The 55,672-nt window shown below is 64.5% G+C and carries 55 protein-coding genes, 1 tRNA gene and 1 pseudogene; 21 read left to right on the top strand and 36 right to left on the bottom strand.

Going from position 1 to position 55,672, the window contains the following annotated elements:
• The 6 genes and pseudogenes from WAO18_RS18445 to WAO18_RS18470 all read right to left on the bottom strand — a co-directional run.
• A pseudogene (locus WAO18_RS18445) lies at positions 1-491 on the bottom strand (SDR family NAD(P)-dependent oxidoreductase); the annotation flags it as partial.
• A 17-nt stretch (positions 492-508) separates the two neighbouring features.
• Complete coding sequence (locus tag WAO18_RS18450) at positions 509-943, bottom strand: nuclear transport factor 2 family protein (RefSeq protein ID WP_422207676.1); 435 nt, start codon at positions 941-943, stop codon at positions 509-511.
• Positions 940-2,016 (bottom strand): hypothetical protein, encoded by a 1,077-nt coding sequence (locus tag WAO18_RS18455; RefSeq protein WP_422207677.1) that lies wholly within the window; start codon positions 2,014-2,016, stop codon positions 940-942. Before WAO18_RS18455 ends, WAO18_RS18450 begins: the two co-directional genes overlap by 4 nt.
• Entirely contained in the window at positions 2,006-3,046 is a 1,041-nt protein-coding gene (locus WAO18_RS18460) for an alpha/beta hydrolase (protein WP_422207678.1), read from the bottom strand. The genes WAO18_RS18455 and WAO18_RS18460 overlap by 11 nt, the downstream gene beginning before the upstream one ends.
• Positions 3,043-3,873, bottom strand: a complete 831-nt coding sequence (locus tag WAO18_RS18465; RefSeq protein ID WP_422207679.1) for an SDR family NAD(P)-dependent oxidoreductase — start codon at positions 3,871-3,873, stop codon at positions 3,043-3,045. The genes WAO18_RS18460 and WAO18_RS18465 overlap by 4 nt, the downstream gene beginning before the upstream one ends.
• Positions 3,870-4,349, bottom strand: a complete 480-nt coding sequence (locus tag WAO18_RS18470) for a nuclear transport factor 2 family protein (RefSeq protein WP_422207680.1) — start codon at positions 4,347-4,349, stop codon at positions 3,870-3,872. The genes WAO18_RS18465 and WAO18_RS18470 overlap by 4 nt, the downstream gene beginning before the upstream one ends.
• Positions 4,350-4,450: 101 nt before the next feature.
• On the opposite strand from WAO18_RS18470, the gene WAO18_RS18475 reads away from it, so the two are divergent.
• Together WAO18_RS18475 and WAO18_RS18480 are read left to right on the top strand one after the other, a co-directional pair.
• Positions 4,451-6,373 carry an NAD(P)-binding domain-containing protein gene (locus tag WAO18_RS18475; RefSeq protein WP_422207681.1) on the top strand — a complete coding sequence of 641 codons (1,923 nt, stop codon included), beginning with the start codon at positions 4,451-4,453 and terminating at the stop codon, positions 6,371-6,373.
• Complete coding sequence (locus WAO18_RS18480; RefSeq protein WP_422207682.1) at positions 6,370-7,257, top strand: SDR family NAD(P)-dependent oxidoreductase; 888 nt, start codon at positions 6,370-6,372, stop codon at positions 7,255-7,257. The genes WAO18_RS18475 and WAO18_RS18480 overlap by 4 nt, the downstream gene beginning before the upstream one ends.
• A 1-nt stretch (position 7,258) precedes the next feature.
• On the opposite strand, the gene WAO18_RS18485 is transcribed toward WAO18_RS18480, so the two are convergent.
• The 7 genes from WAO18_RS18485 to WAO18_RS18515 all read right to left on the bottom strand — a co-directional run bounded on the left by WAO18_RS18485 (position 7,259) and on the right by WAO18_RS18515 (position 13,699).
• Positions 7,259-7,882, bottom strand: coding sequence for a Dabb family protein (locus WAO18_RS18485; protein ID WP_422207683.1), 624 nt, complete (start codon positions 7,880-7,882; stop codon positions 7,259-7,261).
• Entirely contained in the window at positions 7,875-8,222 is a 348-nt protein-coding gene (locus WAO18_RS18490; RefSeq protein WP_422207684.1) for a hypothetical protein, read from the bottom strand. Before WAO18_RS18490 ends, WAO18_RS18485 begins: the two co-directional genes overlap by 8 nt.
• A 3-nt stretch (positions 8,223-8,225) precedes the next feature.
• Positions 8,226-9,146: an alpha/beta hydrolase gene (locus WAO18_RS18495; RefSeq protein ID WP_422207685.1), complete on the bottom strand. Its 921-nt coding sequence runs from the start codon at positions 9,144-9,146 to the stop codon at positions 8,226-8,228.
• Positions 9,143-9,994 (bottom strand): IclR family transcriptional regulator, encoded by an 852-nt coding sequence (locus WAO18_RS18500; RefSeq protein ID WP_422207686.1) that lies wholly within the window; start codon positions 9,992-9,994, stop codon positions 9,143-9,145. The genes WAO18_RS18495 and WAO18_RS18500 overlap by 4 nt, the downstream gene beginning before the upstream one ends.
• A 137-nt stretch (positions 9,995-10,131) precedes the next feature.
• The gene (locus WAO18_RS18505; protein ID WP_422207687.1) at positions 10,132-11,598 is read right to left on the bottom strand and encodes an FAD-dependent oxidoreductase; all 1,467 of its coding nucleotides are present in this window, start codon (positions 11,596-11,598) and stop codon (positions 10,132-10,134) included.
• The gene (gene bphC / locus WAO18_RS18510) at positions 11,595-12,503 is read right to left on the bottom strand and encodes a biphenyl-2,3-diol 1,2-dioxygenase (protein ID WP_422207688.1); all 909 of its coding nucleotides are present in this window, start codon (positions 12,501-12,503) and stop codon (positions 11,595-11,597) included. Before bphC ends, WAO18_RS18505 begins: the two co-directional genes overlap by 4 nt.
• Before the next feature lie 11 nt (positions 12,504-12,514).
• Positions 12,515-13,699 (bottom strand): acyl-CoA dehydrogenase family protein, encoded by a 1,185-nt coding sequence (locus WAO18_RS18515; RefSeq protein ID WP_422207689.1) that lies wholly within the window; start codon positions 13,697-13,699, stop codon positions 12,515-12,517.
• 165 nt (positions 13,700-13,864) lie between these two features.
• On the opposite strand from WAO18_RS18515, the gene WAO18_RS18520 reads away from it, so the two are divergent.
• From WAO18_RS18520 to WAO18_RS18535, 4 genes are read left to right on the top strand one after another with little or no spacing between them, the layout of a single operon-like run.
• Positions 13,865-15,472 (top strand): flavin-containing monooxygenase, encoded by a 1,608-nt coding sequence (locus WAO18_RS18520; RefSeq protein ID WP_422207690.1) that lies wholly within the window; start codon positions 13,865-13,867, stop codon positions 15,470-15,472.
• Between the two features lie 23 nt (positions 15,473-15,495).
• Positions 15,496-16,272 carry an SDR family oxidoreductase gene (locus WAO18_RS18525; protein WP_422207691.1) on the top strand — a complete coding sequence of 259 codons (777 nt, stop codon included), beginning with the start codon at positions 15,496-15,498 and terminating at the stop codon, positions 16,270-16,272.
• A gap of 17 nt (positions 16,273-16,289) precedes the next feature.
• A complete protein-coding gene (locus tag WAO18_RS18530; RefSeq protein ID WP_422207692.1) occupies positions 16,290-17,081 on the top strand; it encodes an SDR family NAD(P)-dependent oxidoreductase in 792 nt (263 codons plus the stop codon).
• Positions 17,078-17,938 carry an alpha/beta fold hydrolase gene (locus WAO18_RS18535; RefSeq protein WP_422207693.1) on the top strand — a complete coding sequence of 287 codons (861 nt, stop codon included), beginning with the start codon at positions 17,078-17,080 and terminating at the stop codon, positions 17,936-17,938. Before WAO18_RS18530 ends, WAO18_RS18535 begins: the two co-directional genes overlap by 4 nt.
• A gap of 1 nt (position 17,939) precedes the next feature.
• Here the strand turns inward: WAO18_RS18535 and WAO18_RS18540 are convergent, their stop codons facing one another.
• From WAO18_RS18540 to WAO18_RS18565, 6 genes are all read right to left on the bottom strand, one after another.
• Positions 17,940-19,496: an LCP family protein gene (locus WAO18_RS18540; RefSeq protein ID WP_422207727.1), complete on the bottom strand. Its 1,557-nt coding sequence runs from the start codon at positions 19,494-19,496 to the stop codon at positions 17,940-17,942.
• A gap of 223 nt (positions 19,497-19,719) precedes the next feature.
• Positions 19,720-20,466 (bottom strand): MBL fold metallo-hydrolase, encoded by a 747-nt coding sequence (locus WAO18_RS18545; protein ID WP_422207694.1) that lies wholly within the window; start codon positions 20,464-20,466, stop codon positions 19,720-19,722.
• Positions 20,467-20,476: 10 nt separating this feature from the next.
• Complete coding sequence (locus tag WAO18_RS18550) at positions 20,477-21,574, bottom strand: phosphotransferase (protein WP_422207728.1); 1,098 nt, start codon at positions 21,572-21,574, stop codon at positions 20,477-20,479.
• Between the two features lie 54 nt (positions 21,575-21,628).
• Entirely contained in the window at positions 21,629-22,027 is a 399-nt protein-coding gene (locus tag WAO18_RS18555; RefSeq protein ID WP_422207695.1) for a hypothetical protein, read from the bottom strand.
• A gap of 20 nt (positions 22,028-22,047) precedes the next feature.
• Positions 22,048-22,119: transfer RNA gene (locus WAO18_RS18560), tRNA-Thr, on the bottom strand.
• Positions 22,120-22,148: 29 nt separating this feature from the next.
• On the bottom strand, positions 22,149-22,892 hold the full coding sequence (locus tag WAO18_RS18565) for a hypothetical protein (RefSeq protein ID WP_422207696.1): 744 nt from the start codon (positions 22,890-22,892) through the stop codon (positions 22,149-22,151).
• A gap of 128 nt (positions 22,893-23,020) precedes the next feature.
• On the opposite strand from WAO18_RS18565, the gene WAO18_RS18570 reads away from it, so the two are divergent.
• Together WAO18_RS18570 and WAO18_RS18575 are read left to right on the top strand one after the other, a co-directional pair.
• Positions 23,021-23,737 carry a response regulator transcription factor gene (locus WAO18_RS18570; protein ID WP_422207697.1) on the top strand — a complete coding sequence of 239 codons (717 nt, stop codon included), beginning with the start codon at positions 23,021-23,023 and terminating at the stop codon, positions 23,735-23,737.
• Positions 23,738-23,743: 6 nt separating this feature from the next.
• Positions 23,744-25,183, top strand: a complete 1,440-nt coding sequence (locus WAO18_RS18575) for a HAMP domain-containing sensor histidine kinase (RefSeq protein ID WP_422207698.1) — start codon at positions 23,744-23,746, stop codon at positions 25,181-25,183.
• Here the strand turns inward: WAO18_RS18575 and WAO18_RS18580 are convergent.
• The 10 genes from WAO18_RS18580 to WAO18_RS18625 all read right to left on the bottom strand — a co-directional run bounded on the left by WAO18_RS18580 (position 25,169) and on the right by WAO18_RS18625 (position 32,956).
• The gene (locus WAO18_RS18580) at positions 25,169-25,591 is read right to left on the bottom strand and encodes an HIT family protein (RefSeq protein ID WP_422207699.1); all 423 of its coding nucleotides are present in this window, start codon (positions 25,589-25,591) and stop codon (positions 25,169-25,171) included. The genes WAO18_RS18575 and WAO18_RS18580 overlap by 15 nt on opposite strands.
• Positions 25,592-25,609: 18 nt before the next feature.
• Positions 25,610-26,488 (bottom strand): SDR family NAD(P)-dependent oxidoreductase, encoded by an 879-nt coding sequence (locus WAO18_RS18585; protein WP_422207700.1) that lies wholly within the window; start codon positions 26,486-26,488, stop codon positions 25,610-25,612.
• Positions 26,485-26,910 carry a nuclear transport factor 2 family protein gene (locus WAO18_RS18590; protein ID WP_422207701.1) on the bottom strand — a complete coding sequence of 142 codons (426 nt, stop codon included), beginning with the start codon at positions 26,908-26,910 and terminating at the stop codon, positions 26,485-26,487. The genes WAO18_RS18585 and WAO18_RS18590 overlap by 4 nt, the downstream gene beginning before the upstream one ends.
• A 5-nt stretch (positions 26,911-26,915) precedes the next feature.
• Positions 26,916-28,043, bottom strand: a complete 1,128-nt coding sequence (locus WAO18_RS18595) for an NDMA-dependent alcohol dehydrogenase (protein WP_422207702.1) — start codon at positions 28,041-28,043, stop codon at positions 26,916-26,918.
• Positions 28,044-28,161: 118 nt separating this feature from the next.
• The gene (locus WAO18_RS18600; RefSeq protein WP_422207703.1) at positions 28,162-28,713 is read right to left on the bottom strand and encodes a nuclear transport factor 2 family protein; all 552 of its coding nucleotides are present in this window, start codon (positions 28,711-28,713) and stop codon (positions 28,162-28,164) included.
• Between the two features lie 6 nt (positions 28,714-28,719).
• A complete protein-coding gene (locus tag WAO18_RS18605) occupies positions 28,720-28,938 on the bottom strand; it encodes a ferredoxin (protein ID WP_422207704.1) in 219 nt (72 codons plus the stop codon).
• 12 nt (positions 28,939-28,950) lie between these two features.
• Positions 28,951-30,303: a cytochrome P450 gene (locus WAO18_RS18610; protein WP_422207705.1), complete on the bottom strand. Its 1,353-nt coding sequence runs from the start codon at positions 30,301-30,303 to the stop codon at positions 28,951-28,953.
• A complete protein-coding gene (locus WAO18_RS18615; RefSeq protein WP_422207706.1) occupies positions 30,300-31,127 on the bottom strand; it encodes an SDR family oxidoreductase in 828 nt (275 codons plus the stop codon). Before WAO18_RS18615 ends, WAO18_RS18610 begins: the two co-directional genes overlap by 4 nt.
• The gene (locus WAO18_RS18620) at positions 31,128-32,348 is read right to left on the bottom strand and encodes a cytochrome P450 (RefSeq protein WP_422207707.1); all 1,221 of its coding nucleotides are present in this window, start codon (positions 32,346-32,348) and stop codon (positions 31,128-31,130) included.
• On the bottom strand, positions 32,345-32,956 hold the full coding sequence (locus tag WAO18_RS18625; RefSeq protein WP_422207708.1) for a TetR/AcrR family transcriptional regulator: 612 nt from the start codon (positions 32,954-32,956) through the stop codon (positions 32,345-32,347). The genes WAO18_RS18620 and WAO18_RS18625 overlap by 4 nt, the downstream gene beginning before the upstream one ends.
• A 188-nt stretch (positions 32,957-33,144) precedes the next feature.
• Between WAO18_RS18625 and WAO18_RS18630 the strand changes: the two genes are divergently transcribed.
• The 4 genes from WAO18_RS18630 to WAO18_RS18645 are packed head-to-tail and all read left to right on the top strand — an operon-like array spanning position 33,145 to position 36,718.
• The gene (locus WAO18_RS18630) at positions 33,145-34,611 is read left to right on the top strand and encodes an aldehyde dehydrogenase (protein ID WP_422207729.1); all 1,467 of its coding nucleotides are present in this window, start codon (positions 33,145-33,147) and stop codon (positions 34,609-34,611) included.
• A gap of 22 nt (positions 34,612-34,633) precedes the next feature.
• Positions 34,634-35,383, top strand: a complete 750-nt coding sequence (locus tag WAO18_RS18635) for an SDR family oxidoreductase (RefSeq protein ID WP_422207709.1) — start codon at positions 34,634-34,636, stop codon at positions 35,381-35,383.
• 49 nt (positions 35,384-35,432) lie between these two features.
• The gene (locus tag WAO18_RS18640; protein WP_422207710.1) at positions 35,433-36,290 is read left to right on the top strand and encodes an NAD(P)-dependent oxidoreductase; all 858 of its coding nucleotides are present in this window, start codon (positions 35,433-35,435) and stop codon (positions 36,288-36,290) included.
• On the top strand, positions 36,290-36,718 hold the full coding sequence (locus WAO18_RS18645; protein ID WP_422207711.1) for a carboxymuconolactone decarboxylase family protein: 429 nt from the start codon (positions 36,290-36,292) through the stop codon (positions 36,716-36,718). The genes WAO18_RS18640 and WAO18_RS18645 overlap by 1 nt, the downstream gene beginning before the upstream one ends.
• A 9-nt stretch (positions 36,719-36,727) precedes the next feature.
• Here the strand turns inward: WAO18_RS18645 and WAO18_RS18650 are convergent, their stop codons facing one another.
• Positions 36,728-37,813 (bottom strand): aldo/keto reductase, encoded by a 1,086-nt coding sequence (locus WAO18_RS18650; protein ID WP_422207712.1) that lies wholly within the window; start codon positions 37,811-37,813, stop codon positions 36,728-36,730.
• Between the two features lie 82 nt (positions 37,814-37,895).
• Between WAO18_RS18650 and WAO18_RS18655 the strand changes: the two genes are divergently transcribed.
• The 3 genes from WAO18_RS18655 to WAO18_RS18665 all read left to right on the top strand — a co-directional run bounded on the left by WAO18_RS18655 (position 37,896) and on the right by WAO18_RS18665 (position 41,107).
• On the top strand, positions 37,896-38,303 hold the full coding sequence (locus WAO18_RS18655) for a MarR family winged helix-turn-helix transcriptional regulator (protein WP_422207713.1): 408 nt from the start codon (positions 37,896-37,898) through the stop codon (positions 38,301-38,303).
• Positions 38,304-38,347: 44 nt separating this feature from the next.
• Positions 38,348-39,616, top strand: a complete 1,269-nt coding sequence (gene purD / locus WAO18_RS18660; protein WP_422207714.1) for a phosphoribosylamine--glycine ligase — start codon at positions 38,348-38,350, stop codon at positions 39,614-39,616.
• A 111-nt stretch (positions 39,617-39,727) separates the two neighbouring features.
• Positions 39,728-41,107, top strand: a complete 1,380-nt coding sequence (locus WAO18_RS18665) for an HNH endonuclease signature motif containing protein (protein ID WP_422207715.1) — start codon at positions 39,728-39,730, stop codon at positions 41,105-41,107.
• Positions 41,108-41,121: 14 nt separating this feature from the next.
• On the opposite strand, the gene ggt is transcribed toward WAO18_RS18665, so the two are convergent.
• Positions 41,122-42,702 (bottom strand): gamma-glutamyltransferase, encoded by a 1,581-nt coding sequence (gene ggt / locus WAO18_RS18670; protein WP_422207716.1) that lies wholly within the window; start codon positions 42,700-42,702, stop codon positions 41,122-41,124.
• A gap of 127 nt (positions 42,703-42,829) precedes the next feature.
• Between ggt and WAO18_RS18675 the strand changes: the two genes are divergently transcribed.
• The gene (locus tag WAO18_RS18675; protein WP_422207717.1) at positions 42,830-44,005 is read left to right on the top strand and encodes a thiolase family protein; all 1,176 of its coding nucleotides are present in this window, start codon (positions 42,830-42,832) and stop codon (positions 44,003-44,005) included.
• On the opposite strand, the gene WAO18_RS18680 is transcribed toward WAO18_RS18675, so the two are convergent.
• Both WAO18_RS18680 and WAO18_RS18685 read right to left on the bottom strand, forming a co-directional pair.
• Positions 44,002-44,706, bottom strand: coding sequence for a TetR/AcrR family transcriptional regulator (locus WAO18_RS18680; protein WP_422207718.1), 705 nt, complete (start codon positions 44,704-44,706; stop codon positions 44,002-44,004). The two genes, WAO18_RS18675 and WAO18_RS18680, sit on opposite strands and share 4 nt — an antisense overlap.
• A gap of 98 nt (positions 44,707-44,804) precedes the next feature.
• Positions 44,805-45,704, bottom strand: a complete 900-nt coding sequence (locus tag WAO18_RS18685) for an alpha/beta hydrolase-fold protein (RefSeq protein WP_422207719.1) — start codon at positions 45,702-45,704, stop codon at positions 44,805-44,807.
• Positions 45,705-45,799: 95 nt separating this feature from the next.
• Here WAO18_RS18685 and WAO18_RS18690 point away from each other — a divergent pair, with 95 nt between their 5' ends.
• Positions 45,800-46,546: a TetR/AcrR family transcriptional regulator gene (locus WAO18_RS18690; RefSeq protein WP_422207720.1), complete on the top strand. Its 747-nt coding sequence runs from the start codon at positions 45,800-45,802 to the stop codon at positions 46,544-46,546.
• Between the two features lie 51 nt (positions 46,547-46,597).
• Here WAO18_RS18690 and WAO18_RS18695 read toward each other — a convergent pair whose 3' ends face one another.
• On the bottom strand, positions 46,598-47,455 hold the full coding sequence (locus tag WAO18_RS18695; protein WP_422207721.1) for a DUF429 domain-containing protein: 858 nt from the start codon (positions 47,453-47,455) through the stop codon (positions 46,598-46,600).
• 54 nt (positions 47,456-47,509) lie between these two features.
• Between WAO18_RS18695 and purB the strand changes: the two genes are divergently transcribed.
• Both purB and WAO18_RS18705 read left to right on the top strand, forming a co-directional pair.
• Positions 47,510-48,928 (top strand): adenylosuccinate lyase, encoded by a 1,419-nt coding sequence (gene purB / locus WAO18_RS18700; protein ID WP_422207722.1) that lies wholly within the window; start codon positions 47,510-47,512, stop codon positions 48,926-48,928.
• Entirely contained in the window at positions 48,925-50,172 is a 1,248-nt protein-coding gene (locus tag WAO18_RS18705; RefSeq protein ID WP_422207723.1) for a cytochrome P450, read from the top strand. Before purB ends, WAO18_RS18705 begins: the two co-directional genes overlap by 4 nt.
• Here WAO18_RS18705 and WAO18_RS18710 read toward each other — a convergent pair.
• Positions 50,169-50,789 (bottom strand): hypothetical protein, encoded by a 621-nt coding sequence (locus WAO18_RS18710; RefSeq protein WP_422207724.1) that lies wholly within the window; start codon positions 50,787-50,789, stop codon positions 50,169-50,171. The genes WAO18_RS18705 and WAO18_RS18710 overlap by 4 nt on opposite strands.
• Before the next feature lie 177 nt (positions 50,790-50,966).
• On the opposite strand from WAO18_RS18710, the gene WAO18_RS18715 reads away from it, so the two are divergent.
• Positions 50,967-51,860 carry a phosphoribosylaminoimidazolesuccinocarboxamide synthase gene (locus WAO18_RS18715; RefSeq protein ID WP_422207725.1) on the top strand — a complete coding sequence of 298 codons (894 nt, stop codon included), beginning with the start codon at positions 50,967-50,969 and terminating at the stop codon, positions 51,858-51,860.
• Complete coding sequence (locus tag WAO18_RS18720; RefSeq protein WP_422207726.1) at positions 51,857-54,004, top strand: S9 family peptidase; 2,148 nt, start codon at positions 51,857-51,859, stop codon at positions 54,002-54,004. The genes WAO18_RS18715 and WAO18_RS18720 overlap by 4 nt, the downstream gene beginning before the upstream one ends.
• 55 nt (positions 54,005-54,059) lie before the next feature.
• On the opposite strand, the gene WAO18_RS18725 is transcribed toward WAO18_RS18720, so the two are convergent.
• Positions 54,060-55,646: a DHA2 family efflux MFS transporter permease subunit gene (locus tag WAO18_RS18725; RefSeq protein WP_422207730.1), complete on the bottom strand. Its 1,587-nt coding sequence runs from the start codon at positions 55,644-55,646 to the stop codon at positions 54,060-54,062.
• Positions 55,647-55,672 lie beyond the last annotated feature (26 nt).

Genomic DNA, 55,672 nt, shown 5'->3' on the forward strand with positions numbered 1-55,672 from the left:
GATCCCACCTTTGCTGGCGGCATAGGCGGCCATGTACGGATGGGCGAACGATGCCGCGGTGGAGGTGAAATTCACCACGACACCTCGTCCTGATTCGCACAGTGCCGGCAGTGCTGCCCGAGTCATCAAAATGTGCCGGTCAGGTTCACCGCCAGGGTCCGATTCCAATCAGCCAGGCTGTGTTGGTGAGTGTGGGAGCATCGTTGGATTGCAGCAGCGTTGACCAAAACATCAAGGCCCCCAAACCTATCAATGGCCTCAGCGACCGCACGTGTGACTGCGTCCTCGCTGGAGACATCAACGACGGCGGTGTGTAGCCGCTTCGCGTCTTCAGCTTCGTCCGTGGCCGCAGCAGTGGCTATCAACCCCTGTTCGTTGACGTCGAAGCCCGTCACCGTGCCACCCTCGGCGAGCAATCGGGCGACGGTGGCCGCGCCGATACCCGATCCGGCCCCAGTGACGATGATCCCCCGGTTGTCGAACCTCTTCATGTTGCGCCTTCCTTCAATCAACCCGGGCGCAGCACACCGATATCGCCGGTTGAAATGCGGACGTCGAAGTGCCGGTTGATAATCCGCCATCCTTCAAGCGTTCTCACGTGCTCGTCGTGATAGGTTCCGATTGCTTCGTACGGCGTCAGCCGGGCGCGATCAGCCGAGCCGAGGTGAATGACACGCGCTTGCGTCGACGACCTGGCGTGGTCGCCGTCGACGTCGACGTTGTAGTTGCCGAGCAGGTGCTGCGATGGCCCGCATCCACCCAAAAAGCTGCGAATGGAGGCGATGATTGCACCGCGGCCTTCGACCGGGGAGCCGTAGTGTCCCTTCGCATCCGGGTGAAACACGTCATCGAGCCCTGACCAGTCGCGGTTATCGAGGCATGTGGCGTACTTATTGACGAGCTCGATAATCGCGGTTCGGTCGACGCAACCACACGTCGTCATGCAAGCTGGAAGGAGCTGATCGGTGCTCCCTCGGGATAGGTCGTCGGCCCACCGAGGTCGTAGGCCGCGTTGAGGGTGCGGATGAACTCTGGGTCGTGCAGTGGGTCGTCCGGCATCGCAAGTTTGATGCCTTGTGCATTGACGTCCTTGACCATCGTGTCGATCGCCTGCTCGATGGTCAGGTCGTCGGAACCTTCCATGTTCTTTCTCAGTTCGGCATGGTCCGTAAAGACCTCGGCCGACCAGTGCACCAGCAACCGCAACTCTTTGGTGTGATGGCGGGCGACAACCTCGTCGCCGGTTTTGAGCAGCCAATAGTTTCGGTCGTCAGGATCGCCGGTGAACACGGTCTCGAATGCCAGGCCGGCCGGAATCTGTTGGCCTAGTGGCCCGTTCGCTTCGCCGCGGTGCAGCATCATCTCGTTCTGCACGACGACGCCGCGGTTGTTGATCGGCGGCAGGACCCGCCTGGGCGCCCGTAACGGTCCGTCGGGCCAGTAAGTGAATCCGCTGCCGCCATCCAGCGAGAACCAGGTGATGACCTGCGCCATCTTGATCAGGTAATCCTGGAAAAGGCCGGACTTGCCCATGACGCTGGTGAGCCACGTCGGGGCGTTCTCGTGGCGAACACCGCGGAAGCTCGGCGAATCCAGGTGTCCCGGATCGCGATTGGCGCACGGCCCGTTGATGTTGAATAGCATCAGTTGCGGCTTGGCGTATTTGGCATTCCAATAGCCTTTGGCCAGTTCCAAGAACTGGGCATTGTAGAAACAATCGTGCAGCTGCGGGTACAGCACCGCGCCGTAGTTGGCGAGGTAGCCCCGGAAGGTTGGCGTGAGGAACAGGTCCAGCGACGGGGTGAAGCCTTCGGGGAAGGCTCCGCTCATGGTCGCGATCAGCTCGTCGGCCGAGGCGAAATGCTGCGCGATGATCAACTTCCACGGACCGCTGGTGCGCACCACATCGAGGAGACGTTTGCGTTGGTCGCCGGAATAGACATTGTCGATTTCGAGTGGCGGGGCAACCGGACGCAGCACGTCGGAAAGCTCCATCCGTCGCTCGTCAGTGAGCATCAGCTGTCTCCTTATGCGGGTTTGGATTGGTGTGATTGTGCGACTGTCGCAGGGCCGCGGCTGTGTCGTGTCCGGTGATTGGGACATCCGTTCGTGACGGCCTGGCGAACCGTGCGCGCAACAGTGCCCCGACCTCGGCGATGGCCAGCCGACCGCGTGCGGTCGCATCAGGCCGCATCAGAAAGCCGTGGTACATACCGGGATAGCGAGTGAGGGTGGTCTGCACACCGGCGTCGCGGAGTCGAACTGCGTATCGCTCCGCCCAGTCTCGGATGGGATCACATTCCGCGGTCACCACGATCGCCGGTGGTAGATCGGATAGATCGTCGGCATAGGCGGGAACCAGATACGGGTCGTGCATCGGCCCATCGTCGCCGTCGACCAGCGCGTGCATGTAGTTGATGTCGTCGAGGCTGAGCATGGGTGCGTTCGGCATTGCTGCGATCGACGACGCGGTCATGTCGCGATCGAGACCCGGGTAGAGAAGCACCTGCGTGCAGAGAGCGGGTCCGCCACGATCGCGGGCGGCCAGCGCGACCCCGGCGGCCAAAGCACCGCCCGCGCTGTCGCCGGCCACGGCGAGACGTGCCGCGTCTACGTTCAGGTCGGCAGCATTGTCCGCCACCCATCGGATGGCTGCGAAGGCGTCGTCGAACTGCGCAGGTGGCCGAAATTCCGGGGCCAGGCGGTAATTTACGGCGACCACGGCGGCGTTGGACGTCGATGCCAACGCGCGGGCTAATGGTTCGAACGAGTGGTTAGAGCCCATGACGAGCCCGCCGCCGTGGAAGTACACCAGCACCGGCTGCGCGGATTCGTTTGTCGGACGGTAGATCCGGATGTCGAGGGAGCCATCGGACCCGGGTATCGCGACGTCTGTGATGTCGGCCATCGCGGGCATGTCCTCCGGGAGTGGCACTGACTCGATCGCGGTACGAATGGCCGCCAAGCCCCGTTGTCGCATCGGCGGAACGTCGCCGAATGACGCTAGGCGTGCGGCAGCATCTGGATCCAGGACGGGCTGTGTCATCGGAGTGTCGGTGGACGTTGTGCAACAAGGATGTTCGCTCGTTCGGTCATTGCCGTGCTGACCGAATCCTGCGTCAGCAGATAGAACTTTCCGGCCGCGGACTGTTCGAAGATGGTCTCGGCTGCCGCCAGTGGATCCATCGCCGCGGCCTTGATGCGCAGCATCGCCGATCGTTGTGCGTCGGCGGCAGCGATATCACCGGCGTCGACGCCACCGGCCGACTCAAAGATGTTGGACACCACCGCACCGGGCAAAACCGCCTGAACATGAATATGGCCGGCGTGGCCTGCGGTCTGGACATCCAGATGCAGGCATTCGGTCAACGCCAGTACTGCGTGTTTGCTCAGGATGTAGGGCGCCTGCAATGGAATTGCTACCACCCCCCCGACGGACGACAGGTTCCACACCCAGGTTTCTTCGTCGCAGGCCATCATCCTCGGCAGGAACGCACGCACGCCGTGAAAGACTCCGCTGACGTTGATATCCAGCACTCGTTGCCAATTGGCGATCGGTGTGTCCCACAGATAACCGAACTGTTCGATTCCGGCGTTGTTGACCAGCAGACGCACCGGACCGAACTCCCGAAAAGTGTTGTCGGCCAGGCTTTCCATGGCGTCAACGTCCCGCACGTCACAGACGACGTCACGGGCGTCGCCGCCAGCCGCGGACAGCTCGTCGCGGATCGTGGCAATAGCATCGCCGTCGATATCGGCCAGGACTACTGTCATACCTAACCGGCTCGCATACCGAGCGATGCCCGCGCCGATACCGGCACCGGCCCCGGTGATCACCGCGGTGCCGCCGGAGAAGGTGTCTCGAGCGCTCATGAACCCGCGGGGCTGTCGGCGGTCAGCTCCGACAGCAACACGGAATTCTGAGTGTCCAGAACGACGCCCATCTCGGTGAAGACAAGACCGGAGGATTCGCGACGTACGCCGACGTCGACCACTCCGCTAGACACCGGGAATGGCACGAAGTTGGCGATCTGGTTAACGAGAATGTAGAAGCGGGCCGTGGTGACCACGCCATCGGCGCCGGTACGGTGGATGTTGGTGGCGTGGTGCCGCAGCGGGTAGGGACTCTCCTTGCGGTGCTGGATCAGCCAGTGCATCACCGCCTCGCGGCCGTGCATTTCTGGCGACATTAGTTCTTCGAATGGACTGGCGCCGCTGTCGCTTCGTGTCACGTAGTGGACGTCCTCGGCGTAGCTTGCCGCTAGATCGTCGTAGTGTGCCTCGTCGTAGGCATACCAGAAGCCGCCGATGAATTCCTGAAGCTCCGACAGCGTGATGTCGTTGGTCATACCGGCAAGTCAACTCTCGTACGGCACGACGAGCTGTGGAGTTGCCCGATGAGTGGAACACAGGCTGGCAGAACCTGCACTCGGCTTCGATACTCGAGATCATGACCGCAGCCACGGAATCGACGCCGACCCCGGGCCACGCTGACATGGACGAACTGCGAGACAACCTGCGACTGGCCGACCCTGGCGTCTTGACGGCGGTGTTGGCCCAGCTGACCGGCGACCCCGGCGTGATCGACACCTACGCCTCCAGGATTTCGCACCTGCCTGATCCGCCGGAGCGGGCCGGTGTCACCGACACCGACACGGCGGCGACGTTGGTCGAGCACATCGTGGATGCGTTGGGCCAGTCGCCGAAACCCGACGCGGTTTCTCCCTGCGACCGCGAGTTCTTTGCGCGACTACTGCCGATCGCACTCGGTTCGCAGGTCGACGACGAGCACGTCGATCTAATGCTTGAGCAAGGTGGATTTCGGCGGTCGCAGCCGACACTGCCACGCACTGTCCCGATCCCAAACAGCTTCGAAATCGCCATCGTTGGAGCAGGCATCGCCGGGATCAGCGTTGCACTCGCAGCAGCCGAAGAAGGCGTGCGCTACACGATCTTCGACCGCAATGCGGAGATAGGCGGAACCTGGTACACCACCGTCTACCCCGGCATCGGGGTCGATACTCCCTCGGCGTATTACTCGTTGTCGCGGGAGGTCAATCCAGACTGGACAAGTTACTACCCGCAGGGGGCGGAGTATCAAGCGTATCTGGTCAAGCTGGCGGACAAACACAAGCTGCGCGATCACATCCGGTTTCGCACCGAGGTAGAGGCGCTCTGGTGGGACGAGGACCGCAAGCAGTGGCAGATCCATTGGGTTGACGTCGCCGGCCGGCGTGATGTCAGCTACGCCACAGCGGTGGTGACCGCGGCCGGCTATCTGAATCGACCACGGTGGCCCGAGATCCGGGGCCGGGAAACGTTCGCGGGCATCAGTATTCACTCCGCCCGATGGGATTCCTCGCTAGATCTCACCGACAAAAAAGTGGCGATTATCGGCGCCGGTTGCACCGCCGTGCAGATCGTCGACGCCTGCGCCGACCAGGTGGACCATCTGACGGTGTTTCAGCGCCAGCCGCATTGGGTGGCGCCACGAAAGCGGCTCACCGATGATGTGCCGGCCTACAAGCGATACCTGGGCAGGCACCTGCCGTACTACGCGCACTGGAACCGCTTGAAGTCCTACTGGGGTACGGCGGACAATAATTACCCAGTCATTCTTCAAGACCCGGAGTGGGCCAAGGATCACCTGTCCATTTCACCGGCCAACGACATTCTGTTGCAGATATGTCTGGATTACATCGACCGCACCTTCGGCAAGGGCACCGAGCTGGCGAAGAAGGTCACCCCTGACTTTGCGCCGTACGGAAAGCGGATTATCCGCGATCCGGGCGGCTACTATGCGGCGTTGACTCGGGATCACGTCGACGTCGAGGCCAGCGAACCCGCCGAGGTGAACGCGAATGGCATTGTCACTCAAGAAGGTCGGCAGGTCGACGTGGATGTCATCATCTACGCCACCGGTTATCACCTGGACTTTCTGTCGACCGTCGACATCAGAGGCCGGCACGGCAAGAAGCTGACCGATGAATGGGGCGACAGCCCGCGTTCCTACCGTGGGGGCACCGTGCCCGGCTTTCCTAATCTGTTCACGATGTCGGCGCCCAACTACAGTCCTGGCCACGGCGCGGGCGCGAACTTCTCGATGGAGGTGCTCGCGCACTACATCGTCGAATGCCTGCAGATGATGGCACTCCGCGGAGCAGCCACGATGGAGGTCACGCAGCGCGCATATAAGAACTACGTCGCGGCGATCGACGAGGCGATGAGCCGCACCGTCTGGTGTCATACGCCGAGCGCACATACGTACTATCGGTCAGGCTCCGGTCGGGTCGTGGTAGCCACCCCGTATCGGCTGGTGGATGTCTGGCAACAGCATCGCGCGCCGATCGAAGAGGACTTCGTTCTACGGTGAGCCAAATACTCTCCGGCAAAACAGCTTTGGTCACCGGCAGCAGCCGTGGTATCGGCCGGGCGATTGCTCAGCGACTGGCGGCGGAGGGCGCGATGGTCGCGGTGACGGCACGGGCGTGCGGGCCGTCGCTGTCCAGCCGGGGCGGCGCGGCGTTGGCGCTGCCGGGCACGATTGCCGAGACCGTGTCGCTGATCGAAGCAACAGGTGGATCTGCGTTCGGGCTCGCCGCCGACCTCGAGGATGCCACCGCGCGAGGTGGCCTGATCGACGCGGTGCTGGACCGCACCGGCCGCGTCGACATCCTGGTCAACAACGCCGGTTTCGCCGATTACGCGGTGGTCGACGAGATGTCGATGGAGACCTTTGACCGGACTGTCGAGCATTATCTACGGACCCCGTTCGTCCTCACTAAGGCGGCGGTGCCGCATATGCGCAAACAGGGCGGCGGGTGGATCGTCAATATCGGATCGGTTACCGGCGTGGCCCCGATACGGCCGTACCGCGATTACAACAGGATAGCCGGTGACGTCATCTACGCCTCGTGCAAAGCTGCGTTGCATCGCTTCACTCAGGGCGTCGCCGCCGAGTTGGTGGACGACAACATCGCTGTGAACTGTGTCGGACCGTCGACCGCGATTAACACACCGGGGGCAGCGCAACTGATTCCAGAAGACTTTCCCACCGAGCCGGTCGAGTATCTGGCCGAAACAGTACTGGCGATGTGCCATCTGCCGGCCGCAGATCGCACGGGCCTGGTGGCGTTCAGCCTGCACTACCCGTGGTCCCAGCGGCTGCCGGTGCACAGCCTCGACGGCGCGGCAGTGCTGCAGCCGTTGCCGCCGCCAGCGGGCTCGAACCCCAATGTGGTCGCCGCCGGGATGTGACTTACGACCGGAGAACGCCGCGATCGGATTGACAGTAGCTGTGGCACAACCGATCTCGGACAATCACGTCGGGGCATTCGGGATCGAACCAGCGGTCAACCACCGCCCAGTGGATCGGATGCATGAGATAGGGACCTATCAGACCGTCGACATCATTGAACTCTTGCTCGAACACGTGCGTCCACTGGGAATCGCCGATCGCATCGTCGACGCGGCTGAGCTGCCATGCTCTGATCGACGGTATGAAGCGCGTCATCGACCGCAGCTCGCCTTCAAAACGTGCCACCGTATCCGTGGAAACTTCCGGTGAAACCCGCAGCAGCAGAGTGCGATAGACAGTACCGTCGTCGTCGCGTGTCGGCGAGCCCGCGTAGCCGGCACCGTTGATGCGGGTGATGGCTGGGTCCTGCAATGCGTCGGTGAAACAGTCTGCAGCCGACCACCAATTCCGAATGGAACCGAATCTCAGATGAACCAGAACGTCGCCGCCGTTGCGCGAACCAGGAAGTGTGGGTTCGACGAGATGTATATCAGCGCCGGTGGCTGTGGCAGCAGCCCGTGCCGTGGCCACGACGCGATCGCGCTCACCGGCGACGACGTCGAGGAGTCGGGTGACGCTATACATCACATAGCCCTTCGACATCGTCGGGCGCGGCGGCGAACGACCGAGTTCGCTCGACAACCAATGCGTCTATCCGTGACCACCATTCACCCAATCTTGCGTCCGGGCGACCCTTCCACGTCATCTGCCACCATGCCTGCGTGCTGGGCAGGGTCCAGGTGATCGTGATGGTGTTGGACAGGTCGTCAGACCAGATTGGTGGGCTGACCAGGACGTCATTCAACGTCATGCCGCGGTCGCCGGCGCCCGGCACGTATTCGGAGAGATACATATCGACAAGCGTTCTGGCGCAACCGGGTCTGGCCACCATTCTGTCGATGACATAAACCCGACCGCCGGACATGACTTAACCAAGCAGCCGGGACAGCTCCCGACAGGCCTGTTGGCGTGCCCGCTGCGCGATGCCGAGCGTGGGCATCGTCATGAACCCGTGGATGCCGCCCTCGAAGACGCATCGCGAAGTGGTGACGCCCGCGGCGTCGAGTGCGTCGGCGAAGGCGATGCCTTCGTCCCGCAACGGGTCGTGGCCGGCGATGACGACGACCGCGGGTGGCAAGCCTTCCAGGTTCGCTCGCAACGGTGAGGCGTACGGGTGGTCTCGATCGCGAGCCACCGGCACGTACTGGTCCCAGTACCATCGCATCGCCGGCTGCGGGTTGTAGAAACCCTTGCCGTACAACCGATATGACTCGGTGTCGAAGTCGGCGGCGATCACCGGATAGATCAGCAACTGCGCCGCGATCGGGTGACCGGTACGGTCACGCGTCATCAATGCGGCGACGGCGGAAAGGTTGCCCCCCGCGCTGTCGCCACCCACCACGATGCGCGCGGCGTCAGCACCGGTGTCGTCGGCGTGCTCCGCTGCCCACTGGGCCACCGCGTAGACATCTTCGGCCGCAGCGGGCCACTGATGTTCCGGCGCTAGGCGATAGTCCACGGAAATGACAACGGCCGGAATACGATTGGCGATATCACGGCATAGACCGTCGTGGCTGTCCAGGTCGCAGAATACGAACCCGCCCCCGTGCGCGTAGACGACAGCGGGAAGGCGCCCATCACTGGCAGGTCGATATAACCGTACCGGGATGTCACCGCCGGGCCCTGATACGACGGCGTCGCGGACCTCGGCCACTGGTTCGGGCTCGAGTGGCGGCGCGAACCGCGACCGGATGAGCTCGCGGGCCTGTGCTCCGGTCATTGTGTGCACCGGCGGGAAGCCGGCGTCCAGTGCCTCGATCAACGGGGCGAGTTGCGGATCGAGGCTCACGCGTACTGCAACGCCGGTCGTGCTGTGGAAACGGGACGACACGGCAGCAACGGTCGCAACGGCTGTAGGGTCGGTGCGACCCGCTGCGGGCCGTCTTCGACGTTGCGCCAGATGCTCATCGCCGTCATCCGGATCGGGGCGGCGAGGCGCTGATCTAACATCATCCGATTCATCGGACCGCAGACCGATACGGCCGCGACCGCCTCGCCGGGGCCGCCGATAGGGGCTGCAACGCAACCGAACCCGAGTTGCGACTCTTCGCGCTCGAACGCGATGCCGCGTGCGCGAACCTTGGCCAGTTCGTGGGCCAGTTGCGTGCTGGCGGAAATCGAATACTTCGTCTTGCGGAATTGCAGGTCGACTTCGGCATCCTCATCGCGGAAGGCCAGGATGGCCTTGCCGACGGCAGTGCAGTGCGCGGGCTGGCGACCGCCGACCCGGGTGAGGACTGCGGACGCCAACCGGCCGCCGACCTTTTCTAGGTACACCACATCGGGTCCATCCAGCAGTGCGAGATGCACGACAAGTCCAGTGGCGCGGTGCAATTCACTCAGCAGTGGGCGGGCCGCCCGCACGAGGCGGTCCTGGTGTACCGCGAGGGAGCCCAGCTCTACCAACCGCATACCGAGCTCGTAATCGCGGCCACTGCGGCGCAACCAGCGCAGCTGTACCAGTCGCTCGAGCATCCGATGGGCCGACGAGCGGGGCAGCCCGGTGCGGCGCACGAGCTGGGCGAGGGTGAGCCGGCCCGGCCCGTCGAAGGCGTCGAGGACCAGCGAGATCCGATCGATGACGGCGCTGGGAGTGGCGGACCCGGCGGCTGCACTGCTTCTGACACTCTCGGGCATCGATTCTCCAACCCTTGTATACCTGGATGGCATATGACTAATAGTCATATAGATTCTTAGCACATGGATGTGTCCGCTGTCACTAGACGCACCAAATTTGCCGAGACGACTGGCTGGCGTTGGACTATCGGCGCAGCTCAGCCCTTGGCCGCTGACCGACCCGCCCGGCGACCATAGAAGCTGCCGTCGCCCAGCGATACTCCACTGGCGTAGCCCCACGCGGCCAGCCCGGCGGTGGAACGGCCCGCGGCGAACAGCCCCGGGATGGGCTCCCCGTTGACGTGCAGTACCTCGGCGTCCAACGTGGTTGCCAGCCCGCCCAGGGTGAATCCGCCGGTGTTTTCGCGCAGATCGATGGCGCCGACCGGCGAGCCTATCGGCTTGATCCACTGAGGCTTCTTGTGCAGCAACGGATCTTCGCTGCGAGCCGCACCTTCGTTGTAGGCGGCCACGGTCGCCTGCAGCGAACCCGGCGGCAGCCCCATGTCGCGTTCCAGGCCGGCGACGGTGTCGGCGACCCAGGTCGCCTCCCGCAGGAGGAACTTCGGGGACCACGAGGCCATCGCGTCGTCCTGTGCGTCGCTGTCGATGATCAGGTAGGCCGTGTTGTCCTGGTGGTAAAGGGTGAGCTGACCGACCCGGCCGGGGTAGGTGTCCTCGGCGACATAGCGCTGACCGCGGCCGTTGACCAGGATGCCGCGCACAAGCTGTTGGGGATCGATGAAGATTGCGACCTCGGTGGCGTCCATGTGGGCCAGATCGGCACCCAACGCCTGCGCCATCCGAATCGCCTGACCGTCGTGCTGCTCGATCGACGCGGCCGGTCGTCCGGCGATCCGCGGGGCGAAGCGTTCCACCATCTCGTCGTTGTAGGCGAAGCTGCCGGTCGCGAGCACGACACCGGTGCGGGCTCTGATCGTCATGTCGGTGCCGTATTGGCGGGCGCGCAGGCCGACCACTCTGCCGTCGGATCCGACGATCAGACACTGCACCCGAACGTCGTAGAGCGCCCGAGCACCGGCTGCAGTCGCCGTCTCGACCAACGGCTTCATCAGCATGTAGCCGGCGCTGGCCTCGCCCTGCTTCTTGTTCTGCATCTGCGGCACGTGTCCGCGCGGGGCGGGAGTGGCAATCGTGTTGAACGGGTAGGAGTTTTCGCCGCCGCTGTACATCAGCCCTTGGTCGCCCATCGGCTCCCAGCCCGGCTCGGCGAAGAACTCCGCTTTGAACGGCACGCCGCAGCCGACCAGCCAATCGAAATGCGCGACGCTGCCCGCACAGTAATCGGAGATCCGGTTCTCGTCGGCGCCGGGACCCATCGCGACGTTGAGAAAGGCCGCCATGTTGTCGACGGAATCGTTAAAACCGCAAGCGGTTTGGAGTGAGGTACCGCCGCCGAGGTAGATGAAGCCACCGGCCATCGCGGCCGCACCGCCCCAGGAGCCGGTGCGCTCCAGGACCAGGACGTCGGCGCCGGATCGGGCTGCCTCAACCGCCGCCGCCGCACCGGCCACTCCGTAACCGGCGATCACGACGTCGGCCTCGTGGTCCCACGAGCTGATCGACGACGCCGCGATCGGCGTTACGTCGGTCTCGGGCTTCATAGCCGCATGGCCGCTGGCATCTCGCCGACCCACTGATGGCCCCAGTAGCTGTCGGCGGTGATTTCCTCTGCGGTGTAAAAGGTTTCGTCGACTCGCATGCCCTCGGTGCCGAACTCGATGTCCCAGTCGCCGGGTGCGCGAACGTAGAACGACACCATCTTGTCGTTGGTGTGACGGCCGAGGGTGGAGGACAACTGGAAACTTTCGGCATTGACTCGATCCAGTGCCCGACCGACCGCGTCGAGGGTGTCCACCTCGACCATGATGTGCACCAGTCGCGGGTCACGCTGATGCGCTGCCGGCACGATGGCCAAGCTGTGGTGGCGTTCGTTGATACCCAGGAAGCGAACCCGGACCGGGCCGAACTCTTTGGGCAGTGGAACGCGGAAGGCGCCGCGAGAGCGGAAGCCGAGCACCTCGGTGTAGAAGTCGAACAGCCCGTTGGGATCGGTTGCGGGCAAGACGACGTGACCCATGCCTTGATCCCCGGTCACGAACGTCGCCCCGAACGGAGTGACAACCGGACTATGGTCGAGTACCGCGCCGTGGAACACCTCGAGTGTGGTGCCGGCCGGATCGTCGAAGGCGATCACCTCTTCTACGCGACGGTCCTCGGCCTCGTCGTTCGACAGTTGCTTGAAGGGCACGCCCGCGCCGTCCAGGGCCGCTTTGACCCGCTGGAGTGCCGGGTGATCGCGCACCTCCCAGCCGACAGTGAGCACCCGGTCGGTGTCTCCGGGCACGACGATCATTCGCGCCGCGCGTTCGTCCATCCGCAGGTACAGCGCGGACGGGTCGGGCCCTTTGCCCTCGGCGAAACCGAGAACGCCGAATGCGAACTGCCGCCAGCGCGCGATGTCGTTGGTCGAAATAGTGATGTAGCCAAGGCTTTTGAGATCGCTCACGGTCTGTCTTCCTAAATCAGTGCCCGCAACGGGCCGTCCGGGGGTTCGACGCCCAGCGAACTGAGCGCCGCCGCGTGATACGTAGTGCCGGGCACATGGATCGCGTGCATCTGGCCGACATGCACGTCGCGCCAGTATCGCTGCAGCGGCTTGTCCATCCGCGCGGCGTTGCCACCGGATCGCGCGAAGATCTCGTCGACGGCCGATACCGCGCGCCAGACGGCGCGAACCTGGGTACGCCGGCCGGCTGCCCGGTCTGCGAATGACACCTCTTTGCCGGCGGCAACCATTTCGTAGATGCGGTCGGCGTTGGCCAGCAATTCCTGACGGGCGGCATTGATGTCGGCGGCCGCCTCGCCCACCGCATGCATCACGTACGGATCGTCCTTGATCGCGGTTCCCGTGGCACCGACCCGCGCCCGCTGATAGTCCAAGTGCGCCGCGAGCGCGCCCTCGGCGATCCCAATGGTCGCGGCCGAAATCCCCAGCGGGAACATCGTCGACCAGGGCATCAGATACAGCGGCTCGGTCATGCCGGCCTCGCGCTGTGCAGTGCCGTCCATCACCTTGGTTGCGTCCATAGTCCGGTACGTCGGCACGAAGGCGTCCTTGACGATCACGTCCTTCGAACCGGTTCCGCGCAGCCCCACCACATTCCACGAGTCCTCGACGATCTCGTAGTCCTTGCGGGGCAGGATCATGTGCAGCATCTGCGGCGGCATCAGCGGTATGCCCTTGTCGTCGCCGAGCATCGCGCCCAGGATGATCCAGTCGCAGTGGTCGGTGCCCGAGCTGAACTGCCAGCGTCCGTTGAAGATGTAGCCGCCGTCGACGGGCCGGGCCACACCCTGCGGTGCATAGGGCGAGGCCATCCAGGTGTCGACGTCGTCTGCCCAGATCTCGGCGGAAACCTTCGGGTCGGCGTAGGCCAACTGGTAAGGGTGAACGCCCACCACACCGACGATCCAGCCGGCGGCCGGATCCAGCGCCGCGGTCGCCATCGTCGTCTCGGCGAATTCCCGTGGGTGGACCTCGAACCCCTGGTACTGCTTGGTCTGGAGCAACCGGATCAACCCGGCCGACTTCATCATCTTGACGGTGTCGTCGGTGAGTCGTCCGATCTGTTCGGCATCGGCGGCCTGTTCGCGCAACTGGTCGGCCATGTGCATCACTCGGTCGAGTGCACGTTCGCTCATGATGTCGTCCTCCGGTCTCTAGGCCTAGTGATGGTCTACCGCAGTGCACCGCTTGTCCGCTGCCGATCCCGTTGAGCGGACGGAAAACCTCTGCGATCGACCGCGATGTCCAATGACCGGGAAACCGCCTTGGCCGCCACGCCGCCTTCCCTACAGTGGGTCCTTGTGACGCGCGATGAGCCTCTGGACGCACTGATTGTGGGCGCCGGGTTCGCCGGGCTGTACGCACTACACAAACTGCGCAGCCAAGGACTGTCGGTCCGGGTGCTCGAGGCCGCGCCGGACCTCGGCGGCACGTGGTACTACAACCGGTATCCAGGCGCGCGCTGCGACGTGGAGAGCGTCGACTACTCGTACTCGTTCTCCGAGGAACTCCAGCAAGAGTGGAACTGGACCGAGAAATACGCCACCCAGGCCGAGATCTTGCGCTATCTGAACTGGGTTGCCGACAAACTCGACCTCCGTCGTGACATCGTCTTGAATGCCCGCGTGGTGTCCGCGGAGCTTGATGAGTCCGGGGCGAAGTGGAACCTTGCCACCGCCGATGGCGACGTGCTGACGGCGAGGTACTGCCTAATGGCGACCGGGTCGCTGTCGGCCGCGATGACCCCGGACTTCCCGGGGCTGCAGGATTTCGCCGGCGAGATCTACCACACCGCGCACTGGCCGCACGATCCTGTCGACTTCGCCGGCAAGCGGGTTGCGGTTATCGGCACCGGATCATCTGGCATCCAATCGATTCCGATCATCGCCGGGCAAGCCGCGCACCTCTACGTCTTTCAGCGCACTGCCAATTACAGTGTCCCGGCCGGCAACAAACCCTTGTCGGCCCAAGATCTTGACGAGATCAAGGCGAACTACGCCGAACGGCGTCGGGTGTCGTGGCGCAGCGGTGGCGGGTCGCCGCATGTCACCGCGGCCCGCCCGACGCTCGAGTTCGACCCCGAGGAGCGTCGCGCGGCGTTCGAGAAGCGCTGGCAGCTCGGCGGTGTGCTCTACTCCAAGACCTTCCCAGACCAGCTGACCGATCTGGCGGCCAATGACGAGGCCCGCAAGTTCTACGAGGAGAAGGTCCGCGCCGTCATCGACGATCCAGCTCTCGCCGATCTGCTGATTCCTACCGACCATCCGATCGGAACCAAACGAATCTGTACCGACAGCAACTACTTTCAAACGTTCAACCGATCCAATGTCAGCTTGATCAGCGTGCGCGCCACCCCGATCACGTCGATCGATGTGTCGGGAATTACTACCACCGAAGCCCATGTCGACCTCGATTCCATCGTCTTTGCAACGGGTTTCGACGCGATGACCGGGGCGTTGGCGAAGATCGACATCGTCGGCCGTGACGGCACGACACTTCGGGATGACTGGGCGAAAGGCCCGCGCACCTACCTCGGGTTGGGCGTCAATGGATTTCCCAACCTATTCATGATCTCCGGACCCGGGGCACCCGCGGTGCTGGCCAACATGGTGCTGCACGCCGAGGCGCAAGTGAACTGGATCGCCGACGCGCTCAGCTATCTCGACCACCACGGTTACGCCGCGATGGAGCCAACTTTGGACGCGGTGGACAGTTGGGCTGCCGAGTTGGCCCGGCGTGCCGACGAGTCGCTGTTCTCCAAAGCCAACTCGTGGTACATGGGGGCGAACATCCCAGGCAAACCAAGGGTTTTCATGCTGTTCATTGGCGGCTTCGCAGCGTACAACGACATCTGCGCCGAGGTCGCTGACGCCGGATACAAGGGATTCGTTTTAGTCAAGGCCCGATAAGGCTGCGGCAGAAGGCGGTTGCGATGCAGAGTGGTTCAGGTCAACTTGCCGGAAAGGCTGTGCTGATCAGCGGAGGCGCCGGAGGCCTCGGCGCAGCCTTCGGGCGGCACATCATCGCCCGCGGCGGCAGTGTGGTGCTCGCGGATCTGCTCGACGACGAGGGCAACAAGCTGGTCGGCGAGCTCGGCCCGCAGGCGCGGTACACGCATCTCGACGTCACCGACCCGGAGCAGTGGGCGTCGGTAGTGCAGTTCACCCTCAACGAGTTCGGCTCGCTGGATGGTCTGGTGAACAACGCCGGCGTATCGACGGGGCAGTTCCTCGAGCACGAACCGCTAGCACACTTTCGGATGGTCTTGGAAATCAACCTGGTTGGGGTGTTCAACGGTCTGCAGGCGGTGATCAAGCCGATGCGCTCGGCAGGCGGCGGGTCGATCGTCAACATCTCGTCTGCTGCGGGGCTGTTCGGCCTGGCGTTCACTGCGGGCTACGGGGCGTCGAAGTGGGGAGTGCGCGGACTGTCGAAGATCGCCGCCGTCGAGTTGGGCCCCGAACGGATTCGGGTCAACTCGGTGCACCCGGGCATGGCCGCCACCCCGATGACTGCCAATATCGGCGTCCAGGTTGGCGAGGGCAACTACCCCAACCTCCCGATGGGACGTATCGCCGTGCCGGAGGAGATCGCCGGGGCCGTCGGCTATTTGCTGTCGGACGACGCCGCGTACGTGAACGGCGCGGAGATTGCCGTTGACGGAGGGTGGACCGCGGGGCCGACCTTGAAATACGTTATGGGCCAGTGACACCAGACAGGAGCAAGATGAAGCGACTAGCAGGCAATCGGATCCTGGTGACCGGCGCAGCATCCGGCATCGGGCAGGCGACCACGCTACGGCTGCTGGACGAGGGTGCCACCGTCGTCGGGGCAGACGTCGCCGCCGACGGACTGGACAAGACCCGCGCCATGGCCCAAGAGGCCGGCGGCGGCGAGCGCCTGACCACGCTCGAGATGAACATCGGCGAGGAGCGTTCGGTAGTCGATGGTGTGGGCTCGGCGGTGAGCACGCTGGGCGGCCTGGATTCGGTAGTGAACGCCGCCGGAATTCTGCGCGCCGTGCACACCGAGCAGATGGGTCTGGATCTGTGGAACCAGATCATCGGGATCAACCTGACCGGCACCTTCCTGGTCGTCCGCGAGACGCTGCCGGCACTGTTGCAGAATCCCCGCAGCGCAATCGTCAATTTCAGCTCCACTTCGGCGTCGTTCGCCCATCCCTACATGGCGGCGTATGCGGCGAGCAAAGGTGGCGTTCAGTCCTTCACGCACGCACTGGCCCTGGAGTATGCGAGTAAGGGACTGCGGGCGGTGTGCGTATGCCCCGGAAGCATCAAGTCCGGAATCACCGATGCCACAGGTGGATACATTCCGCAAGACGCGGATTGGAGCCTGTTTACCAGGCTGATGCCGATCATGCCGACCACGGAGGAATCCAGCGGTGCCGGCATGGCTGCCCCGTCAGCAGTGGCCGGGGTGATCGCGATGCTGGTCTCCGATGACGGCGCCTTCATTACCGGCACCGAAATCCGCATCGACGGCGGCACTCACGCGTGACCTTCACCTACGAAGACACCCTTCGTGAAATCACCACTGACGCAGGTGTTCTGCGCTATCACGAAGCGGGCCTGACTGACGGGCCAGCGTTGCTGCTCCTGCACGGTTCCGGACCGGGCGTGACGGGGTGGCGAAACTTCCGCGGCGTGCTGGGCACGTTCGCCGAGTTCTTCCGCTGTCTGGTCCTGGAATTCCCGGGATTCGGCGTCAGCGACGATTTCGGCGGCCACCCGATGATCACCGCTTTGGATGCGGTGGTGCGCTTCGTGGAAGCGCTGAGCCTGGATACCGTTGACATCATGGGTAATTCGATGGGCGGCGGTGTCGCGATCAACTTCGCGATCGCTCACCCCGAACGGGTGCGCCGGCTGGTTACCATCGGCGGCATCGGCCGCAACATCCTGACTCCCGCGCCGGCGGAGGGCATTCGGCTGCTGCAGGAGTTCACCGAGGACCCCAGCCGCGAACGACTGGTCCGATGGCTGCTTTCGATGGTGTACGACCCGGCGACGGTGACCGAGGAACTCATCGAGGAGCGGTGGAACCACGCCACCGATCCGCAGACGTTGGCCGGGGCGCGGCGGATGTACAGCAAGGAAGCATTCGCTCAGATGATGAAGGCCATGGAGTCATCCAAAGGCCCGCAACCGTGGGCGGTGATGCACCGCGTACAGGCGCCGACCCTGATCACCTGGGGCCGCGACGACCGGGTCAGCCCACTGGACATGGCGCTGCTTCCAATGCGCACCATCCCCAACGCCGAATTGCACGTGTTCCCCAACTGCGGCCATTGGGCGATGATCGAGGCGAAGAAGGCCTTCGAGAGTGCCGTGCTGGCGTTCTTGCTGCGCAAGTAGATCAGTTGACACAGGGCACGCCGCCGCCACCGATCGGTGCACCCCGATCAGGGGTCGGGTCGGTGGTGTCGGTGGTCATGCTGGTCTTCCACCCGTAGCTGCCGTAAATACTTGATGGCGAAGCGGATTCAGTAGTGGAAGACTCATCCTGACTGGGTGCCGAGAAGTTGTCGTCGACGACGACCTCGACATGCCCGAACTGCAGTTTGTGATTCGGCTTGTCGGGTGCGTCGATGCCCAGCAGGCTCGCCACTTCGTGTGCGTCGGCATCGGCACCGGGCGCGAATTCGATTGTGGTGGAGGTGGGTTCACCACTTACCCGGTCGCGTACCGCGCCGGTGGTGTAGCCGTCGTGCTTTAGCGTGCGCGCAACCTTGGTGGCCAAACCGCCCACGCTGCTGGCGTTGACCACATCGACGACGGTCGTCGGACTGGGGATGCCCTCGGTGGTCGTGCTCGTGCTCGCAGAGGAGGTCCCGAACGCGGCCGCGACTTCGGCCTGGATAGCCGCGGGATCGACGATGTTGACATCTTGACCGTTGATGTTGTCGTAGCGCACGACGGGCAGGGTCCGGTATTCGATCGAGCCACCGGCCAGCGCGCCCATCTTGCGGAACATGTCCTCGTCCCAACCCGACGACAGCACCACGTCCTTGCGTGCCACCGCCATCAGACCCTTCAACTTGCCGAGATTGGTGAAGGTGCCCGCGTCCTGAAGTTGGTGCATCACCGACGAGAGGAAGGCTTGCTGGCGGTGGGTACGGTCCAGGTCGCCGTTTTCCAGGCCGTGGCGCTGCCGCACGAACGCCAGCGCCTGTTCGGCATCTAGCCTCTGGGGGCCGGCCGGGAAGTCGGCGCCGGAGTAGTCGTCATACACAGCGTGCTTAAGGCAGACGTCCACGCCGCCGAGGCTCTTGGCCAGGTCGTAGAAACCGGCCAGGTTGATCTCGGCGAAGTAGTCGATCGGCACACCGGTCAGCTTCCGTACCGCTTTCAACGTGGCGGCGCGGGCGGCTTCGCGGCCCTTGGTCTCCAACTCTTTCTGGTCGCTCACACCTTTGTTGATCATTTTCTGCTCGACGTACTGCTTGGTCAGCCCGTAGGCCTCTTTGATCTTGATGTGGTTGTAGCCGGGGACGCCGCTGAAGGTTACCCAGTCGTCGCGTGGGATGGAGAACGCGGACACTTTGTCGTCGGGGCCGACGTGCGCCAGGATCAACGTGTTGGTGTTGTAGCCGCCGTCATCGGAGTCTCCGGCGTGCAGGTGCTTCAGCAAGCTCCAGGGCAGGTCGTCGCCGTTCTGGTCTTTCCGCGAGTCCAGCCCGATCAGCAGGATGTTCATCCCGTTCCCGTTGGACTTCGGGTCCTCCGAGCCTAGGGCCTGCGAGACGGTGATCCCGCTCAGCATCCCGTGCGCCATCCAATAGCCCGAGCCGGTCGCCAGCAATGCGGCTACCGCCACCAGCGCCCAGGTGACGTGCGCCAACCCGCGGCGCCGCGGTTTCGGCGGCGTCGCCCGATGGCGATGCTTAGCGCTGTAACGCTGCAGGTCTCCCACCACAATCTCGGCTTTATTCGGGGTTCGCGCCTGACCCGGGATGAAATAGGTGCGCGGGCAATGATCGATACCTGTCGTCTAGTATGCGGCAGCTTGCTGAGGACCGTGCTGTGAGCCAGGTAACCGCAAAGATTTGACGCCTAGGTCAAAAATCCTCTGAACAGCAGCGATATGCCGACAAGCCGTTTCCGTACGGGGGTACCGATTGTGGCCAAATCGTGCGCTAGAGATCCAGAACGGCCCTGTCGGTGGCCGATATTGCGGCGTTGAAGCGGGCCTGGGCCGCAACCGCGGTGTGCTCGGCCATGCCTGGCAGGGGATTGTTGTGGGTGATCAGCAGGCGTGACACCCCGGCCTCGACGGCGATGGTGCCAACCTCCTCGCCGGAGGTGTGGCCACGCTCGGCGTGGGCGGGTTCCCATGCTTCGTGCAGCAACGTCGTCACGCCCGCCACGTGCCGGATGGTCTCCGGATCGAACTCGGTATCGGTGCAATAGGCCAGGCGATCGCCGATGCGGAAGCCCGCTGACGGCAGCGGGTGGCGGGTCTGCTCCCACGTCTGGATTTCATGTCCGGCAAAGCTCAACGTGTCCCAGCCCAGCTCTGCCCAGCGCGCCGCTGCCAGCGGTGACGTCGTCTGGAACGGGGTGGCGAGAAGTTGCTCTTCGACGATCGAACGGGTGGGACGGCCGTAAGCCATCGAGCCTGGCCCGGCGATCGTGAGCTCTCGGCCGCCAAGCGCACGTGCGCTGACGAACCCGAGGCCCGTCACGTGATCGAGGTGAAAGTGGCTGAGCGCCAACGTCACTGCCTCGACTCCCTCGAGCAGCGACGTATCGAGATGCAGTGCACCGAAACCGGTTCCGGCATCGAAGATTAATGCCTCGGTCCCAAAGGTGACCAGATAGCAGCTCGTCTGACGAGAGCTAGTGGGAATCCATCCACCACTACCGAGAACCGTCAACCGCATGATGTGAAATCTACGACCCCAAGGACTGCGTCAGCGCGGCGACGGTCGCCAGATCAGTCAGCGCGGCTACGCCACGCCGAACACCTTCCAGCGCAATGCTTTCGTCTTGCATGCCGCCCATCCCGGCGGTGATCAACGGTGCGACATAGGCGTACAGCGCGCCCTGCCGATAGCGCAGCCAGAGCTCATCGGCATCGAGTTCGGGGCCACCGGCCGCCACCAGGGCGTGGCGATAGGTGGCGAGAAGGTCACGTTCGCAGGATTGGCGGTCGGCGGTGGTCATGCCGGTGATCAGCGTGTAGGACAGTTCCCGTCCGGGGTGCCCGCGGCGCACCGCCTGCCAGTCGAGCAATCCGGCTTTGCCGTTACGGAAATAGACGTTGCCCGGATGAGCGTCGCCGTGCGTAACCGTGTTCGGTTGGCCGTCAATCAGTTTGGCGACGCGGCGGTAGTTGTCGATGATGAAGCGCCCGTCCTCGACAAGAATGGAGGTTCGCTCGGCCAGCCGACGCGCAGAGGTGTTCAGCAGCGGCCCGGTCAGCAGTGAGGTGTGGTCGCCCGACGCCGAGTACACCCAAGCTGGCAGACGTTCCCAGAATGTCGCGTGCAATCGCGCGAGCAGCTCGACGATCATGCTCGCCTGGTCCTTGTCGAGCGGATGCAGAGTGTCGGGGAAGATGCAGGGATCGACTGCGAGGTCTTCCAGGATGAGCACGAAACGACCGGTGACCGAGTCGAATGCCGAGCCGTACGACGCGGGCAAGCCGGTGAGCTGCGGCGCCAACTCGCGATAGAACCGCACCTCGGTGTGCGCCAGCTGGCCCAGTTCGCCCATCAGCCGAGTGGCGGCGGTCTCGGCGGCCATTTTGACGAATACCGAGGCGGGGACATCGTCACCGGTCAGTGCCAGCCGGGCTCGCGACGAGGTCCCGGCGTCGCCGCCGATCATCGACACCGACATAACGCGGCGGCCCATGATCTTCGAGAGTGCTTGGGCGTCAAGCTCGTTGATTGATCGCGGCAGTGAACGCAGGCGACCGATTACGGCATCGGTCGCGACCCGTTGGATTCCGCGGCCCAGATGTGCGGCCAGGCCGAGCGCCGGCATGAGGTTACTCACCGATGCATCGTTACAAAAAGCCAATGATCTGTAAAGCAGTCGCTACCGTGTGCCGCCGGCCTTCGGACTGGTTGGGCTGGTAGGACTCGTTGGACTGGTCGGACTGGTCGGGCTGGTCTGGCTGGTCGGGCTGGTCGGGCTCGTCGGGCTGGTGGGACTGCTGGGACCCGGCATGGCTCCAAGGCCTGGCCCTTCGCCGCACCAGTCGGCTACATCCTTCGGATACTGCTCAAGCGGTGGAGGGCAGCGGTACCCGGGCGGGAAGTTGGCGCCGGCGTTGAGCAGATCGCAGGGAACCAAGACCTGTTTGCCTTTTTGGGTGTTGCTCACACACTTCACCGGCTGACCCGGCGGCACCGATGGGTCAGCATGAGCCGGAAGCGGGACCATTGCGAACACCAACACGATGCCGAGCACCCAGACAGGACGGCGATAGTTCATGACAACTCCTCTTGAACTTGAGCCCCCTGTCAGGATTGAACTGACGACCGCTTGCTTACAAGGCAAGTGCTCTACCACTGAGCTAAGGAGGCCGGTTTAAACCGAGGGCTAGCCTAGCGGCTCACTCGTCGGGGCCCGAGCCCTCGTGATCGATGATTCGCTGGGATCGCACCGTCCGCGTCGGAGATCGCCGGCCGGGACGGCGGCCGGGCAGTGGAATCCGCTCGGCGATGTTGCTCAGCGGGTTGACCACCAGGGTCAGCGACATCACCGCGTCCTGCAGCGTGGCGATGGCCGGCTCCAGCGCCTCCATTCCCGGCGCGAGCCTGGCCAGGGTGTCGGCAACGCCGGCCAGCTGCTCGAGCGGACCATTGCGTGCGGTCAGCTTGTCGATCAAGCCGCCTTCGGAAAGCAGCCGATCCGCCAGCCCGTCATCGGCGAGCACCCGCTCGATCAGCCCGTCGTCAGCGGTCAGTTGGTCCACCAGCCCACCGGGTTTCAGCGCGCGCTCCAGGCCGCCACCCTCGGCGGTCAGCCGGTCGAGCAGGCCACCCTCCGCCGTCAACATGTCGACAACTCCGTCCGGACGCAGCAACCGATCGACTGGTCCGTCGGCGGCTATGGCGCGTCCGAGTGGCGCGTCATCGTCCAGCAACCGGGCGAGTCGGTTTGCCCGGGTAATCGCATCGTCGATGCCCAGCATGTGCGCGACGGCGTTGGGCCCGCCGGCTGTGCCCGGCTCGCCCAGGGTTCGGTGCGCCATGCCCAGCGCTGACGTCGCAAGGCCAACCCCCGCGTCGGCCGCGGCGAGTCCGACCCGCACCGGCGCGGTGGCGAGACTCACCAGGCTCTTGCCGAGATTCATCCCACAAGTCTATTCAGGCCACCCGAAATCCCGTGGTCATTGGCCCGGATCGGGCTGGCACCGAACTCTCAGGCCCAGCACAGCCGACTTCCAGGGTTCTTTCAGCTGAGTAAGAGGGAATTGTCCACATGTCAGCAGCAATGCAGGAAGCAGCACCAGAGGCGCGTGTCCTCGTCGTCGACGACGAAGACAACATCGTCGAGTTGCTGTCGGTGAGTCTCAAGTTTCAGGGCTTCGAGGTTCACACCGCAACCAATGGTGCATCGGCGCTGGATCTGGCCCGCGAAGTCAAGCCGGACGCGGTGATCCTCGACGTGATGATGCCTGGCATGGACGGCTTCGGCGTGCTGCGCCGACTCCGCGCGGACGGCATCGACGCGCCCGCGTTGTTTCTCACCGCCCGTGATTCGTTGCAGGACAAGATCGCCGGGCTGACCCTCGGCGGGGATGACTACGTCACCAAGCCGTTCAGCCTGGAAGAAGTCGTCGCCCGGTTGCGAGTCATCCTGCGTCGCACCGGAAGAGGCGCTGCCGAGAGCAACAAGGCGCGACTGACATTCGCCGACATCGAAATCGATGAGGACACCCACGAGGTGTGGAAGGCCGGCGAGCCAGTCTCGTTGTCGCCCACCGAGTTCACCTTGCTGCGCTATTTCGTGATCAACGCGGGCACCGTGTTGAGCAAGCCAAAGATCCTGGACCACGTGTGGCGCTACGACTTCGGTGGTGATGTCAACGTGGTCGAGTCCTATGTGTCCTACCTGCGTCGCAAGATCGACACCGGCGAGAAGCGCCTGCTGCATACTCTGCGTGGAGTCGGCTATGTGCTGCGGGAGCCCCGCTAACCGGATATGCCGCGACAATTTCGTATCGAGCTGCCGCTGCGCGTTGCGTTGATCGCTGCCACTTTGCTGCTGGTCGCGTGTGGGCTGACTGCGTCGGGGATCGCGGTGACCTCGATCCTGCGCCAGCACCTGATCCAACGGGCCGACCAGACATTGGAGGAAGCATCGCGGGGTTGGGCGCAGGCGCCGAAGGGGGTGCTCAAAGTGCCGCATGGGGCCAACCTCGACCGGCCGCCGTCCAACTTCTATGTGCGCAGCCTGACCTCGGACGGGCGTGGCCAGACCGTCATCAACGACCGGCACGCCGAACCCGTTCTTCCGGCCAACAACGATGTCGGGCCCGTGCCGATAACCGTTGGGTCGGTGGACAACTCCGGCGTGCAGTGGCGAGTGGTCTCGGTGCACGGCGAAAATCGACTGGTCAGCGTCGGCTATGACCTGTCCGAGATCAAGCACACCGTCCGTTCTCTGGCCTGGCTGCAACTGGGCATCGGTGTGGCCGTGCTGCTGGTCATCGGCGTGGCCGGATCGTGGGTGGTAAACCGAAGTCTGCGACCGTTGACAGAGGTCGAACAGACCGCTGCGGCGATCGCTGCGGGACAGCTGGATCGCCGGATCCCCGAACGTGATTCGCGAACTGAGGTCGGACGGCTTTCCGCGGCGCTCAACGGAATGCTCGCGCAGATCCAGAAGGCCATGGCGTCATCGGAGTCGTCTGCTAAGTCGGCGCTCACCTCTGAAGAGCGGATGCGCCGGTTCATCACCGACGCCAGCCATGAATTGCGCACACCGCTGACCACGATGCGCGGCTTCGCGGAGTTGTACCGCCAGGGCGCAGCGCGCGACATGGAGATGGTGATGTCGCGCATCGAGAGCGAATCACGCCGCATGGGTCTGCTTATCGACGATCTGCTGTTGCTGGCGCGGCTGGATACGCAACGCCCGATCGAACGCAGCCGGGTGGACCTGCTGGTGCTGGCCACCGACGCGGTGCACGACGCGCAGGCGGTCGCGCCTAAGCGCACGATCACGATGGAGGTGGTTGACGGCCCCGGCACTCCGGAGGCCCTCGGCGACGAGGCGCGGCTGCGTCAGGTACTCGGCAACTTGATGACCAATGCCCTGCAGCACACTCCGGAAACCGCGGACATCACGGTGCGGGTCGGCACCACCGGCGAAGACGCGATCCTGGAAGTTGTCGACCAAGGTCCCGGCATGAGTCAGGAAGATGCGCTGCGCGTCTTTGAGCGGTTCTATCGCACCGACTCGTCGCGAGCGCGCAGCAGCGGCGGCAGCGGGCTGGGGTTGTCGATCGTCGACTCGCTGGTCCACGCCCACGGTGGGACCGTGACCGTCACCACCGCGCCCGGGCAGGGCTGCCGGTTCTACGTCAGCCTGCCGCGTATCGCCGACGTGCCCGCGCGGGCCGGATCAGCCAGGTATTAATTCGGCAAGTGCCGCTTTGATTTTCGCCTGGGCCTCGTCCAGGGATTCCGCCGACGGGTTGCGGTCGACGTTGGCGAAGCCGAAATCGCTCAGGCTCTTTGCCGGGAAGACGTGGACGTGCAGGTGTGGAACCTCGAGCCCAGCGATGATCACCCCGGCGCGGTCGGCATCGAACGCCCGAGTGACCGCCTTGCCGACCAGCTGGGCGACGGACATGACCCGGTCGAACGCCGCGTGGTCGATGTTCTGCCATTGGTCGATCTCTGCCCGCGGCACCACCAGCGTGTGCCCCTGTGTCATCGGCTCGATGGTCAAGAACGCGACGACCTCGTCGTCCTCGTAGACGAACCGGCCCGGCAGTTCGCCATTGATGATCCTGGTGAAGATAGTGGCCATGCATGCCAGCATATGTTGCGGTGCAGGCGCCTAGGTGGCTGCACCGTTGACCAACGCCGAAATCTCGTCCACCGACCACGGCTGCGCGTCATGATGGTCGCGGTAACCGATCAGACCGGGTGCCGACTTGGGGAACCGGCCCACGAAACCGCCTGAAGCAGCGAAGATTTCACCGGTCAGATGCTTGGCGAGGTCGCTGGCCAGATAGACGTAGGTGGGCGCGGCGTAGTCCGGTCCCGCGACGTCCAGTGAACCCTGCATGGAGACTTCGTCGAGCAGGCCGCGCCGATTCAGGTTGGTGATGTGCTCGACGTAGTCCGGCCCGGAGGACAGCCGTGTCCTGGCGCCGGGGCACACCACATTGGCCCGCACGCCATGCTCTTTCAGTTCGGCGGCGATAGCCAGCGTGAGGCTGTTGACCGCGCCCTTGCCGGCCGGGTAGCCGGTGCCGCCGTAGTCGCCGAGAAACGCGAACGAACTGCTGTTGACGATGCTGCCGTGGCCCTGCGCGACCATCGCGGGTGCCACCGCCCGGCAGGTCGCGAATACCGTGCCCAGATGTGCGTCGAGCAACTCGGCGAACTGCGCTGAGCCGATGTTGAGGATGGACGAGCCCGGCGGTTCCGCGATGCCGGCGCAGTTGACCAAGGCGTGGATGCCGCCGAACTCGTCAATGCACCTGTCCACCAACGACTCTGCCGCCTGTTGATCAGACGCCGAACCGGGATGGGCGACGGCACGACCGCCGCCGGCAATGATCCCCTCCGCGGTGCAGCGGGCAACGTCGGCATCTCGGCCGTTGACCACCACACCGGCACCGTGATGCGCCAACAACGCCGCGACCGATGCGCCAATGCCCCGTGACCCGCCGACCACGACCGCGCCGCGGCCGGCGAGCAGTGAGGTCACTCCTCGTTGCCGAAGGTCATCATGTCGAGGTTCCAGTAGCCACGCATGTTCGCGATCAGCCCGGCGTCGTTGACGCAGTAGGTGAACACGCCTCGCACGCTGCTGGTGATTCCGTTGTCAAACTTGCTGTCCAGCACCAAGATATGCGCGACCTCGTTGGGATCGCTGGACGGAAACGTCTCCTCGCAGGTGATCCGCAAATTATTGGCGGCGATGTTGGTGTCGTAGAACTCCGCGACGCCGTCCTTGCCGCGTACACCAGTGCCCTCGGGGTTGGTGACGGACTTGCCGATCGGATCCTCGACCACCACATCGTCGGCCATCAGGGCCAGCCAGCCCTCACGGTCGTGGGCCTGGACACAGCGCCATGACGAATGGGAAGCGGCCAGGGCGGGCGACTTTTCAGTGGTTTCGGCCGACATGACGATTACCGGTCGGCGTCCGTGTAGCGGATGACACCGCGAATGTTCTTGCCGTCCAACATGTCCTTGTAGCCGTCGTTGATCTGCTCCAGCTTGTACTGGCGGGTGATCATGTCGTCGAGGTTGAGCTTGCCGGCTTTGTACATCGACAGCAGTTGGGGGATGTCGTACTGCGGGTTACCACCACCGAAGATGGTGCCCTGCAAGTTCTTTTGCATCAGGGTCAGCATCGCCAGGTTCAGGGTGACGTTGTTGTCCACCAGGCTGCCGATGGCGGTCAGCACGCAGGTGCCGCCCTTCTGGGTCAGGATCAGGTAGTTGTCGATGTCGGCACCGTGCAGCTCGCCGACCGTGACGATCACCTTGTGGGCCATCAGGCCATAGGTCACGTCCATCATTCCGCCCATTGCGGCGAAGATGTCCGGGTAGACGTGCGTGGCACCGAACTTGAGGGCCTGGTCGCGCTTCCACTCGACCGGGTCGATCGCGAAGATGTAGCGCGCGCCGGCGGTGACGGCACCTTGCAGCGCTGCCATGCCGACGCCGCCGACGCCGACGATCGCGACGTCCTGACCCGGCCGGATGTCGGCAGTGCGGACCGCTGAACCGTAGCCGGTGGTGACGCCGCAACCCACCAGGGCGGCGACCTCAAACGGCACCGACGGGTCGATCTTCACGACCGAACTTTTGTGCACAACCATGTATGGCGAGAACGTGCCCAGCAGCGTCATCGGGAAGACGTCCTTGCCGCGGGCCTGGATCCGGAACGTGCCGTCGGATACCGCCGCGCCGTTGAGCAGCCCGGCGCCCAGGTCGCACAGGTTGCGCATGCCGGCCTGGCAGGTCGGACAGTGGCCGCAGGACGGGATGAACGACAGCACGACGTGGTCGCCCGGTGCGATGTCCTCAACGCCGGGGCCGACTTCGGTGACGATGCCGGCGCCCTCGTGGCCGCCAAGAACCGGGAAACCGCCCATCGGGATGCCGCCGGTGACCAGGTGGTGGTCGGAGTGGCACATGCCCGCCGCTTCCATCTGGATCTTGACTTCGTCCTTCTGGGGGTCGCCGATCTCGATTTCCTCGATCGACCACGGCTGGTTGAACTCCCAGATCAGCGCGCCTTTGGTCTTCACCGTGAACCTGCTTTCGTCATTGAACGTCGGTTGAGAACGGCCCGAGCTCCACGCAAGCAACCGCTTGGTTGAGTGTAGGACAGGGGGTGATCCGGGTCACCAGGGGAGCCGTATGTGCTCACCAGAGGGCGACCGGGGCCTGCCCCAGCGGGTAATAGCCGGGCAGCTTCTCGCCGGCCACGCTGCGCGCGATCCGGTTCTGCATCCCCTCGCTGAGGTCACCGGACTCGATCAGGTTCGCGAACATCTTCGCGACGTGCCCGAAGTCGAAGAAGTCGCGCTGCCATTCGATGAGCGCGTCGTCGTTGAGCCGGAACCAGCTGCCGCCGATGCCGTAGATCTCGTCCTGGCTGCCGTCGGTCTTGTTGACGATCTGCTTCCAGAAGCCGACGATTTCGCCCTGCTTGTCGTCGATCAGGACCTTCTGGTACTCGTAGACCCAGTTCTCCAGGCCCTCCATCTCCATGCCGAGCGCCACATCCCGGATCTCGTCGACCCCGACGCACATCACGTCTTCTTTGGGTCCGATGTTCCAGCCGTAGGTCGCCTCGGGAGCGTAGAAGTCGCCCAGCGGTCGCCAATCGCCCGCCTTTTCGCAGTCCTTGTTGGCCTGCAACCAGCGGTCGACCCATGCCTCCAGTTTTTCGCGTGAGTGTGACGGCTTTGACATTTTGAGTCAGTCTCCCTTGTCTTCTTTGATCAATAGGGCTTGGGTTGGGCACATTTCGACCGCCCGCTCGACTTCGTCGCGGGCCTCCTCAGGCGGTTCGGAATCGAGGATCTCGACCTTTCCACGTTTGGGCACCCGGAAGTAGTCTGGCGCCTCCAGCTCGCACATTGCATGGCCCTGGCACAGGTCCAGGTCAACGGTGATTCTGAATCCATTTGAGCCCATGGGTTTTGATCCCTACGCGCCGCGTTTGCGATAGCGGACCTTGGCCGGGCTGGCCAGCTGCACCACCATCTTGGAGTGGTCGTTGTGGTAGCTGTCGGCGGGCTGAGCCATCTCGAAATCGTATTCCCGCAACAGGACCGAGAAGATCGCCTTGATCTGCATCTGCGCGAATGCTGCTCCGACGCAACGGTGCCGGCCCGCGCCGAACGGGATCCAGGTCCACCGGTTGACCGTGTCGGCCTGCTCGGGCTTGTTATAGCGGTCGGGCTTGAACGCGTCCGCGTCGGGGAAGTCCTCGGGAATCCGGTTGGAGATGGCCGGGGACGCGGCCACGTAGTCGCCGTCGTGAATCGGAAAGCCCGCAACCTCGAATTCGCCCTTGGCGAGCCGCATCAGGATGATCAGCGGTGGATGCAGGCGCAGGGCTTCCTTGACCACGTTGTCCAGCTTCGGAATCGACCGCAGTGCATGGAAACTCACCTCCTGGCCGTCGGCATACAGCTCCTCGAGCTCGGCAAGCACCTGGGCGTAGACGTCGGTGTGGCGGATCAACTCGATCAGTGTCCACGCCGACGTGCCGGAGCTGGTGTGGTGGCCGGCGAACATCAGCGAGATGAACATGCCGGTGACCTCGTCCGCGGAGAATCGCGGATCGCCCTGCTCGTCCTTGACCGACACCAGGATGTCGAGCAGGTCGCGGTCTTCCTTGCCCTTCGGCGGGTCGGCGATACGATGGTTCATGATTTCCTGAACCAGCGCAACGAGTTTCACCCGCGCCTCGTCGCGCCGCTTGAAGCTTTCGATCGGAAGATACGGGTCGACGTAGCAGAGCGGGTCCGTGCCGCGCTCCAGTTCGTGGTAGTACTCGGCGAACCGGTGGTCGAGTTGTTCCCGGAATTTCAGACCGATCAGGCAGGCAGTCGAGGTGTAGATGGTCAGCTCGGAGAAGAAGTCGAGCAGCTCGATCTCGCCTTCGTCGCCCCAGTTGGCGATCATCTTTTTGACTTCGCCCTCGATGGTGGCGGCATGGCCCTTCATCTGTTCGCCGCGCAGCGCGGAGTTGTGCAGCATCTCCTTGCGACGCTCGGGGCTTGCGTCGAACACCACGCCCTTGCCGAAAATCGGGGTCATGAACGGATACGCCTCAGCCTGGTCGAGATCCTCGTCGGCGGATCGGAAGAAGAATTCGTTGGCCTCGGCGCCCGACAGCAGGATGACGTGCTTGTCGACGAGCTGGAACCAGCCGACATCGCCGCATTCCTCGCGGATGCGTTGCATCAAACCGATGGGGTCGGTACGGAACTCCTCGAGATGGCCGTGTTCTTCTTCGCCACCGGACACCCGCGGAACTATGGCTGTGGTCATTGTCCTGGCATCCCCTCTTCGCCGAGTGCGAGTTTCTGGCGGTCCTTGGTGACGGCCAATGGGGCCTCGGGTTGAAGTTCCATGTTCGCGATGAAGCCGCCGCGCGGTGTCTCGGCGACGAACGTGATGGCTCGTCCCAAATCCGCCGCGCGCAGGAAGTAGTCGTGGCGGGCCTGTCCCCATTTGGCCCAGTCCTCCAGCGCGGGGCCAATCTTCTCAGCCGGCAGGCTCCAGCCCATTCCGGTCTTGGTCGGGCCCGGGTGCACGATCGACGCACGCACGCCGGTGCCTTCGAGTTCCATCTGTAGGTTGGTGACCATCGCCACCAGCGCGGCCTTGGCTGCGCCGTACGCGCCCATATGTGGTCGCTGACGCAGGGCCACGTCGGACCCGACGAAGATCAGGTCGCCGCGTTGTCGGTCGAGCATGCCCGGCAGCACCGCGGTGGCCAGCCGGTTGGCGCCGACCAGGTGGATCTGCAACTGCGAGTCGAACTCGTCGGTGGTGATTTCGGCAAGCTTGCCGAAGTAGGTGTCGCCGGCGCCGGCCACCAGCACCTCGATGTCGCCGAGCGCATGAACCGATTGTGCGACAAAGGATTTGACCGAGTTTGGGTCGGTGACATCGAGGTGGAAGCCGACCGCTTCGCCGCCTTCAGCGTTGATCTTGCCGACGATGTCGTCGAGCTTCTCCACCCGGCGGGCTCCCAGGGCGACCGGGAAGCCGTGTGCCGCGAGTTCGATGGCGGTGGCCTCGCCGATGCCGGAGGAGGCGCCTGCCACGATTGCCGGCCGGCGCTCGGGCAGTGGCTCAAAGCGGGGCATTCAGCGGACCTCCACTGTCATTGGTAGGTGAGCGAATCCGCGGACATTGCTCGAGTGGACGCGGACGGCGTTGTCCTCGTCGACCTCGTATCCGCGGATTCGCTTGAACAACTCGGTGAGCGCAACCCGGGCTTCCATCCGCGCCAAATGCGCGCCGAGGCAGAAGTGGGCGCCGCTACCGAAACTCAGTAATTTGGAACCGATATCGCGTCCGATGACGAAGTCGTCGGGATTGTCGAACGCCCTTTCGTCGCGGTGCCCGGAACCGGGCAGCAGCAGAAGGACATCGCCATCGGGAATGGTGGTGTCATAGAGGGTCAGCTCGCCGGCCACGGAGCGCGCGAGGATCTGGCTGGAGGTGTCGTAGCGCAGGGTTTCCTCCACCCAGAGCGGTACCCGGGATAGGTCGTCGTAGACCGGCACCAACTGGTCGGGGTTCCGGTGGCCCCAATATGCCGCGCTGGCAAGCAGTTTGGTGGTGGTCTCGTTTCCGGCGATCACCATCAGGAACATGAAGCCCAGAACTTCTTCGTCGGTGAGCCGGTCGCCGTCGATCTCGGCTTCCAGCAGCGCCGAGGTCAGATCATCCGTCAGCTTCTTGCGCCGCTCGGCCACCATTTCCTGGTAGTAGACGATCAGGTTGAGCGAGGCCTCGATAGCCTCCGGTGGCACGTCGTTGACGCCCTCTTCGCGGTGCATCACGCCGTCGGCCCAGGCGCGCACCCGAACTCGATCCGGCTCGGGCACACCCATCAGCTCAGAGATGACGTCCATGGGCAACTTGCCGGCGAACTCGTCGACGTAATCGACTGCGCCGTCCTTGGCCTTGTCCAGCATGGTGTCGAGATGCTGGACCGCGATCTCGGTGACGCGTGCCTCGAGCTCGCGAATACGCCTGGGCGTGAAGCCCTTTGATACCAGCGTTCGCAACCGCAGGTGCGCTGGATCGTCCATGGCCAGAAATGACATGGTCTTGGCGGCGTGCGGTCCCCGAGACGCGGGGTCCAGCGAAACGCCGTATTTGTTCGACAAGGTGGTGCTGTTGCGGAAGCCCTGGTGCACGTCCTGATGCCGGGACAAGGCCCAGAAGCCGAGCTCTTCGTTGTGGTACAGCGGCGCCTCGTCACGCAGCCGTTGGTAGTACGGGTAGGGATCCTCGTGGAAGTCGTAGTCATAAGGGTCCAGAAAAGGTGGGAGCGGCTTGTCGATCTGAATCGTCATTGATCTTCCGTCTTGAGGATGAGCCCCACCGCGTAGGCGAGATGGTCGGCGATCTGGTGGTAGGTGTAGACCCCGCTGGCGGCATTGACTAGCGCGCCGAAGAATGCCATCTCGAGCACCGACACGATCCGGGGTTCGGCGTCGGGGCCGATGGCCGACGCGATCCGCCGGTGAATCTCGGCGCCGATCCGGTCGCGCACCGACCGCACGGCCGGGTCCCCGCCGCCGCCAAGGAGTGCCGTCGTGCATGCCGCGGCGACTTCGGGCTCGTCGGCGACCACCAGAGCCATGTGGCGCAATGCCTTGTCCACTCTGGTCGGCATGGGCTCGTTGACGTCGGTGAAGTACGGCACCTGTCGCACCAGATCCAGGTAGACCTCGGCGATCAGATGATTTTTCGACCCGAAATAGGTGTAAGCGGTCGCGGGAGCCACCTTGGCGCGGGCGGCCACGGCTCGCACGGTCAAGTCGGCATAGGACTTCTCCCGCAGTACCTCGACACCTGCGGCTAAGACCTTGCGGAAGGTTTCTTCCTGTCGACGGTTACGTGGCACGTCCCGGGCCGGATCGGCCGCCGGAGTGATCGTGACCACTGGATCGCTGGACACTTGTCCAAGCTAGCTCATCCGTCCGGGAAGAGGCAAGCCTATCGAGGAAAACAGCAGTTAAATGCCTGGATTTGTGCCGGAATCTCCCAGCTGAACTAAGCTCGCTCTTGCACTTTCAACGGGGTGGCGACTATGTTCAATTGGATTATTCCGGACATGTGTCCATTCTGACTACGGTGGAGGCAAAGATGGCATTGCTGGCCGATGGCGTGAGCCCCCTGCTCATCGACGGCAAGCTGACGAGTGGCAGCCAAGGCACCTTTTCCACGATCAATCCGGCCACCGAAGAAGTCCTGGGCGGTGCGGCCGATGCCGGCGCCGACGACATGGGCCGTGCCATCGAGGCGGCCCGACGCGCCTTCGACGAGACGGACTGGTCGCGCAACACCGAGCTCCGGGTTCGGTGCATCCGGCAGCTGCGTGACGCGATGCGCGAGCACGTCGAAGAACTCCGCGAGATCACCATCGCCGAGGTCGGCGCGCCACGTATGCTCACCGCCGCCGCCCAATTGGAAGGGCCGGTCGGCGATTTGAGCTTCGCGGCCGACACTGCCGAGAACTACCAGTGGAATTCCGATCTCGGTGAAGCGTCCCCGATGGGCATTCCCACTCGCCGCACCATCGCGCGTGAGGCAGTCGGCGTAGTCGGCGCAATCACCCCGTGGAACTTCCCGCACCAGATCAACCTGGCCAAGTTGGGGCCTGCACTCGCCGCCGGAAACACCATCGTGCTCAAGCCCGCGCCGGACACACCGTGGTGCGCGGCGGTGCTCGGAGAGCTAATCATCGAGCACACCGATATCCCGCCCGGTGTCGTGAACATCATCACCTCCAGCGACCACAGCGTGGGCGCGCTGCTGGCCAAAGATCCACGGGTGGATATGGTTTCGTTCACCGGCTCGACGGCCACCGGCCGCAGCGTGATGAGCGACTCCGCGGTGACACTCAAGAAGGTGTTCCTGGAATTGGGCGGCAAGTCGGCGTTCGTCGTGCTCGACGACGCGGATCTGAATGGCGCATGCTCGGTCTCGGCGTTCACCGCGTCCATGCACGCCGGCCAGGGATGCGCGATCACCACCCGACTTGTCGTACCGCGTGCCAATTACGACGAGGCCGTCGCAATCGCGGCGGGCACTATGGCGTCGATCAAGCCTGGAGATCCGAACAAACCCGGAACCGTTTGCGGGCCAGTCATTTCGGCGCGGCAGCGCGACCGGGTGCAGAGCTACCTCGACCTGGCGATCGCCGAGGGCGGGACGTTCGCGTGCGGTGGCGGCCGGCCTGCCGACCGGGACACCGGATTCTTCATCGAGCCCACCGTCATCGCGGGCCTGGACAACGACGCCAGGCCTGCCCGCGAGGAGATCTTCGGACCCGTGCTCACCGTGATCGCCCACGACGGCGATGCGGATGCGCTTCGCATCGCCAACGATTCACCATATGGGTTGTCGGGCACCGTGTTCAGCGCCGACCCGGAGCGCGCCGCGAAGTTCGCCGCGGGGATGCGGGTGGGGACCGTCAACGTCAACGGCGGCGTCTGGTACTCCGCGGACGCGCCGGTCGGCGGCTACAAGCAATCCGGCAACGGGCGCGAAATGGGCCTCGCCGGTTTCGAGGAATACCTGGAAATCAAAACCATTGCGACAGCGGTCTAAACGACGGCCTTGAGAGGAAAACATGCGGTTTGAGAACAAAGTCGCGATCGTGACCGGATCCGGCGGCGGCATCGGCCAGGCGTATGCCGAGGCGCTGGCCCGTGAGGGCGCGGCGGTCGTCGTCGCCGACATCAATGCCGAAGCGGCGCAGGGAGTGGCCAAGCAGATCGTCGCCGACGGCGGCGCAGCGATCAGCATTCCGGTCGACGTATCCGACCCCGCGTCGGCCAAAGCGATGGCCGACCAAACGCTTTCCGAGTTCGGCGGTATCGACTACCTGGTGAACAACGCCGCGATATTCGGCGGAATGAAACTCGACTTCCTGCTGACCGTCGACCCCGAGTACTACAAGAGATTCATGAGCGTCAACCTCGACGGCGCGCTGTGGTGCACCCGCGCGGTGTACAAGAAGATGGCCAAGCGCGGCGGCGGTGCGATCGTGAACCAGTCATCCACCGCGGCGTGGCTGTACTCGAACTTCTACGGCCTGGCCAAAGTGGGCGTCAACGGCCTCACCCAACAGCTGTCCCGCGAGCTGGGCGGCCAGAACATCCGGATCAACGCGATCGCGCCGGGGCCCATCGACACCGAGGCCAACCGGACCACCACTCCGCAGGAGATCGTCCAGGACATCGTCAAGGGGCTGCCCTTGTCCCGGATGGGAACACCGGAGGATTTGGTCGGGATGTGCCTGTTCCTGTTGTCCGACGAGGCTTCGTGGATCACCGGTCAGATCTTCAATGTCGACGGCGGACAGGTCATTCGGCCATGAGGCGCGCCGACGACAATGCAGAGCGAAGCGATGGTGAGGAGCGGCGCCAATGATTCAGACGTTGAAGCTCGGCTACATCGGGCTGGGCAATATGGGCGCGCCGATGGCCACGAAGATGACCGAATGGTCCGGCGGGATAACGGTTTACGACATCCGCACCGAGGCGATGACGCCGCTGGCCGAGAAGGGCGCCAACCTGGCCGACAGCATCGCCGACGTCGCCACCGCAGACATCATCCACATCACCGTCCTCGACGACGCACAGGTGCGCGAGGTCGTTGCCGAGCTGACGGCACACGCGAAGCCCGGAACCGTCATCGCGATCCACTCCACCATCAGCGACACCACGGCCGCCGAACTCGCCGCTGAACTCAAAGCGCAGGGCATCCATATCGTCGACGCGCCGGTCAGCGGGGGCGCGGCTGCTGCGGCGAAAGGCGAACTCGCCACCATGGTGGGCGCCGACCGCGAGGTCTACGAGCGGATCAAGCCGGCGTTCAAACACTGGGCGTCGGTCGTCATCCACGCCGGCGAGCCGGGGGCCGGCACGCGAATGAAGCTGGCCCGCAACATGTTGACGTTCACCTCCTACGCGGCAGCGTGTGAGGCCATGAAGCTCGCCGAGGCGGCCGGGCTGGATCTGCAGGCGCTCGGCAGGGTGGTGCGCCACACCGACGCTCTCACCAGCGGCCCGGGCGCGATCATGGTCCGTGAAGACATGAAAGACCTTGAGCCGGACAACTTCCTGTACCAGCCTTTCTTGCACACCCGCGGGCTGGGCGAGAAGGATCTGAGTCTGGCGCTGGCGTTGGGCGAGACGGTGTCGGTCGATCTGCCGCTCGCCAAGCTGGCCTACCAGCGACTGGCGGCCGGCCTCGGAGTGCCGCACACAGAGAAAGAGGCGTGATGGACGAATTGCGTAGCAAGGGCCTCGCGAAGATGAACGAGGTCTACGGCTGGGAGATGCCGAACATCGAGGGCGACGCCTACTTCGACCTGACGGTCGACCATCTGTTCGGCACCGTCTGGACGCGACCGGGGTTGTCGATGCGCGACAAGCGCATCATGACGCTGACGGCGGTGACCGCAATCGGAAACCGCGACCTCGCTGAGATCCAGATCAATGCGGCGTTGCTCAACGACGAACTCACTGAGACCGAACTCAAGGAGATGGCAGTCTTCCTCACCCACTATCTCGGCTTCCCGCTGGGCTCAGCGCTCAACGGCGCGGTCGACAGCGTCGTGGCGAAGCGGAAGAAGGCCGCGGCAAAGGGATCCGGCGAGGACAAGAAGGCCAACGTCGAAAGCGCCTTGAAAATGCACTCGGGCGAATAGCCGTCAATCTCAGTACGGCTGAACACCTTCGGGCATCACATATTCCGACGTCGGCGCGGAGACGCCGTTGACCATCGTCCCGCCGTTGAGAATGCCCGGGGCCATGTCCAGCATGTTGTGCGGGAATCCGAACCGAGGCTTGGTGAGCGCGTCGAGTCGGGCCAATTCGTCGGCGGTCAGGTTCACATCGACGGCGCGGACGTTGTCGTCGAGCTGCGAAAGCCTGCGCGCGCCGATGATGACGGACGAGACGCCGGCCTGCGCGTGAACCCAGGCCAGCGCCACGCTGGCGACATTCGTCTCGTGCGCTTCGGCGATCACTTCCAATTCATCGAGCAGTGCGAAGGTCTTGTCGTTGAGGAAGGCATCGACCATGGCTCCGCGATCGGCGTTGTGCGTGCCGCTGTTGGCGCGGGTGTACTTTCCGCTGAGCACGCCGCTCTTCAGCGGCGACCATGGCGTGATGCCGAGGCCGAATTCGCTCGCCATCGGGATCAGTTCCTGTTCGACGGTGCGTTCCAGCAGCGAGTACTCGATCTGCAGTCCGATAAAGCTGGGCCAGCCGCGAAAACGGGCAATCAGGTTGGCTTCCACTATCTTCCACGCCGGAGTGTCCGAGACCCCGATGTAGCGAATCTTGCCGGCCGTAACGAGGTCATCGAGTGCGGCCATCGTTTCCTCGATCGGGGTGTTGGCGTCCCAGATGTGCAGCCAGTACAGATCGATGTAATCGGTCTGCAGCCGCCGCAGGGAATTGTCGCAGGCGTTGATCAACGATTTGCGGCCCGAGCCGCCGCCGTTGGGATCGCCAGGATACAAGTTGCCGCTGAATTTGGTCGCGATCACCAGACGGTCCCGTCGGGCGGCGTTTCGGCCGATGTGGTCGCCCAGGATCTTCTCGGAGTGGCTACGGGTGTAGAAGTTGGCGGTGTCGATGAAATTGCCGCCGAGTTCGATGTACCGATCGATGATCTGTTGCGACTCTTCGACACTGGTGCCCCAGCCGAGGTCCTCGCCGAAGGTCATTGCGCCCAGGCAAAGCGGGCTGACGCGCAGGCCGGACCGTCCGAGTGTCACGTATTGATCCAGAGGCATGATGGCGGCTTTCTGGTAGATTGTTCGATTATGCGTTTGTTCATTTCTAAACTAGTTCATACCTGAACGATCTGGCAAGTCGATGTCTGCGGTTGATCCGGCCAAGATCTGGTCCCTGAATTATCGGGTGCTGTTGTCGGTCATCTCCTGCGCCGAAGATGAGATCTGCTCGTTGGGCCTGGAGTCCAAGGAGTTGTTTCTGCTCGCCGAGATCGATGAGCATCCCTATCCAGCCGAATTGGCGACGACGCTGAACATGCCCAAGGCGACGGTCACCGTGTACCTCAAACGGCTGGAGGCGGCGGGCTTCCTGCGTCGCGAGATCGATCCCGCGGATCTTCGGCGCCATCGCCTGCTGCTCACCGCGACCGGGCGCAAAGCCGCCGCGGGCGGCATGTCGGCGCTGTCCGAGGAGTTCAACAAGCGTCTCGGGCGTCTGTCCGCCGCGCAGCAGAGGGAACTGAAAAGCCTGCTCGAAAAAATCATCTGACTGTCGTTTCACGGCGCATCGTCACCCGGCTAGAGTGACGTTTCGTGCGCGTTCTGGTGATCGGCTCCGGTGCCCGCGAACATGCCCTGTTACTGGCGTTTCGCGCCGATCCCCAGGTCGAGGCGCTGGCCATCGCTCCCGGCAATGCCGGCACCGCGTCGCTGGCTGACCAGCACGATGTCGATATCACCTCCGGCGCCGATGTCGTGGCGTTGGCCCGCGAGGTCAGGGCCGACCTGGTGGTGGTCGGTCCCGAGGTCCCCTTGGTGCTCGGCGTGGCCGACGCCGTACGCGACGCCGGGATCGCCTGCTTTGGCCCCAGCAGGGCGGCGGCCGAGATCGAAGGTTCCAAGGCCTTCGCCAAAGACGTGATGGCGGCCGCCGGTGTCCGCACCGCCTCAAGCGAGATCGTCGATAGCCCAGCATGTTTAGACGCAGCGCTGGACCGCTTCGGGCCCCCGGCCGGCGACCGCGCCTGGGTGGTCAAGGACGACCGGCTGGCGGCGGGCAAGGGCGTGGTGGTCACGCCCGACCGCAATGTTGCGCGCGCTCACGCCGCGGGGTTGCTCGAATCCGGACACCCGGTGCTGTTGGAGTCCTTCCTGGACGGACCAGAGGTTTCGCTGTTCTGCGTCGTCGACGGTGAGACCGTCGTGCCGCTGCTGGCAGCGCAGGACTTCAAGCGTGTCGGCGACGGCGACACCGGGCCCAATACCGGCGGGATGGGCGCCTACGCGCCACTGCCGTGGTTACCGTCCGATGTCTATCGCACAATGGTCACGAACATCGTGGAACCCGTTGCTGCCGAACTGGTCCGGCGCGGCGCCCGATTTTCCGGGCTGCTGTATGCCGGGCTGGCGATCACCGCTAACGGGCCGGCCGTCATCGAATTCAACTGCCGCTTCGGGGATCCGGAGACGCAGTCGGTACTCGCCCTGCTCGAGTCACCACTTGGTCAGCTGCTCAATGCTGCGGCGACCGGCACCCTGGAAAGTTTCGGTGACCTGAAGTGGCGCGACGGCTCGGCGGTGACGGTGGTGTTGGCCGCGGAGAACTATCCGGGCAAGCCGCGTGTCGGCGATCCGATCGCCGGCGCGGAGAGCAAGGGCGTGCTGCATGCCGGAACCGCCCGGCGTGACGACGGTGCGATCGTGTCGTCGGGCGGTCGCGTCCTGTCCGTGGTGGGAACCGGGACGGATCTGGCCGCGGCCCGCGCGGCCGCGTATGACATCCTGAAGTCGATCAAGTTGCCCGGCAGCCACTTTCGCACCGACATCGGATTGGCCGCCGCCGACGGCAAGATCAGCGTCTAGATGACAACGACCCGATCGCTGGCTTATCCACAGTTCGGATTTCATCCACAGATCGGTCTCGGTGCGGCGTGAGCTGCCAGATACGTCATAGGTGCTTCATAGCGTCGGGGTATGGGTTCATGGATGGGCGCCGACGAGGCACGAGAGCAGATCAGCGCTGCTCTCGATGCGATCGACGCGGCCCATGACTTGCTTCGTGACACCTCTTCGAACTTGGTGGGCAACAACTTTCGTGTCGACGTTGCCGAGCGCTTGGAAACCCAAGACCGCACCAACCGCGGTCTAATGTATCGGTTCTTCGGTGAGCTCGCGGACCCGCCCGACGAGTCCGGGTGCGTGGCAGCCGTGCGCGACCCGCTGTGGGCGCGGCTGCGAATCACTCCCAACGAAATCACCCGCCGCTTCAAAATGGCTGCGCGGATCCGGCCGCGGCGGTCGCTGACCGGCCCGCCGGTGCCGCCGGAGCTACCGGAGTTGGCGGCAGCGGTAGAGGCGGGCGCAATAGGCGAGGACCACATCCGTACGGTCTGCCGAGCGGTCGATGTGTTCCCTTCGTGCGTTTCGCCTGCCGATACCGCAGCTGCCGAGCGCACGCTGGTCGCCCATGCGACCAAAGTCGACTCCGGGATTGTCACCAAACTGGGTCAGCGCATCGCCGACTACCTCAACCCCGACGGTCAGTTCACCGACAGCGACCGCGCCCGCCGCCGCGGACTCCGACTCGGCCCGCAAGGCCCCGACGGCATGTCAGTACTGTCGGGGTTGCTCGATCCCGAGGCCCGCGCATACTTCGAAGCCATGGACGCCGCCGTGCGACCCGGCCGTCACCAACCGCGCAACGACGATGCCGATTCCCGCGATGAGCGCACACCCGCCCAGCGCTGCCATGACGCGCTGAAACTCGGCCTTCGAACGGCGATCGCCTCCGGCAAGCTCGGAACGCACCGCGGTCACCCCGTCACAGTTGTCATTACCGCCACACTGGCCGAACTCGATCGAGCCGCCCACGCCGCGACCGACCCGTCAATTCCCATGTCCGCACCGGCGCGAACCGGAGGTGGCTCGAGGCTGCCCATGCGAGATCTGATCCGCATGGCCGCCACAGCGATCCACTACCTGGCAGTGTTCGACGACCACATCGAGCGTCCGCTGTATCTGGGCCGCCAAAAGCGCATTGCCACCGCCGACCAAAGACTCATCTGCCACGCGCGCGACCGCGGCTGCACCTACCCCAACTGTCTCGAACCCGGCTACCGCTGCGAGGTCCACCATTCCCCGGGTTGGGCCAATGGCGGCCGCAGTGACGCCGACAAACTCTTCTTCGGCTGCGGATGCCACCACGGCATGGAAACTCGCGGCCAGCGTTCTACCGAGGTCACCGAAAGCGGGCGACTCGGCTGGACCGATGGCAACGGCCCGCCCCAGATCAACCTCGCCCACCACCCGGAAGAACTCCTCCGCGGCGACCCCGACCCGCCCCAACGCAGATAGGCGCAGCCAAGGCGTTAGATACCAGCCGCCTGGCCGTCGCGGCGTGGGTCGCTGACCGCCAGATACCCGTCCTCGAGTCGCCAGATGGCCTGGCAACTGCCGAACTGGTTGTAGTCGTCGGTGGTGATCAGTTGATGCCCGCGGCGCTGCAACCCATCCAAGGTGGACGCCGGAAAACCCGGCTCGCAGCACACCTGCAGTCCATGCGCCCAGCGGAAACGTGGGCCATCGCAGGCCGCCTGCGGGTTCTGGCCGTAGTCGACGATGCGCGCCACCACCTGCACATGGCCCTGCGGCTGCATCGGACCGCCCATCACCCCAAAGCTCATCATCGGGTCGCCGTCCTTGGTGAGAAAGGCCGGGATGATGGTGTGGTACGGACGTTTTCCCGGTCCTACCTGGTTCGGATGTCCCTGCTGCACAACGAAATCCGCGCCGCGATTCTGCAGCGCGATCCCGGTGCCCGGCACCACGACGCCTGAGCCGAAGCCCATATAGTTCGACTGGATCATGGACACCATCACGCCCGAGGCGTCCGCGGCGGTGAGGTACACGGTGCCCCCGCGTGGCGTCCCGGCCGACAGCGGCATGGCGCGGTCCCGATCGATCAACGTCGCGCGCTGCTGCAGATACTCCTTCTCGAGCAGCGCCTCCGGGCGGACTGTCATGTGCTCGATGTCTGACAGATAGGCCTGCGCATCGGCGAAAGCGAGCTTGACCGCTTCGATCTGCAGATGCACGCTATCGGCGGAATCCACTGCAAGCGAGGCCATGTCGAAGTGCTCGAGGATCCCGAGGGCGATCAATGCCACGATGCCCTGCCCATTAGGCGGTATTTCGTGCACCGTGTAACCGCGGTAGTCCCCGGAGATCGTGCCGACCCAGTCGGCGCGATGTGCGGCGAGATCGCCGGCCCGCATGGCGCCGCCGTTGGCCGACGAGTGCGCCTCCAGTTTGGCCGCCAGTTCGCCCCGGTAGAACGTCTCGCCAATGGTTGCCGCGATCGCCTCGAGCGTGCCGGCGTGCTCGGGCAGCCTGACCAGCTCGCCGGGATTCGGCGCACGGCCGCCGGGCATGAAAGCTTCGGCGAACCCCGGCTGGGATTCGAAAAGCGGCACTTGCGCGGCCCACTGGTCCGCGACGGTCGGCGAAAGCAGAAAGCCGTTGCGGGCGTACGAGATTGCCGGTTCGAAGAGCCGGTCGAACGGGAGCCGTCCGAATTTGTTGTGCAACTCGACCCACGCCGACACCGCGCCGGGCACCGTGACGGAGTTCCAGCCAAGCAGGGGGACGCCGTTGTCGCCGAAGAACTCTGGCGTCCACGCGGCGGGTGAGCGGCCCGACGCGTTCAGCCCGTGCAGTTGCCGTCCATCCCAGACGATGGCGAAGGCGTCGGAGCCGATGCCGTTGGAGACCGGCTCGACTACCGTCAATGCGATCGCCGTGGCGATTGCGGCGTCGACCGCGCTGCCGCCGTCGGCGAGCATCCGCAGACCCGCCTGGGCCGCGAGCGGTTGCGAGGTGCACACCACATTGGTCGCCAGAACCGGATTGCGCGGCCACGGGTAAGGCAGTTCCCATCCGAACGGCTGCACCGGCACAGTCTCTCAGCGTCCTCTGGCGGCGGCAACCACCCGATATCGTCGCCGCTACGGTAGCTGATACCATTACGCTTCTACGCTTATTTGTAATCCGCAAGCAGCCCGATCGAAGGTTGACCACATGCCCAAGCCCGTCATCGTCAGCGCAGTCCGGACCGCAATCGGGACATCGTTCAAGGGCTCGCTGGTCAATACCACGCCCGAATTTCTGGCGACCACGATTCTGCAGGAAGTGGTCCGGCGGTCCGGTGTCGACGTGGCCGATATCGACGATGTGATCTTTGCTGAATCCCATTACGGCGGGGGCGATATGGCCCGCTACGCCGCTGCTGCGTCAGGCATGACCTCCGTTCCGGGGCAGGCGGTCAACCGGCACTGCGCAGGCAGCCTCACCGCCGTGGCCAACGCGGCAGCACAGATCGGCTCCGGTGCCGAGAAGGTCGTGGTTGGCGGTGGCGTGCAGTCACTGTCGATGACTCCGATGATGAACTGGCGCATTCCCGGTCCGACCCTGGAATTCGAGGAGCGGTGGATTCCGCCGACCCATGTGGAGGCGCCCGACGCCCCGGGCCGCGACATGTCGATCACCGTCGGATGGAACACCGCGCAGGCCGTCGGGATCAGCCGCGAAGAGATGGATGCGTGGGCATTTCGTTCGCACCAGCGCGCGATCGGAGCGATCGACAGCGGCGCCTTCGTCGACGAGATCGTCCCGTTGAAGATCAAAGGGCTCGACGACGCGCTGGTGGAGTTCAGCGTCGACGAACATCCGCGCCGCGAAACCAGCCTCGAGAAACTCGCGTCGCTGAAGGTGCTGCACCCGGAGATCGAGGGATTCTCGATCACCGCGGGCAACAGCAGCGGCACCAATGACGCGGCAGCCGCGCTGACGCTGGCCGAAGAGGACTTCGCTCGATCTGCCGGGCTGAAGGTGCTGGGTTCGGTCAAGGCGTGGGCCTCGGCCGCCGTCGAGCCGAGGGACACCGGTCTTGGTGCGGTGAAGGTGATCGGCAAGGTGCTGGATCGGGCCGGACTGGCGCCCGGCGATGTCGCATTGTGGGAGATCAACGAAGCATTCGCATCGGTGCCGATCGCCGCGTGCCGCGAGTACGGGCTCGACGAGGACCTGGTCAACATCTACGGCAGCGGGTGCAGCCTGGGCCACCCCATCGCCGCCAGCGGTGCGCGGATGCTGACCACACTGGTGCACGAATTGGGTCGTCGCGGCGGCGGGATTGGTGTGGCCGCGATGTGCGCCGGCGGTGGCCAGGGCGGCGCCGTGGTGATCGAGGTCTAGCTCGAAGGCCCCTGCTCGATCAGCCGGCTGGCGTGATCGAGGATGCAGTTCAGGCCGTACTCGAAGTTGATGTCGTCGGCGACGCCGATGCGGTGACCTTTTTCGGTGAGCTTGGCGATCAGCGGCATGGTCTCGGGATCGATGACTGAGCTGCCGTCGCGGCGGTACGGCTCGGCTCCGCCGGATTTGTCTTGCAGTCGTTCCAGCACTGCGGCGCCTTGGGTGTGCACCGAGATGCTGGCGTAGGTGTCGAACGCGTCCTCCGGTGACAGGCCCGCCTCGACCAAAGTTGCGATCACCTTCTCCAACTTCCGGAACGCCGCCAGCGTTGCCTCTCGGCCGAACGTGCCGCGGATCAGGATCAGATCGCACAGGATCGGGTTGTCGCGGAAGGTCTGGCGCGTCTTTCGTGCGTGATCGCGCAACGAATCTCGCCAATCGTGGCCCTCGACAAAGGGTGTCGCAAAGTCGTACTGACCCAGCGCGCGGTCGGTCATCGCGTTGAGCAGATCGTCTTTTTTGCGGAAGTACCAGTAGATGCTCGTCACGCCGACGTCGAGATGCTTGGCTAACAGCGGCATGCTCAAACCGTCGACCGACACTTCGGCGGCTACGTCGAACGCCCCGTTGATGATTTCGTCGACGCTGATCGATCCGCGTTCACGCCGTTGGCGCTTGTCCGCGACGGCCTGCCTGGCCAATTCGGGTAACCTCCGTGGCTCTGGGCGCGCCGCAGCGCGCTATCGTTTCGAATATCGTAAGCCTTCTGGTAGGGGCTGCGGTCACAAGGGCAGCGGTTCTACGCAGTCAGCAGCGGCGCCATCCAGGTCAATTCGGAGGGCAGTTGCGCGCTCCAGAACGAACCGTCGTGGCCGCCCGGTGAGAATCCGCCCGCCGCTGGGCTGGGCAGCTGAGCAATGAACTGCTTCGTAGCGCCGTAGAACGGATCGCTGTTACCGCAATCCACTCTGATCGGGATCGATGCCAGCGCAGGCATGCCGAGCACCGAGTTCGCCGAGAAGTCGTCGGCGCCGTCGAACGCGCCCGGGGCAGCCGCGCCCGACGACATCCACAGCGCCGGGCTCACCGCACAGATCGCCGCGGTGCGGCCCGGGCCGAGCCGCCCGCCGAGTAGCAGCGCCCCGTAACCACCCATGGACCAGCCCAGAAATCCCACCCGGGAGGTATCCAGGCCCTGGCCACCCAGCATCGGGATGAGTTCGTTCAACACCATTGCGCCGCAGTCTTCGCCGGAAGCCCTTTTGTGCCAATAACTTCCACCACCATCGACGGCAACCACCGCGAACGGCGGCAGGCCGGCTGCGACGGCCTGGGCCAGCCCCTGTTCGACACCGCCCTCCATGACGGTGGCCGCGCTACTTCCCTTGCCGTGCAGCGCGATTACCGGCCGCAGCGGTTTGGTTTGTCCGGGTGGTCGTGCGATGGCCCAGTTGGTCGCCACTCCACCACGCGCCGCGGACACGAACGACCCGGTCACCATCGTCGGGGCCGGCGCAGGGTCGAGTGGCCGGTGCGGGGCCAGCGGAATCCCGGTGCCGGTCATGACTACTGGCGTTGCCACCCGAGGACGGCCGGGAAGCAAACGGTCCATCGCGTAGGCGCCGAGGGCTCCGGCCGCCGCGCCGGTGCCCAGGCGCAGGACGGCGCGACGACTCATTTCGGACATGCGGGCCATCATAAAGTGCCGCCGCGGGCCGACTCGTCGCTGCGTGATGCCTGGGGGTTTGCGCGAAAGCGCAATGCGGCACCAGCCTGACTGGCACCATGTCCTAGGTGACTGCAGCTATGGCTCCCAAGGGAGCCTTCGCTCCCAAGGTGGCTGTCGCTGCCAAGCCGGTCGCTGCCGCGCCGGCCGTTATCGCGGCGCCCGCCGCAGTCGCGCCCAAGCCAGTAGCGGCTCCTAAGGGAGCCGTCACACCCAAGGGCGAACGTCGTCGCTATGCACTGGTCAGCGCGGCCGCCGAGCTGTTGCGCGAAGGCGGGTTCGAAGCGGTCCGGCACCGCGCCGTCGCGCGTCGCGCAGGTCTTCCGCTGGCGTCGACCACGTACTACTTCTCCAGCCTGGACGACCTGATCGCCAGCGCGGTCGCGCACATCGGGATGCTCGAAGTCGCGCAGCTACGTGCCCAGGTAACCACGCTGTCGCGTAGGCGGCGCAGCGCCGACACCACAGCGGACCTGCTGGTCGACTTGCTCGTCGGCGGTGAATCCGAAACGCGCCTGACCGAACAGCTGATCTCGCGCTACGAGCGGCACATCGCCTGTGCCCGCCTGCCCGGACTGCGCGAGATACAGCGCCGCAGCCTGCGTCAGCGGGTCGACGCTGTTGCCGAGGTCATCGAAAAGTCAGGGCGCTCGGTGCGCCCGGAGCTCGTCTCGGCCTTGATCTGCACGGTCGACGGCGCCGTGGTTTCCGCGTTGGTCGACGACCGCCAGGATCCACGCGCCGTCGCGCGGGCGACCGTGATCGATGTCATTGACGCGGTGGCGCCGTTCGACCGGCGACCCATGCACGTTTGATTATTCCTCAGCTGAATTAACCAGTCGCACAGCGCTTTAACGTAGCGTCCGTTAGGTGTCGAGTTGTTGGCGAATCGCGGTCAACCCGCGCTGCGCTTCGTCGAGAAGTGTGGCGACGTGAGCGAGGCGCGCACGTAGATCGTCGGTATCCGGCTGCGGCGCGGGGCGACGCCGGCGGGTCGGCGCCACGCCGGGCGGCAGCGTCGGCGTGACGATATAGCCCGTCGCGAAATCGCCGTACACGGTCACGTCCTCGGGTCGGTGATACCAGTACAGCGCGACATATGCACACATCACGGCGTCGACGGGATCCTCGTCCCGGTCGAGTTGTACCGGTCGGGTAGCGGCCTCAACCCGCCGGCGGAGTTCCACCCACGACACGTTGTGGTTCACCCGAAGCCGGGGCGACGCCTTGTCGAGGCCCTCGATCAGCGTCATCAACTGCAGCAGCTGATGTTGCCGGGCCTCGAAAGAACCCTTCTTGTACTTCAGGGTCTTCGGCAAACCGAACAATGCGATGGTTGCCGGGTGCGGATACACCTCGATCGCCCGTCGTGACGAAGTCGACCCGGGATTCATGTCGAGGGTGAGTGCGTACGCGATCCGCGCGCCGCGCGGACTCTTGAAGGCGGGGTTGTCGGTGTTCGCCGGATGGGCGCCCGCCTCGAATTCATGGAAGTCGCGGTTGAGCGCGGTCTCGCAGGGCCGGGCTCCGGTCGGGTTCCGCACGATCAGCGGGGCGTCGATCGCCACTAGGCAGTCGTCGCTGACGTACGGTTCCACCGCCGCCTCGATGCTCGCATCGTCGTGCGCGGCACCGACGTGCAGCAGCCGGCCGTCGGAGTCGACCACGGCGACACCGGTGTTGTTCTTCTCGCCCCAGGCCAGATCGAGCCCAACAAAGTGCACGAGGCTTACTGTGCCTGATCCGCGCTCGGCGCGGCGCCGTTAAGCTGTGTGTTTGTGACAATCCCGAACGTACTTGCCAACCGCTACGCCAGCGCCGAGATGGTGGCGATCTGGTCGCCGGAGGCCAAGATCGTCGCCGAACGGCGGCTTTGGCTGGCAGTGCTGCGGGCGCAGGCGGAATTGGGTGTCTCGGTTCCCGAGACCGCCATCGCCGACTACGAACGTGTGCTCGAGGACCTTGACCTGGCCTCGATCGCCGCCCGCGAGCGGGTGCTGCGGCACGACGTGAAGGCCCGCATCGAGGAGTTCAACGCGCTGGCCGGCCACGAGCACGTGCACAAAGGCATGACCAGTCGCGACTTGACCGAGAACGTTGAGCAGCTACAGGTTCGCCGTTCGCTGGAATTGGTGTTCGCCCATGGGGTGGCCGTGGTGGCCCGGATGGCCGAGCGGGCGGCGACCTACCGCGACCTGGTGATGGCCGGTCGCAGCCACAACGTCGCGGCACAGGCCACCACGCTGGGCAAGCGGTTCGCCTCGGCAGCACAGGAAACCCTGGTCGCCTTGACCAGGCTGCGGGAGTTGATCGACCGCTACCCGTTGCGCGGTATCAAGGGCCCGATGGGAACCGCCCAGGACATGCTCGACTTGCTCGGCGGCGACCCGGCGAAGCTGGCCGACCTCGAACAGCGCATCGCCGACTTCCTGGGATTTGCAACGGTTTTGACCAGCGTCGGGCAGGTATATCCGCGTTCGCTCGACCACGACGTGGTGTCGGCGCTGGTGCAGCTGGGCGCCGGGCCGTCGTCGCTGGCGCACACCATCCGGCTGATGGCCGGCCACGATCTGGTCACCGAGGGTTTCGCGGCCGGGCAGGTCGGCTCGTCGGCGATGCCCCACAAGATGAACACCCGCAGCTGCGAGCGGGTCAACGGGCTTCAGGTGGTGCTGCGCGGCTACGCCTCGATGGCCGCCGAGCTTGCCGGGGCACAGTGGAACGAAGGGGATGTCTTCTGTTCGGTCGTGCGTCGAGTTACGTTGCCGGACAGCTTCTTCGCCGTCGATGGGCAGATCGAGACGATGCTGACCGTGCTCGATGAGTTCGGCGCCTATCCCGCGGTGATCCAGCGGGAGCTGGACCGGTACCTGCCGTTCCTGGCCACCACCAAGGTGTTGATCGCCGCGGTGCGCGCCGGTGTGGGCCGGGAAACTGCGCATGAGGTGATCAAGGAGCACGCGGTCGCCGCGGCGTTGGCGATGCGTGAGCAGGGCGCCGAGCCTGATCTGCTGGACCGGCTGGCCGCTGACTCGCGGCTGCCGCTGGATCGGGCCGCGATCGACGCCGCGCTGGCCGACCGCAAGGCGTTCATCGGCGCGGCCGGTGATCAGGTCGACGCGGTGGTTGCCGAGGTCGACGCGCTGGTAACCCGCTATCCCGATGCGGCCAAGTACACGCCGGGCGCGATCCTATGACACTGGCCGGGGCGCTATCCGCGGTCGACTTCACCGACCTGGACAACTTCGCCGACGGCTTTCCGCATGATCTATTCGCCACTCATCGGCGCGAAGCACCGGTCTACTGGCACCGCCCTACCGAGCATACGCCCGACGGCGAGGGCTTCTGGTCCATCGCTACATACGCGGAAACGCTTGCGGTGCTGAAAGATCCGTCGACCTACTCCTCGGTCACCGGTGGGGGTCGACCATTTGGCGGCACCCTGCTACAGGATCTTTCCATCGCGGGCCAGGTGCTGAACATGATGGACGATCCGCGGCATTCGCAGATTCGGCGACTGGTCAGCTCCGGGCTGACGCCGCGGATGATTCGTCTGGTCGAAGACGACCTTCGCGCCCGCACCCGCCGGCTGCTGGATGCGGTGGTGCCCGGTGAGCCGTTCGACTTCCTCGTCGAAATCGCCGCCGAACTACCGATGCAGATGATCTGCATTCTGCTGGGAGTGCCTGAATCCGAACGGCATTGGCTGTTCGAGGCCATCGAGCCACAATTCGACTTCGGCGGATCGCGCAAAGCGGCGCTGTCACAGTTGTCGGCCGAAGAGGCCGGCTCGCGGATGTACACCTACGGGCAGGAGTTGATCGCGTCGAAGCGTGTGCAACCGACCGACGACATGTTGTCGGTCGTCGCCAACGCAAAGTCGGAGGACTTGGGAGGGGAAGCCGCCGCGGCGATGTCCGACCTCGAGTTATATCTGTTCTTCAGCCTGCTGTTCAGTGCCGGTGCGGAGACGACCCGTAACGCGGTGGCCGGCGGGCTGTTGGCGCTGGCCGACCACCCGGAGCAAATGCGAGCGCTGCGTGAGGATTTCGACACGCTCCCGACGGCGGTCGAAGAGATGGTCCGGTGGACATCGCCGTCGCCGTCCAAGCGGCGCACGGCTACGCGTGACGTCACGCTCGGCGGTGCGTCGATCGCGGCGGGGCAGAAGGTGCAGATTTGGGAAGGTTCGGCCAACCGCGACGCGAGTGTGTTCGAGCGGCCGGATGAATTCGATATCGATCGAAAGCCGAATCCGCACTTAGGTTTTGGCCAAGGCGTGCATTACTGTCTGGGCGCCAACCTGGCCCGGTTGGAACTACGGGTGCTTTTCGAGGAGCTGCTGTCGCGGTTCGACTCTGTGCAGGTGGTGCGCGATGTCGAATGGACGCGCAGCAACCGGCACACCGGTATCCGGCACCTGGTCGTGGAGCTGCGCTAGCGAGTCCTGACTGCTATTCCCGCCGAGCGTAATTCGAGGGCGGCCAGGCCATGGACGGCGCGCGGGTCGCCGGCACGCCATGCCCCCACCGGGTCGGGGGTGACGGCGGTGAGGCGGGCCAGCGGCCGGTTGGCCAACGCCCGCAACGCCAGCAGCTGTGCACCGGCGGGGGTGGCGGCCAGCGCGCTCACAGTTAACTTGCGCCGGACGAACCGGATGCGTAGCGCCAACCACGGCACGACCACCCCGAGAGTCGGCGGGGCGGCGACCGCCAGCGCCAGTACCACGGCCAGCCAGCTCGCGGTGCTGTCCAGGTTATGGCCGGCGCCGGCGATGTCCAGCGCGGCCTTGCTGGCCGCGGTCAGCGGCTCGCTGATGGCGCCGCCGACCAGTGGGATGTGCTCGGCGCTGTGGCCGGCCGACTGGAGGCTGTCCGCGACGCCGTCCGCGCCGCCTTGGACCTGCCGACCCACCTCGGCGATCGTCGAGACCGCACTGTGGACGGCCAGGCCGACGAGCACCCAGATGAATGTCCAGATGACCACCACGATGTCGCTGACCAGCTGAGCCAGCAGCCGGCCCGGCGTTGTGGCATAGGGGACAATCCGCGATTTCATACGCCCGATCCCAGCACAGGGGTCGGTCTGTAGGTCGGCTTTCTGCTAACCGCTGGGTCCGGCGGCCGGGCTTCTCCTCGGGCCGTTCAGGTCCGCATCGTCGCCCGGCTGGGTCCGATGGCCCGGCTTCTCCTCGGACCTTTCAGGTCCGCATCGTCGCCCGGCTACGCTGTCTCGATGCGTCCCGCTCTGTCCGACTATCAGCACCTGGCCAGTGGCAAAGTCCGCGAGCTGTACCGCATCGACGATGGTCACCTGCTGTTCGTCGCGACCGACCGGATCTCGGCATTCGACTACGTGCTCGACAGCATGATTCCCGACAAGGGTCGCATCCTGACCGCGATGAGCGTGTTCTTCTTCGGTCTCGTGGACGCGCCGAACCACTTGGCCGGGCCGCCCGACGATCCGCGTATCCCCGACGAAGTCCTGGGGCGCGCACTGGTGGTGCATGAGCTCGACATGGCTCCGGTGGAGTGCGTCGCCCGCGGCTATCTCACCGGCTCGGGTTTATTGGACTATGAGCAGTCCGGCAAGGTATGCGGCATCACCCTGCCGCCGGGCCTGGTCGAGGCCAGCAGGTTCGCTTCGCCGTTGTTCACACCCGCGACGAAAGCCGAACTGGGACAACATGACGAGAACATTCCATTTGCCAAGGTGATCGAAATGGTCGGCGGCGTCCGGGCTAACCAGTTGCGTGACCGGACGTTGCAGACCTATATACAGGCCGCCGACCACGCGCTCACGAAGGGAATCATCATCGCCGACACCAAATTCGAGTTCGGTGTCAATGGCCACGGCAACCTGTTACTGGCCGACGAGGTCTTCACCCCCGATTCATCGCGCTACTGGCCCGCCGCCGAGTACCGGGTCGGCGAGGTGCAGAACAGTTTCGACAAGCAGTTCGTCCGCAACTGGTTGACCGGCCCCGAGTCAGGCTGGGATCGCGGCGGATCCGAGCCGCCACCCCCGCTACCGGACACCATCATCGACGCCACCCGGTCCCGCTATGTGGAGGCTTACGAACGCATTTCCGGATTGCGCTTCGAGGATTGGATCGGTCCTAGCGAATGAGCGATACTGCTAAACCGCCGAGCGCCAAACGGGTCGACTCTCGGCGAGAATTCCACGGTGATGTGTTCATCGATCCCTACGAATGGCTACGCGACAAGTCCAGCCCGGAGGTGCTCTCTTATCTGGAGGCCGAGAACGACTACGCCGAACAGGCGACCGCCCCACTCGAGCCGTTGCGGCAGAAGATCTTCGACGAGATCAAAGCACGCACCAAGGAAACCGACCTGTCCGTGCCGGTCCGGCGTGGCGACTGGTGGTACTACGCCCGCAGCTTCGAAGGTAAGCAGTACGGTCTCCAATGCCGTTGTGCGGTAGTCGATCCGGACGACTGGAACCCGCCGGTCTTCGATGAGCACACCGAGATCCCGGGTGAGCAGGTACTGCTCGACGAGAACGTTGAAGCCGAAGGTCATGACTTCTTCTCGCTGGGCGCCGCCAGCATCAGCCCTGACGGGAACGTGCTGGCCTACTCCGTCGACGTGGTCGGCGATGAGCGTTATACGTTGCGGTTCAGGAACCTTCGCACCGGAGAGCAGTACCCCGACGAGATCGTCGGCATCGGCGCAGGGGCGACCTGGGCCACCGACAACCGAACCGTTTACTACGTCACCCTCGACGCTGCATGGCGTCCCGATACGGTGTGGCGCCATCGACTTGCGTCCGGCCTGGCCGCCGAAAAGGTGTACCACGAAGCCGACGAGAAGTATTGGCTCGCAGTGGGCCGAACCCGTAGCGACGCATACGTCCTGATCGCCGCGGGATCGGCGATCACGTCGGAGGTCCGCTACGCCGACGCCGCCGACCCGCACGCCGACTTCGTCACCGTGCTGCCGCGCCGCGATGGCATCGAGTACTCCGTGGAGCACGCGATCGTCGGTGGGCAGCACCGTTTCCTGATCCTGCACAACGACAATGCGGTGAACTTCATGCTGGCGGAGGCGCCTGTCGAGGACCCCGCCGCCCAGCGCACCCTGATCGAGCACCGCGACGACGTGCGACTGGACGGCGTCGACGCGTTCGCCGGACACTTGGTGGTCAGCTACCGCGGCGAGGCGTTACCGCGAATCCAGTTGTGGCCCATCAACGGCGACGACTACGGACATCCCGAGGAGATTTCATTCGACTCCGAGCTGATGTCGGCCGGGTTGGGCGCCAACCCGAATTGGGACTCACCCAAGCTGCGGATCGGTGCGGGCTCGTTCGTCACCCCGGTGCGCATCTACGACCTGGACCTGGTCACCGGTCAGCGGACACTGTTGCGCGAGCAGCCGGTGCTGGGGGAGTACCACCGCGAGGATTACGTCGAACGTCGTGACTGGGCCGAGGCGGCCGACGGAACCAAGATCCCGATTTCGATCGTCCACCGCGCCGGTATCGAATTCCCAGCGCCGGCACTGGTTTACGGCTACGGGGCATACGAGATCTGCGAGGATCCGCGATTCTCGATTGCGCGGCTCTCGCTGCTGGACCGCGGGATGGTCTTCGTTGTCGCCCATGTCCGCGGCGGGGGCGAGATGGGCCGGCTCTGGTACGAGCACGGCAAGCTGCTCGAGAAGAAGAACACCTTCACCGACTTTGTCTCGGTCGGAGAGCATCTGGTGGACACCGGGTTGACCCGCCCGCAGCAGTTGGTCGCGCTGGGCGGTAGTGCCGGTGGCTTACTCATGGGCGCGGTGGCCAACATGGCGCCCGCTCTTTTCGCGGGCATTCTGGCGCAGGTACCGTTCGTCGACCCGTTGACCACGATTCTGGATCCGTCGCTACCGCTGACTGTCACCGAGTGGGACGAATGGGGAAACCCGTTGAGCGACAGCGATGTTTACCATTACATGAAATCGTATTCGCCGTACGAGAATGTCGCGGAGCAGAAGTATCCGGCGATCCTCGCGATGACCTCGCTGCACGACACCCGGGTCTACTACGTCGAGCCGGCGAAATGGGTTGCGGCGCTGCGACACACGAAGACCGACGGTAATCCGGTGCTGTTGAAGACCCAGATGACCGCCGGCCACGGTGGTATCAGCGGGCGCTACGAACGTTGGAAAGAAACCGCCTACCAATACGCGTGGTTGCTAGCAGCAGCCGATCGCGACCACTACGGCAGCGGCCAGGTAGACGATCTCCTCAGCGGTGCGCCGGGGTAGCTGGGTCGTCATCGACTGAGTCGGATCGCGGCGATGCTCTTCGAGGAGTAGTGCTCTACACAGGCACCGTGGCCTGAGCCCGTCCGGCCGGAGGTGGCTTGTTTGGCAGGAACGCCACCGGCAGCAGCGTCAGCGCGACAACGACGATCGACACCACCAAGACGAGTGTGTAGGCATGGGTGAGGTCGTGCATCAGCCGGATGGTGAAATCGGCCGAGACGTCGTGGTGGGTTGGCACCGATGCACCGTGCTTGGTGAATTTGCCGCGCAGGATGCCGAGTTTCTCGGCGGCACCGATGGTTTCGCTACGGTTGAACTGACTGGTCAGGATCACCGACATCAGTGCGGTCCCGACTGCGACGGCGACGTGTTGGTTGACGCTGAGCAGTGTCGATCCGCGCGCCACCTCATGGGGTGCTAACGTCTGGACCGCTGCTCCGGACAGCGGTGTCAGGGTGCAGCCAAGGCCGATGCCGGTTATCACCAGTCCCACCAGCAAGGTCGGTAGATAATCCGCGTGTTGCCATGTGCCATAAGCGAATATGCTCAGGCCGGTGGCGATCGCGGCGATCCCGACCAGCAGGATATTGCGGGGTCCGCGTTTGTCCATCAACGTGCCCGCCAGCGGCATCGTGAGCATCGCGCCGAGTCCCTGGGGGATCAGCTGCAGCCCGGACTGCAGCGGCGTCTCGTGCAGCAGCTGTTGCAGACAACTCGGGACCACCAGAAAGGCCCCGAAAAAACCGACGGAGAATGCGAACATCGCGGAGTTGGACAGCGTCACTGCGCGATTCTTGAACAACGTCAGGTCGATGAGCGGATGGTCGGCGCGGTGCAGCGCGTGCAGAACAAACGCGGTGATCAACACGATTCCGATCAGCCCCGGTATCCACACATGGTTGTCGGTGAAGCTGTCGTGCCGCGGCACCGAGGAGATGCCGAACAGCAGTGTTGCCAATCCCGGCGACAGCAACAGTATTCCGACGAAGTCGAAGGCCTCCGACGGTCGTGGGCGATCCTTGGGAAAGATCAGCGCCGCGAACACCAGCAGGATCGCGCCAACCGGCAGATTGATCCGGAAGATCCATTCCCAGCCATACGCGTTGATCAGCCAGCCGCCCAGCACCGGTCCGCCCATCGGGGCGAGCAGCATCGGGATACCGAGCACCGCCATCAACCTGCCGAGCCGCCTCGGACCGGCTTCGCGCGTCAAGATGATCAGGGTCAGTGGCACCAGCATCCCACCGCCGAAACCCTGGATGACTCGAAATGCGATGAGCTGGGTGATGTTTGACGCCATCGAGCACAGCAGCGAAGCCAAGGTGAACCACAACGCCGCACCCATGAACAGCCGCTTGGTGCCGAAGCGGTCCGATGCCCAACCGGCCAGTGGAATCACAGTGGCCTGCCCGAGCGTATAGCCTGTGATCGTCCACGCGACGACGGCCTGGGTGGAGGCGAACTCCGCGATGAACGTGCGCTGCGCGACGCTGACGACAGTGCCGTCCAGGATCGCCATCACCGAGGCGAGAATGCAGACACCGGCGATGCGCAGCAGGCCGGCATCGAGCGAATCTGGATAGTCGGGGAGATCGTTGGCGGCGGGTTCGGCGTTGGTGGTCGGTACCGCGCGAGAAACCATGGTCACCAGCGTAACGAGTAGGTAGC

Source organism: Mycobacterium sp., from assembly GCF_049278535.1.
Lineage (GTDB): Bacteria > Actinomycetota > Actinomycetes > Mycobacteriales > Mycobacteriaceae > Mycobacterium.

What these genes read in the sequence shown, in the direction of transcription:
- WAO18_RS18450 (WP_422207676.1), bottom strand. Translation starts at nt 943, where the DNA reads ATGACGACGTGTGGTTGCGTCGACCGAACCGCGATTATCGAGCTCGTC.
- WAO18_RS18455 (WP_422207677.1), bottom strand. Translation starts at nt 2,016, where the DNA reads ATGCTCACTGACGAGCGACGGATGGAGCTTTCCGACGTGCTGCGTCCG.
- WAO18_RS18460 (WP_422207678.1), bottom strand. Translation starts at nt 3,046, where the DNA reads ATGACACAGCCCGTCCTGGATCCAGATGCTGCCGCACGCCTAGCGTCA.
- WAO18_RS18465 (WP_422207679.1), bottom strand. Translation starts at nt 3,873, where the DNA reads ATGAGCGCTCGAGACACCTTCTCCGGCGGCACCGCGGTGATCACCGGG.
- WAO18_RS18470 (WP_422207680.1), bottom strand. Translation starts at nt 4,349, where the DNA reads ATGACCAACGACATCACGCTGTCGGAGCTTCAGGAATTCATCGGCGGC.
- WAO18_RS18475 (WP_422207681.1), top strand. Translation starts at nt 4,451, where the DNA reads ATGACCGCAGCCACGGAATCGACGCCGACCCCGGGCCACGCTGACATG.
- WAO18_RS18485 (WP_422207683.1), bottom strand. Translation starts at nt 7,882, where the DNA reads ATGTATAGCGTCACCCGACTCCTCGACGTCGTCGCCGGTGAGCGCGAT.
- WAO18_RS18490 (WP_422207684.1), bottom strand. Translation starts at nt 8,222, where the DNA reads ATGTCCGGCGGTCGGGTTTATGTCATCGACAGAATGGTGGCCAGACCC.
- WAO18_RS18500 (WP_422207686.1), bottom strand. Translation starts at nt 9,994, where the DNA reads ATGCCCGAGAGTGTCAGAAGCAGTGCAGCCGCCGGGTCCGCCACTCCC.
- WAO18_RS18505 (WP_422207687.1), bottom strand. Translation starts at nt 11,598, where the DNA reads ATGAAGCCCGAGACCGACGTAACGCCGATCGCGGCGTCGTCGATCAGC.
- WAO18_RS18515 (WP_422207689.1), bottom strand. Translation starts at nt 13,699, where the DNA reads ATGAGCGAACGTGCACTCGACCGAGTGATGCACATGGCCGACCAGTTG.
- WAO18_RS18525 (WP_422207691.1), top strand. Translation starts at nt 15,496, where the DNA reads ATGCAGAGTGGTTCAGGTCAACTTGCCGGAAAGGCTGTGCTGATCAGC.
- WAO18_RS18530 (WP_422207692.1), top strand. Translation starts at nt 16,290, where the DNA reads ATGAAGCGACTAGCAGGCAATCGGATCCTGGTGACCGGCGCAGCATCC.
- WAO18_RS18545 (WP_422207694.1), bottom strand. Translation starts at nt 20,466, where the DNA reads ATGCGGTTGACGGTTCTCGGTAGTGGTGGATGGATTCCCACTAGCTCT.
- WAO18_RS18550 (WP_422207728.1), bottom strand. Translation starts at nt 21,574, where the DNA reads ATGCCGGCGCTCGGCCTGGCCGCACATCTGGGCCGCGGAATCCAACGG.
- WAO18_RS18555 (WP_422207695.1), bottom strand. Translation starts at nt 22,027, where the DNA reads ATGAACTATCGCCGTCCTGTCTGGGTGCTCGGCATCGTGTTGGTGTTC.
- WAO18_RS18565 (WP_422207696.1), bottom strand. Translation starts at nt 22,892, where the DNA reads ATGAATCTCGGCAAGAGCCTGGTGAGTCTCGCCACCGCGCCGGTGCGG.
- WAO18_RS18570 (WP_422207697.1), top strand. Translation starts at nt 23,021, where the DNA reads ATGTCAGCAGCAATGCAGGAAGCAGCACCAGAGGCGCGTGTCCTCGTC.
- WAO18_RS18575 (WP_422207698.1), top strand. Translation starts at nt 23,744, where the DNA reads ATGCCGCGACAATTTCGTATCGAGCTGCCGCTGCGCGTTGCGTTGATC.
- WAO18_RS18580 (WP_422207699.1), bottom strand. Translation starts at nt 25,591, where the DNA reads ATGCTGGCATGCATGGCCACTATCTTCACCAGGATCATCAATGGCGAA.
- WAO18_RS18590 (WP_422207701.1), bottom strand. Translation starts at nt 26,910, where the DNA reads ATGTCGGCCGAAACCACTGAAAAGTCGCCCGCCCTGGCCGCTTCCCAT.
- WAO18_RS18600 (WP_422207703.1), bottom strand. Translation starts at nt 28,713, where the DNA reads ATGTCAAAGCCGTCACACTCACGCGAAAAACTGGAGGCATGGGTCGAC.
- WAO18_RS18605 (WP_422207704.1), bottom strand. Translation starts at nt 28,938, where the DNA reads ATGGGCTCAAATGGATTCAGAATCACCGTTGACCTGGACCTGTGCCAG.
- WAO18_RS18610 (WP_422207705.1), bottom strand. Translation starts at nt 30,303, where the DNA reads ATGACCACAGCCATAGTTCCGCGGGTGTCCGGTGGCGAAGAAGAACAC.
- WAO18_RS18615 (WP_422207706.1), bottom strand. Translation starts at nt 31,127, where the DNA reads ATGCCCCGCTTTGAGCCACTGCCCGAGCGCCGGCCGGCAATCGTGGCA.
- WAO18_RS18620 (WP_422207707.1), bottom strand. Translation starts at nt 32,348, where the DNA reads ATGACGATTCAGATCGACAAGCCGCTCCCACCTTTTCTGGACCCTTAT.
- WAO18_RS18630 (WP_422207729.1), top strand. Translation starts at nt 33,145, where the DNA reads ATGGCATTGCTGGCCGATGGCGTGAGCCCCCTGCTCATCGACGGCAAG.
- WAO18_RS18635 (WP_422207709.1), top strand. Translation starts at nt 34,634, where the DNA reads ATGCGGTTTGAGAACAAAGTCGCGATCGTGACCGGATCCGGCGGCGGC.
- WAO18_RS18640 (WP_422207710.1), top strand. Translation starts at nt 35,433, where the DNA reads ATGATTCAGACGTTGAAGCTCGGCTACATCGGGCTGGGCAATATGGGC.
- WAO18_RS18645 (WP_422207711.1), top strand. Translation starts at nt 36,290, where the DNA reads ATGGACGAATTGCGTAGCAAGGGCCTCGCGAAGATGAACGAGGTCTAC.
- WAO18_RS18650 (WP_422207712.1), bottom strand. Translation starts at nt 37,813, where the DNA reads ATGCCTCTGGATCAATACGTGACACTCGGACGGTCCGGCCTGCGCGTC.
- WAO18_RS18655 (WP_422207713.1), top strand. Translation starts at nt 37,896, where the DNA reads ATGTCTGCGGTTGATCCGGCCAAGATCTGGTCCCTGAATTATCGGGTG.
- WAO18_RS18665 (WP_422207715.1), top strand. Translation starts at nt 39,728, where the DNA reads ATGGGTTCATGGATGGGCGCCGACGAGGCACGAGAGCAGATCAGCGCT.
- WAO18_RS18675 (WP_422207717.1), top strand. Translation starts at nt 42,830, where the DNA reads ATGCCCAAGCCCGTCATCGTCAGCGCAGTCCGGACCGCAATCGGGACA.
- WAO18_RS18685 (WP_422207719.1), bottom strand. Translation starts at nt 45,704, where the DNA reads ATGATGGCCCGCATGTCCGAAATGAGTCGTCGCGCCGTCCTGCGCCTG.
- WAO18_RS18705 (WP_422207723.1), top strand. Translation starts at nt 48,925, where the DNA reads ATGACACTGGCCGGGGCGCTATCCGCGGTCGACTTCACCGACCTGGAC.
- WAO18_RS18710 (WP_422207724.1), bottom strand. Translation starts at nt 50,789, where the DNA reads ATGAAATCGCGGATTGTCCCCTATGCCACAACGCCGGGCCGGCTGCTG.
- WAO18_RS18715 (WP_422207725.1), top strand. Translation starts at nt 50,967, where the DNA reads ATGCGTCCCGCTCTGTCCGACTATCAGCACCTGGCCAGTGGCAAAGTC.
- WAO18_RS18720 (WP_422207726.1), top strand. Translation starts at nt 51,857, where the DNA reads ATGAGCGATACTGCTAAACCGCCGAGCGCCAAACGGGTCGACTCTCGG.
- WAO18_RS18725 (WP_422207730.1), bottom strand. Translation starts at nt 55,646, where the DNA reads ATGGTTTCTCGCGCGGTACCGACCACCAACGCCGAACCCGCCGCCAAC.